This is a genomic window from Actinomadura sp. B10D3, assembly GCF_039871695.1.
GTDB lineage: Bacteria > Actinomycetota > Actinomycetes > Streptosporangiales > Streptosporangiaceae > Spirillospora > Spirillospora madurae.
Genome location: NZ_JBDPLY010000006.1, coordinates 1 through 57671 on the forward strand (window position 1 = coordinate 1; position 57671 = coordinate 57671).

A 57671-nucleotide genomic window follows, 5' to 3' on the forward strand; every position below is an offset into this window, starting at 1 on the left:
GACCTCTCTACCGAGGGCTCCACGCCCATTTCGGGGTGTTCCGATCTGTCCGCGCGCCTGCCTGCCCGTGCCCGTTCATGCCCCAGAAGTCCCTGCTGTCCTAATCGATCTTGCAGAGAAAACCTCACTCATCGGGGTTGAGTTCGGGCGAGTAGGGCGGAAGGAAGAACAGCTCCAGGCGTTCGATGCGGTTCACGAACCGGCGGGTTATCTTGGAGGTGTGGATGCGGCCGCCGTCCACGATCAGGAATACCTTGCCGTCGGTATCGTCCAGCAGCCGGCGGCAGAAGGTGATGAACTCCTCGGACTTCAGGCCCTCGTCGTGAACCATGAACCGCAGTTTCCCCTTCGGCGACACCGCGGAAATCATCATTACCGACATACGCGCGCCGGTCATTTCCACGACCGGGGTCTGGCCGACCGGCGCCCACGTGGTGCCGGAGTGGAAGTCGGTCCGGATGGCCGCCTCATCTGCAAAGAAGATCTCCGCGCCCTCCTCGGCGGCTCGTCGGCGGATCTCCGGATAGGTCTCGGCCTTCCACTTCTCGACCTTCTCTGGATTCTGCTGGTAAGCGCGGTACAGCGGCTTCTGCGGCGACATCCCCAGCCTCCGCAGCGCCCTGCCCACCGTAGCGACCGACACCCGGATCTTGAACCGCTGGAAGATCAGTTCTCCAACCATCGCGCGGGTCCACAACGCGAATCCGAAGCTCAACTGCCGGGGATCCGCTCCCACCAACAACGCATACAGCTCCCGCAGTTGCGCCTCATTCAGCTTGCCGTCCGAGCCGCGCGTCTTCTTCGTCCGCAACGACTCCGGGCCGATCAGCCGGTAGTTCTTCCACCACGTCAACAACGTCGACCGATCAACCTCAACCGCGGCCGCGACCTTGTTTACCGGGAAGCCCCTGCTCAAGCATCCGCACCCCGGCCAGCCGCTCCTCATAGGTCGACCTACGCCCCTTCTTAGCCACAAGACAATCATCCCACTCAAACGATCACAAAGTGGGGAAACCGCAGATCCCCTTGGATCTTGCTGTCGGCGGTAGAAGGCCTCTTCGTACTCATCTGGGGATAGCCCGTCCAGGCCCTGCTGGATCCGGCGCGGGTTGTACCAGCCGTCGATGTAACGGAAGATCGCCGCTTCGGCCTCGGCGCGGGTGGCGAACGTGGTGCCGGGCCAGTAGATGAGCTCGGTCTTGAGGGTGGACCACAGGTTTTCGGCCAGGGCGTTGTCGAAGCTGTCCCCGACGCTGCCGGTGGAGGGCGCGATGCCGGCGTCGGTAAGCCGCTGGGTGAACCGGATCGCGGTGTACTGCTTAGGTACTCCAGCGCCCTGCGCAACACCTTCAACCGCATGCTCGGCTGCCTGTTCCACTGCCTCCAGACCGGCCAGCACTACGACGAGACGGCAGCCTTTGGCGCCCGCCTCGCAGCGCTCGACACAGCCGCCGCTTGACACCTACGAAGATCGGATGTCTGTGGATCGCCCGGGAAGGGGTGTACCTTCCCGGATCGCATGAGGTTCTCAAGCAGGCCGGCGTTGCAGCGTCGGCCGGGAAGGCACATCCCAGATGCTCACCGTAGTCCCCGATCCGTCCGAAGGTGATCGGTCCGGTCAGGCTCCCGTGTCGCCGTCGTGGGAGGTGACCGCGTACAGGAGTCCCGTTGGGCGCATGACGCTAGCGGGCCCTCTCCAAGGTGCAGGGGAGGACCCGCTGGTCGGTTAACGATTGGTCATCCACCAGATGATCAGCGCAATGAGGCTGGAGCCCGCCGCCGCGGCGGCCCCGCGGACGGCCGCGATCAGCGCGATGCGGGGCAGGCGATGTAGGAACCGGCGATCGAACACAGACCATCTCCTTGCGGCACGGCCCCGGGTTCGGCTTACTGGGGCGGTGCCGCCATTGACCCAGTCCGGACGGTTTTCCGGTTCCCGGCCGCCTACCGCGGACGGGTCCGGCAGGCTGGTGGCGTGGGCGGATACCGCAACGGCATAGGTTTTCCGAATGGTTCCGATCCGGCCGCAACCGGTGACGGAGGCGCCAACGTGAGCGAGTCGGAGGATGCAACCGCCGCGTATGCGGCGGCGCTACGGGCACTGCACGAGGCAGCAGGCTCACCCACCGGGCAAACGATCCAGCGGCAGGCGAAAGCGCAGCGACCGCCGCTGACGGTGTCGACCTCCTCGTGGGGCGAATGGCGCAACGGTGTGCGCGTCCCCTCCAAGAAGCCCGTCGCCGACTTCCTGATCGCCTACCTGCGAAACCGCGCCAAGGAGAAGACGCCGAACTATGCAGCGCCACCCGGTAAGTGGTGGGAGCAGACCCGGCTCCGAGCGCTGGCGCAGCGTCGCACGGGCAAGGGCAAGGGCGGTCGTCCGGCCCGCACGCATCCCCCCTTGGAGCCAGTCAACAATGATCAGGGACGGCCGATCGACCAATGGGATCCGGTCAAGCTGGGGCAGCCGGTCGCTGAGCTGGACCCGGTCCGGGCCTTGGAGGTCCATCCGGCCATCGAGCCCCGCAGTGGACACGGCCGCAGCGACAATGCGCTTCCGCTGTACGTCAAGCGGGATCACGATGATCTGCTGCGCAACGAGGTCGACCAGGCTTCGGCTGGCAGCCGCCTGGTGGTGCTGGTGGCGGACTCCTCCACCGGCAAGACCCGCGCTTTGTGGGAGGCCGTCCAGCAGTTGCCCGAAGGATGGTTTGTGTGGCGGCCCGCCGATCGAGCCGCACTCCTGCGCGGCCTCGCCAGCTACCCCGATCTAGGGCGGACAGTGCTGTGGCTGAATGAGACCCAACGCTACCTGTACACCCCGGATGTCCCCACCCATGGCGAGGAGGTGGCGGCCGCCCTGACCGACGTGCTCAACCGCCCCGACCGCGGGCCCGTCCTCATCCTGGGCACCCTGTGGCGCGACACCCACGCCCTGCTCGCCGCACCATCCGCCGATAGCACCCTCGAAGGCGATCTGCATCAGCACGCCCGCGCCCTGCTGCGCACAGCCACAATCCTGTCCGTCGCGGAAACCTTTGACCAGGCGGCGTTGGACGACCTTCGCCGCCTAGCCGAAGACGATCCACGCCTAGCCGAGGCTCTCGCCCACGGTGGGAACCGCATCACCCAATACCTGGCCGGCGCCCGTGAACTGCTCCACCGCTACATTCACGCTCCGGCCGAGGCTCGTGCCCTGCTCGACGCCGCTGCCGACGCCCGCCGTCTGGGTATCGGCGAAGCCCTGCCCGAGGCTTTCCTGCGTGCAGCAGCGGCCGCCTACCTCGACCCCGACGACTGGCAGACCCAGACCGACACCTGGCGCGCCACCTGGTTCACCCGCGCCACCAACTACACCAGCTGGCCGTGCCGGGGCGTCCCAGGTCCTCTGACGCCCATAGTGCCTCTGCCCGGACAAGCCGCGCCCATCCCGACTGAGGCTGTCTACCGGATGGCCGACTATCTTCACCAACACACCGCCGCCATCCGCCGCTATCAGTCACCACCGGCTGGCTTTTGGGACGCTGCGGCTGACCACCTGCACAGGTCACCCGAGCTCGCCGCACTTGCCGAGTCCGCCAGGGTGCGGCGTCGGCTCCGCCACGCCGACCGGCTTTTCCGTGCCGCCGCCATCGACACCCGCCCCTTGGAGCTCCTCGGCCGGATGCGGGAAGCCGAAGACTGGATCGGTACCGAATTGATGTACTGTGCTGCGGTTGGCGATACCAATGCCCTGCGTGAAATCGCCTTGAGTCGGCAAAGGGCTGGTGACCTAGAGGGGGCCGAGCGGCTGTACAGCGCCGCCGCCCAAGCCGACATCTTGATGCCGTCCAGACTCGGTCAGTTGCCAGAGATCGCTGGCGAACGGCAGAGGGCCGAGCACCTGTTCAGCGGCGCCAGAGACGTGCATGCCGCCCTCTTCAAGCTGGCTCAGATGCGGGAGTGGGCCGGGGACCCGGAGGGCGCCGAGCGGCTGTGGCGCGGCGCTGCCGACGCTGGAGACGCTTTCGGCCACTTCATGCTCGCCAAGATGCGAGAGAGGGCCGGAGACCTAGCGGAGGCCGAGCAGCTGTACCGTGCTGCCGCCGACGCCACGGACGCCGACGAGGCTTGGTCCGCCCTGTTCGATCTCGCCCAGTTGCGAGAGAGGGCGGGAGACCTAGCGGAGGCCGAGCAGCTATACTGTGCCGCCGCCGATGCTGGAGACCTCCGCGCCCCAAGTGGGCTTTCGCAGATGTGGGAGCGGACTGGCGACCGGGAGCGAGCCGAATCCATCGCTCAAGAAGCCGCCAAAGCCGGAAATCCGTATGCCCTGTTCGATCTCGCCCAGCTACGACAGCGGGCTGGCGATCTGAAGGGGGTTGAGCAACTTTTCCGTGCCGCCGCCAAGGCTGGCTACGTTCGCGCTTTGAGCGAACTCGCGGTGATGCACGAGGCGGCTGGTGACCAGGTAAGTGCAGAGCGCCTCGCCCAACAAGCAGTTGATGCTGGGAACGCCTATGCCCTGTACCATCTAAGCCTCCAATGGGACGAGGCGCGTAGAGACAGATTTCAGCGTTTCGGTCTGACGGCCGACGGCAGCCTCGCAGAACCGTGGTGGTGAACAGAGCCCGCCACGTCGCGGTCGGCTCCGCGCCGTGCCTGTGCGACCCTGGTGGTTATTCCGTTGGGGCAAGCCGCGAGGCGTAGTTCGAGGCGGGCGAGGTGGGTGGTTCGGGTGCGGTCGAGTGCGTTGCCGTCCCACCAGGCGCGGAGCTGTAGCGGGTTGAGCGCGATGGCGCTGAAGACGTGTTCCAGGTGGGTCTTGGCCAGGGCGCGGTGCATGCCGGTGGCGGCGGCCTGTCGGATGGTCCCCTGAGCAATAGTCAATACCTGTGGATCATGAATTCATGCTGCGTCGGCTTGGGGTTGGTCGTCGTCGGGTCGTTCGACGAGTTTGCCGCCGGTGAAGGTCGCGCCGGCGCGGACGAGTGCGACCAGGTGGGGTGCGTTGACTGCGCGCCATCGGGTCTGGGCGGACTCGATGAGCTTGAAGGCCATGGCCAGGCCCGCGGCGCGTGAGCCGGGTCCCTTGGTGACCTTGGTGCGGTGCCGGACGGTGGCGAAGGTCGATTCGATCGGGTTGGTGGTGCGCAGGTGGATCCAATGCTCGGCCGGGAAGTCGTAGAAGGCCAGCAATTCGTCGATGTCGTCAGTGACCTTGGCGGCGGCCTTGCCGAACTTGGCGCCGTAGGCGGTCTCGAACGCTCGCACCGCGGCCAGGGCGTGCTCCTTGTCCTCGGCGTTCCAGATCTCAGCCAGTGCCTTCTTGGCTCCCGGATGCGCCGACTTGGGCAGCGCCCCCAGCACGTTCGCGATCTTGTGAAACCAGCATCTCTGCTGTTTGGCCTGCGGGAACACCTCGCGGAGCGCGCCCCAGAACCCCAGCGCACCGTCACCGACCGCCAGAACGGGGGCGCGCATGCCGCGGCGGGCGCAGTCGCGCAGCAGATCGGCCCATGACTCGGTCGATTCCCGGTACCCGTCGGTGAGCGCGACCAGCTCCTTGCGGCCGTCGGCGCGGACCCCGATCATGACCAGCAGGCAGAGCTTGTGCTCTTCGAGGCGGATGTTGACGTGGATCCCGTCGGCCCACAGGTAGACGTAGTCGACCTCGGACAGATCGCGAGCGGCGAAGGTGCGCTGCTCGGCCTTCCACTGCTCGGTCAGGCGGGTGATGACCGGGGCCGAAGGCCGGCGGTCGAGCCGAGGAACTGACCGAGAGCGGACACGAAGTCCCCGCTTGACAGGCCGTGCAGGTACAGCAGCGGCAGCACCTCGGTCACCTTCGGGGTCTTGCGGCACCACGGCGGAAGAATCGCCGAGGAGAACCGCTTGCGCTCCCCGGTGACCGTGTACCGCTCGGATACTCGGTTTCGTTGTCTGAGCTGGGATTTTGCTGTGGGGCTGCGGCAGTCACTGCGACGATCTCGAGGTGTTGTTGTCTCTGCTGTACCGGTTGGTCCGGAGCCTGCTCGGCTTGTTGGTGATGCTGGTCCGGTCTGATCTGTCCAAGGACGTCGAGTTGCTGGTGCTGCGTCACGAGAACCAGGTGTTGCGCCGTCAGACCGCAGGTCGTCCGCGCTGGGATCATGGCGACCGGCTCTGGTTTGCGGCGTTGTCCCAGCTGGTGCCGCGCCGGCGGTGGGCCGAACTCTTTCCGGTTGTTCCGGCGACACTCCTGCGCTGGCACCGTGACCTCGTCGCCCGTAAGTGGACCTTCACCGACCGGTGCCGTCCAGGTCGCCCCCGCACAGGTGCGTCGATCAGAACGCTGATCTTGCGGATGGCGCGGGAGAACCCGGCGTGGGGGCATCGGCGGATCCAAGGCGAGTTGGCCCGTCTCGGCTACACGATTGCGGCTTCCACGGTGTGGGAGATCCTTCATGCGGCCGGCATCGATCCGGCACCGCGCCGGGCGGGGCCGACCTGGCGGCAGTTCCTGACCGCTCAAGCACACGCGATCATCGCCTGCGACTTCCTGGTGGTGGAGACGGTCCTGCTCAAGCGGCTCTATGTGCTGGTGTTCATCGAGCACGGCACCCGCAGAGTGCATCTGGCCGGGGTGACCGCGTGCCCGACGGGGGCGTGGGCGGTGCAGCAGGCCCGCAATCTGGCCATGGAGTTGGAGGATCGTATCGGCGCGCTGCGGTTTTTGATCCACGACCGCGATCCGGTCTTCACCACCGCGTTCGATGAAGTGTTCAAGGCTGAAGGGCTCCAGGTCGTCAGGACCTTGTCGCGGACGCCGCGGATGAATGCCATCTGTGAGCGCGTGATCGGCACCCTGCGCCGTGAATTGCTGGACCGGGTGTTGATCCTGGGGGAGCGGCACCTGGCCCTGGTGCTCGGCGAGTACCTGGACCACTACAACGGCCACCGGCCACACCAAGCCCGCCGGCAACGACCTCCAGATGCCGAATCCCAGCCCATCAGGAACCCGGCCGAACTCAACGACCTGCGATCCATCCGGCGAAGACCCGTCGTCACGGGTGTGATCAACGAATACCACCACGCCGCGTAACCCCAGCTCAAGCCGCGTAACTCAATAATCGAGCGGGACACCCTGGTCGAGGCCATCCACCTTGGCCGCGACGCCGCCGGCGTGGAGTACGAACCCGACTTCGTCCACCTCACCCTGGGCAACCTGCTGCACGCCCACAACCAGGGAGCCACCGGCACGCCCCAGGTCGCCCGCGGCGACGCCCGCAACATCGCCACCATCTACCGCAACCTCCACGGCAAGGCCGCGCTGGTACTCACCTCACCGCCCTACGGCTCCTACACCCACGGCCACATCCGCTCCGGACGCGACAACGGCGGCGGGAAGATCGACAAACGCCACCACCGCTACTCCACCGACCGCAGCAACCTCGCCCACCAGCCCATCTCCGGCCTGCTGGAGGGCTTCGGACAGATCCTGGCCGGCACCGCAACCCTGCTCCGCCCCGGCGGAGTCATCGCCGTCACCATCCGCCCGATCCGTCTCAAAGGCGAACTCCTCGACCTGCCCGGACAGGTCATCGACACCGCCCACCGCAGCGGCCTGGCCCTGACCGCCCGGCACGCCGCCCTTCTTGCCGGGTTCCGCGACGGTGGCCTGATCAACCGGGCCTCCTTCTTCCAGATGCTCGAAACCCGCCGCGCCCGCGACCGCGGCATCCCCGCTTGTGCCACCGCCCACGAAGACCTGCTGCTTTTCAAGCGCGTACACGACCTGCCGGAGGCGAGCCGATGACCAGGAACCGACTCAGGAACCCGACTGGTCACAGCCGGGTTCTGGAGATGCTGGCCATCCTCCAGCTCAGCTTGTGCGGTCGCTGCGGACGGGCCTGCTACGCCACCCGCCGGACGGCCCGGCACGCCGCCCGCATTGCCGCACCTGGCGCCGGGTTGCGCGCCTACCGGTGCGGCGACAGCTGGCACCTGACCAGCCCGCCGCGGCACCCGCAGCGCATCACCCCGCCCGTCACCCCCGTCCAGGATCTTCGGGTTGGCGGGGCGGGGCTTGACCGGCGGGGTGAAGGCGAGCGTGCATACCGGTGCTCCGGCCCGGACCAATCCGCTCGCCCGCAACCTGCAGCGCACACGTCCGGACGCCGGAGCGGACCCGATCCGCTGGCAGACGCCCACAACGCCCAACAGTCCTGTTCCCGCACGGCGTGCGGGGGTGGGCGATGAGGCCGGGGCTGACGCCGGCGGAGATCCGCACGCTGCCCGCCGTGGTCGATCTGGTCACCGCGGGGCGGGCGCTGGGAGTGGGGCGCACCAAAAGCTACGAGTTGGCGCGTGCCGGGCGGTTCCCCTGCCCGGTGCTGCGGGTCGGCCGCAGCTACCTGGTCCCCACCACCGGACTGCTCGCCCTGCTCGGCCTCAACGACTCGACCGGGCAGCCCACACCAGAAAGCGAGTGAACAAAGGATGCCTGCCGGAACCACCTACAAGGTGTGTGGCTGCCGCGCCCCGGATGGACGGGGACTGCTCAGCAAATGCCCCAGGCTGCGCCGCAAGGGCGGCTCATGGAGCCCCACCCACGGCGCGTGGTACTACCAGTTCGAACTGCCGCCCAACCCCGACGGCACCCGCCGCACCCCGATCCGCCGCGGCGGGTTCACCAGCCAGGACGCCGCCGAAACCCAGATCACCCGACTGCACGAACTGCTGGCCATCAGCGGGGACCATGAGGACCACAGCCGGATCGCCGACCTCATCGTCACCACCCTGAAGAAGGACAAGCGCCTTCCGGTACCCGAGGAGGTGCGCCGCAAGATCCGCACCGGGCAGGACCTGGACACCGCCCTCACCACCGGGCAATGGCTGCAGACCTGGCTGGCCGGACGTAAAGGACTACGGCACGGCACCATCCGTAGCTACCGCACCCACATCACCGTCCACCTGGAACCGGTGATAGGCCACATCCGCCTGGACCGCCTCCGCGTCGCCGACGTGCAGGCGGTGTTCGACACCATCGACGAACGCAACGAGACGATCACCCGCGCCCGCGAAGCCGCCGACCCCGGCCTGCGGGCACAGGTGAAGGGCTGCCGGGTGGTCGGTCCGGCGACCATGCACCGGATCCGCGCCACCTTGCGCGCCGCCCTCAACCAGGCGATCCGGGAGCGACGCATCGACCTCAACGTCGCCTCGTTGATCGAACTGCCCTCGGGACGGCGCCCCAAGGCGCTGGTCTGGACACCCGAACGTGTCCGCGAATGGCGCCAGGCACGCGAGATGTTCATCGAGGCCAAGGCCCGCCCCCTCAGTGGGGCAGGTGGGACGGCGCGCAGCGGGCGGGTGAAGCCGATGGACGCCTACGTCAGCACACCGCGCCCTTCCCCGGTCATGGTGTGGACACCCGAGCAGACCGGGATCTTCCTCAACCGCGCCGCCCGGCACCGGCTGTACGCGCTGTATCACCTGATCGCCTTCCGCGGACTGCGGCGCGGCGAAGCGTGCGGGCTGCGGTGGGCCGACGTCGACCTAGACGAAGGCACCATCCGGGTACGGTGGCAGATCACCCAGATCGGCGGCCACACCGAACAAGGCCGCCCCAAATCCGAAGCAGGCGAACGCCAGGTCACCCTCGACCAGCACACCATCAAACAACTGGCCGCCCACCGCGCCCGCCACAACCAGGAACACCTGGCCGCTGGCGACACCTGGAACGACACCGGATTCGTCTTCACCCGGGAGCATGGGGAGCCGCTCGCGCCCATGGGCGTCTCCGAGCAGTTCCTGCTGCTGGCCATGGAGGCCGGGCTCCCACCCGTTCGGCTGCACGACCTGCGGCACGGCGCCGCCACCATCCTGCTGCGCGCCGGACACGACCTCAAAGTCGTCCAGGAGACGCTGGGGTTGTCGTCGATCAACATCGCCTCCGACACCTACACCAGCGTCCTGCCCGACCTGGCCCGCCAATCCGCCGAAGACGCCGCCGCCGTAATACTCAACGCCCGCACCAGGCCCGACGAAACGGCAGCACCGGGCCGCGTCGTCCGGTTGCCGGAGGCGTCGAGGCTATGACCGGCAGAGACTGACCGTCAGATTCTCTGCACCGGGGTCCGCGTCCGAACCGGAAGTTGGGGTGCGGACCCCCTTCCTGTTTCAAGGCAGGTGAGCATCCGAAAGTCCTGCCGCCCCCGCACGGGCGCCGTTATCGCGGGCCGCACCGGCACGTCGGCCAGGTGCCCGACACCGATGATCGCGCGGGCTGAAGGACGGGTCAGCGATCGGTTCGCGACAGCCGAGCAAACATCGAGCAAACACGAGGACATACCGGGACAGAATTTTGGATCTTGGCAATGGTAAGACTGCAGGTCAGACGGGGGCGCGCCCGGCAGGATTCGAACCCGCGACCGTCGGATTAGAAGTCCGATGCTCTGTCCAGCTGAGCTACGGGCGCTCGGCGCCCGGCGGGACGCCGGGACACAGTGTAAGGGGGCGGGTCGTTCGGCTCCACATCTATAACGGCCTCCGGGGTGGGGCGGGGGTTCTATCTTGGGGTGCTGTGGCGGTGAACTTCGAGGTTCCGCTCTCCGGTGGGGACGTGTCGGAGGGCGTGGTGCGGGTGGGGGAGACGGTGCGCAGGCCGTTGCGTGCGCACAGTCCGGCGGTGCATGGGGTGCTGCGGCATCTGGAGGCGGTGGGGTTCGAAGCGCCGCGGGTGCTGGGGATCGACGAGGTGGGGCGGGAGGTTCTCAGCTGGGTGCCGGGGGACGTGCCGGACCGGCCGCTCAAGGCGCAGTACGTGTCGGAGGACGTGCTTCGGGGGGTTGGGCGGTTGCTCAGGCGCTATCACGAGGCGGTGGCGTCCTATGAGGCGCCGGCCGGGGCACCGTGGGACGGGGAGACGTCCAATCTGGACGGGGAGCCCGAGGTCATCGGGCACTGTGATGTGACGCCCGAGAATGTCGTGTTCAGGGTCGGAGTGCCTTGCGCGTTCATTGATTTCGACTTGGCCCGGCCCACTACGCGGTTGTTCGATGTGGTGACCGCGCTGCGGCATTGGGGGCCGATCGCTGATCCGGCCGATCGGGACGCTGTTCTGTACGGGGCGGATGTGGGGCGTAGGCTGCGGGTCTTCTGTGATGCCTATGGGCTGGATCGGGAGGCGCGGCGGGACGTGCTGCCGGCGGCTCGGGTGAGGTTCGAGCGGTCTTATCGGGTGATGCGTGAGAAGGCTCAGCGTGGGGGCGGTTGGGCGCGTATCTGGCAAGGGGGTGCCGGGCCGCGGATTCGGCGGGCGCAGGATTGGCTGGAGCGGCACTGGGATGAGCTTGATGCGCGTCTCTGGTGAGGGGCTGGTTCTCGGGGTCGTTCTGGACGCGCTTTTCGGGGATCCGAAGCGGTGGCATCCGGTGGCCGGGTTCGGGCGTGTCGCCGCGGTGGGGGAGCGCTGGATCTATGGGGATGCTCGGTGGCGGGGGGTTGTCTACACCGGGATTCTTGTGGGGTCGGCGGGGGTGGTTGGGTTTGCGCTTGAGCGGGTTAGCCGGCGGCCTGTGGCGCATTGTCTTGTCACTGCGGGTGTGACTTGGTCTGTGCTTGGAGGCACGTCTTTGGGGCGTGAGGGGCTTTTCATGGCCCGGGTGCTGGAGCGTGGGGATGTTGAGGCGGCTCGGGGGCGGCTATCTCATTTGTGTGCCCGGGATCCACGGGGGCTGGATGCGGCTGCGTTGAGCAGGGCCGTTGTCGAGTCGGTGGCTGAGAATACGTCGGATGCGTCGATCGCTCCGCTGGTGTGGGGGGCGGTGGCCGGTATTCCGGGGTTGCTCATGTATCGGGCCGTGAACACCTTGGACGCGATGGTCGGGTACCGGAGTCCGAGGTATGAGCGGTTCGGGTGGGCGAGCGCGAGGCTCGATGATGTTGTCAATTGGGTTCCCGCGAGAGTGACCGGGGGATTGGTCGCGCTCCTTTCGGGGCGGGAGGCTTGGCGGGTGCTGGCACGGGACGGGAGCAAGCATCCGAGTCCCAATGCCGGACGGTGCGAAGCCGCGTTCGCTGGGGCGCTCGGGGTGCGGCTGGGCGGCACGAACGCCTATGAAGGACGGGTCGAGCACCGGCCCGAGATGGGGGACGGCAGGGCGCCCGAGGTCGCGGACATCAAGAGGGCCGTCAGGCTCTCGGCGGTCGTGACGTTCGCGGCGGCGGCCATCGTGTGGGCCGTCAGATGAGCGGGCTCCTGGTGGCGGGGACCACGTCGGATGCGGGGAAGAGCGTCGTCACGGCGGGGTTGTGCCGGTGGCTGGCGAGGCAGGGTGTGCGGGTCGCGCCGTTCAAGGCCCAGAACATGTCGCTCAATTCGATGGTGACGGGTGATGGGGCGGAGATCGGGCGGGCGCAGTACATGCAGGCTCAGGCGGCGGGGGTCGAGCCGGCGGCGAGGATGAATCCGGTGCTGCTCAAGCCGGGGAGCGATCGGCGAAGTCAGGTCGTTGTTCTGGGGCGGCCCGTGGCGGAGGTCGACGCGCTTCAGTACGGGCAGCACAAGGAATGGCTCAAGGGCGTTGTTCTGGAAAGCCTCGATGAACTGCGTGCCGAGTACGACGTGGTGGTTTGTGAGGGGGCCGGGAGTCCTGCCGAGATCAATTTGAGGGCCGGCGACATCGTCAACATGGGGCTGGCGCGGGCGGCGGATCTGCCGGTGGTCGTGGTCGGTGACATCGACCGGGGTGGTGTCTTCGCGTCGTTGTTCGGCACGGTCGCGTTGTTGGAGCCGGAAGATCAGGCTCTCGTCGCGGGGTTCGTCATCAACAAGTTCCGGGGTGCTTCAGAACTGCTGGCGCCTGGGCTGGAGCAGCTCAAGATGCTTACGGGGCGGCCCACGCTCGGGGTGCTGCCCTGGAAACTCGGCCTGTATCTCGACTCCGAGGACACTCTGGCGTTGGACGCGCCGCGTTCGGACGCGAGAGCGGCCCATGGGAAGGAAACGCTGCGGGTCGCGGTCGTCAGGTTCCCGCGGATCTCGAATTTCACCGACATGGACGCGCTGGCCTGCGAGCCCGGTGTCGTCGTCCGCTATGCCGCGAGCGCCGGGGATCTGGCCGAGGCCGATCTGGTCGTGCTGCCGGGGACGCGGGCCACGGTCTCCGATCTCGAATGGCTCCGGGAGAGGGGAATGGCCGACGAGATTCGCAAGAGGGCCGATGAGGGGCGCCCCGTGCTCGGCATCTGCGGCGGGTACCAGATGCTCGCCGAGGAGATCCTGGACGACGTCGAGTCGAAAAGGGGCAGGGTCGAAGGGCTCGGTCTTCTGCCCGCGAAGGTCGAGTTCGGAGCCGAAAAGACCCTGGGACGGCCACAAGGCAGCGCCTATGGCGAGGATGTCCACGCCTATGAGATTCATCATGGGCATGTCGAGGCGTATGGCGAGCCCTTCCTCGACGGCTGCCGGAAGGGCGCCGTCTGGGGGACGACGTGGCACGGCGCCATGGAGAACGACGGCTTCCGGCGGGCTTTCCTCGAAGACGTGGCCCAGCATGCGAACCGGGACTTCACCCCGGCCCCGGACGTCTCGTTCCAGGCGCTGAGGGAGGCGACGCTGGAGACGCTGGGCGATCTCGTCGAGCAGCACATGGACACCGATGCCCTGTGGCGGATCATCGAGGGCGGTGCGCCGGCGGGCCTTCCCGTCGTCCCTCCCGGCGGTGCGCCGGAACCGCCCGCCGCGGCGGTAGGGTGATCCACTCGTAGGCACAGGCCGCAACAGGACCAGGAGGAACGTCCCGTGACCGACCCGCGGTCCAGTCTGATCGTCCCGCTGATGAAGGCGCGGGTGCCGGCCGAGGTCCAGCTGGAGTTCCCGCTCCCGGCGGACGAGGACCCGATCCGCGACCCGTTCGCCGCCGAGCTCTACGTCACCTACGCGCTGGAGATCGCCGACGAGGGCGTCCCGTCCGGCTGGCGGTACGAGCACGTCGCCCGGCGGCACTGTGCGGAGCTCGGCGTGGCGCCGGACGAGCTGCGCCGGCACGCCGTGATCAACCTGCGTGACCGGCGGCCCGAGCTGAGCCTCAGCTGGTACCCGGACGTGCGCGCCGTGACGGTGTCGCTGGACGGGGCGGGGCAGCGCGGGAGCCTGGAGTCCGGCCTGCTGCTGGACGAGGGGTTCCTGGAGAAGCTGGCCCAGGACGTGGAGGGCGACCTGGTCGTGGCCGTCCCCGCGCGGGACGTGTTCGTCGCGTCCGGAACCGGCCACCCGGACGGCGTCGACAGGCTCCGCTGGGCCGTCGCCCAGGTCTGGGCGGAGGACCGCGGGGACGACGGCGCCGACCCCGCCTGGGACGTCCCCGCCGGAAGCCTCCTCACGCACGACCTGCTGGTGCGCCGCGCCGGCACCTGGGACGTCCTCCCGGCATGAGCGCCGCTACGACAGGCGCCTGAACTCGGGCCACAGCTCCGTCCACGGTGCGCGCTGCCCGCGGCACACCCACACCGGTTTGCCCTGCTCCTGGTTGTCGAGGCCGACGCCGTTGTCGATGCGGGCGACCGGGCGGACGTCCGTCCAGTACCGGCGCAGCCCGGCCCCCTCCGCGACGTCTTCCGGCCCCACCACGATCGTGGGGCCGCGCCCGTCCGGCGGGCGCCCGAAGTACCAGTAGCCGTTGTGGCCGCTGTAGGCGCGCGGAAGCCCCAGGGCGGGTCCGTACCTGTCGAGCGCGCCGGCCTCGCCGTACTTGCTGACGACGATCGTCGCCGCGGCCCGCTCGCCGGGCGGCAGGGCGTCGCGGACGGCCGCGACCTGCGCCGCGAACCGGGGCCAGCCGACGGTCTCCGCCGAGTCGGCGTTGATGACGGGCTGCGGCGTGTCGGCCAGCCGGCTCAGCGGGTACACGGGCAGCGTGAGCAGGACGGTCATGACGGCGGTGATCACGTACGCCGGAGCGGACGCCGCCCAGCCCCAGCCCCGCGGTGCGCCGTGCCGCTCGACCTCCACGGCGCCCGCCGCCCAGAGCGCCGCCCACAGCCCGCTCAGGTAGTACGGCTTCCCGGCGGTGACGAGGAAGACGACGTTCAGCAGCACGTACGCGTGCCCGAGGAACGGTACGTGCGCAGGTCGTCGGACCGGTACGTCCGCCACAGCCCGTAGATCCACAGCCAGGACGGCACCACGCCGGTCAGCAGCAGCTGGAACGGGAGGAATCCGGGCCGCCCGCCGAAGTCGCCCTTGCCGGCGATCGCGTCGGCCATGTCGATTTGCGGCCAGCCGTGCCGTGCCTGCCAGACCAGCCCGGGCGTGACCGCGACGACCGCCACGAGCGCCCCGGCCCAGAGCAGCGGGCGGCGCGGGAAGTCGCGCGGTCCCGACAGCAGCAGCCCCGCGACCAGCGCGACCAGCAGGAAGGCCGCCAGGTACTTCACGTTCAGCGCCAGGGCCGACGCGATCCCCACGGAGAGCAGCAGCCGCTGATCACGGGTCCGGACCCACCGGACCACCAGCCAGACGATCACGGTCGACAGCAGCAGGTCGAGCGTGGCGGTGACGAAGATGTGGCCGACCGCCACGGCGAACGGGCAGACCGTGAAGGACGCGGCCGTCAGTAGCTGCGCCCGCCGTCCGCCGCCCATCTCCCGGGCGGTCAGCGCGGCGACCGGCACGCCGCAGGCGGCGAGCAGGGCGGACGGGACGCGCAGCGCGACCAGCGAGTCGCCGAAGACCGCGGTGATCCCCCGGACGAGAACCGGCAGCAGCGGCGGCTGGTCCGGGTATCCCCAGGCCAGATGCCGTCCGGCGACCCGGAAGTACAGCTCGTCGCGGTGGTAGCCGTACCGGGCGCTGACGGCCAGCAGCACCGCGCCGAGCGCCCCGGCCGTCAGCAGCACCGGTTTCCAGGCGACCGCCGGAACGGCAGGGGCCGTGGTGACATCGAGGGGACCGGACGCCGCTGAGGCGGGGGCGGACATGGTCCCGAACCTATGCGGGCACTGTGGCCTGCGTCACGAGCCGAGCCCGTCCGACCCAGGACACAGCGGGGGCCCGCGAAAAATCGATGGGACGATCCGGAGGGCCTGCGTAGTGTGCGGGCCATGGTGTCGACGCATCAGGTGCTCGCCTTTTCCGCGATGGCCCTCGCCATCATCGTGATCCCCGGCCCCACGGTGTTCTTCGTGGTCGGACGCGCCCTGGCCCATGGCCGGCGGACGGCGCTGACCAGCGTCGCCGGCAACGAGATCGGCGCGCTGCTGCTGTCGGCGACCGTCGCGCTCGGCGTGGGGTCGATCGTGGAGCGGTCCGTGGTCGTGTTCACGACGATCAAGCTGGTGGGCGCCGCCTATCTGCTGTACCTCGGCGTACAGGCGGTCCGGCACCGGCACTCCCTGCAGGCGGAGCTCGGCGCGACCGGCGCCGAGGCCGGGAACCGGGCCCGCGACCTCTGGCAGGGGTTCGTGGTGGGCGCCACCAACCCGAAGACGACGGTGTTCTTCGTGGCCGTGCTGCCGCAGTTCGTCGTCCGCGAGCACGGATACGTCCCGCTGCAGATGCTGGTCTTCGGGCTGATCTTCAGTTTCATCGCGCTGCTGTGCGACAGCGTGTGGGGGCTCGCCGCCGGGACGGCCCGCGCGTGGTTCGCCCGATCGCCGCGCCGTCTCTCGGCGATCGGCGGCACCGGGGGCCTGATGATGATCGGCCTCGGGCTCACCGTCGCCGCGACCGGCCGCAAGGACTGACGGCTCAGAGCGAGCAGAGCGAGAAGTCGTCGAAGACCGCTTCCGGCCAGCCGGTCGCCCCATCGGGGCGGACGACGAGCAGACCGCTCGGCCCCGGTGCGCCGTCCGAGGGCGGGGTGGCGGCGGACGAGGCGACCGGCTTGCCGTTCACCCACATCGCGAGGTCGATGTTGCCGCCCTCGCCCTTGACGCACGCGGCCTGGAGGCGGTTGTCGCCGTCGCGCAGCCCGGGGACCGTGCCCGTCGTCACGGTCGTCGCCCGGCCGGACGACAGGCGGGCGATGCGCGCACGCCCGTCCCGGCCGAGGAGGAACGCGTAGCCGGTATCGCCGTGGCAGTACACCCCCGCCTCGCCGGCGGTGTCCTTCGGCGAGACCTTGACCTCGATGAGCTGCGAGTCGGGGACCTTCTCCACCGGCGCGCCGGCGGTCGTGCGCGTCGTCGTGGGGAGGACGCGGAGCTCGTACTTCTTGTCGACGTAGGACGCGTCCCCGGCGGGCGTGGCGGCCGTCCTCCAGCCGGAGCCCTCGTCGCTGAAGTCGTCGTCGAAGATCTCGTCCTCGACGTCCGGCGGCCCGTCGCCGAGGTCGGCCGCCGCCGTGGTGCCGGAGTCCCGCGGGGTGCGGTCGCCGTCCGGCAGGTTGAGGATTCCGATCACGGTGGAGACGGCGACGACCGCGCCGACCGCGACGATCATCAGGCCGTGGTTCCGGTGCGGTGAGGGCCCCTTCGCCCAGGCCGCCGCACCGGCCGCCGCGCCGGTTGCGGCCCGCATGCCGACCGGGCGCGTCGGCTCGTCCACCGGAGGCCCCGGCGGGTCCACGGCACGCGTGGGCGGCACGGTGTCGACGCTCGTCGCAGGCGCAGGCGCAGGCGCAGGCGCAGGCGCAGGAGCGGGCTCCTCGTGCGCCGGTGCGGGCTCCGCCCGCAACTCCGCGGTCGGCTCCGATGCGGGCAGCGCGACCGCGGGCGGCGTCGCGGGCGGCTCGTCCTCGCCGGTCAGCGCCTGGATCAGCTGCTTCACCGCCGGACGTTCCGCGGGGTCCTTCGCGAGCGAGCGGGCCACCAGGTCGTGGACGGCCGGGTCGAGGCCGTCCAGGTCGGGGGTGCCGGTCGTCACCCGGTTGATCGTCTCCGGGAGCGAGCCGCCGCCGAACGGGACGCGCCCCGTGCCCGCGAAGGCGACGACGCAGCCCCAGGAGAACACGTCCGCCGCCGGGGTGATCTCCTCGCCGCGCATCAGCTCCGGTGCGATGTAGGCGGGGGTGCCGACGAACTGGCCGGTCCTGGTCGGCCCGTCCGAGGCGTCCAGCGCGCGGGCGATGCCGAAGTCGATCACGCGCGGGCCGGTGGGGGAGAGCAGCACGTTGGACGGCTTGAGATCGCGGTGCACGATCCCGGCACCGTGGATCGCGCTCAGCGCGGTGGCGATGTTGACCGCGAACGACTCCAGGTCGCCGCCGCGCAGCGGACCCTCCCGCTTGACGGCCTCCTCCACGGACGGGCCGTTGACGTACTCGGTGACCACGTACAGCGGGTCGCCGTCCAGCCGGGCGTCCAGCACGGCGGCGGTGCAGAACCGCCTCACCTGCCGCGCGGCCGTCACCTCGCGGCGGAACCGCTCGTGGAACGCCTCGTCGTCGGCCAGCTCCGGGTTGATGACCTTGACCGCGACCTGCCGGCCGCCGTCGTCGTCCTCGCCGAGGTAGACGGTGCCCATGCCGCCGCGGCCGAGGCGGGCGACGAGGCGGTACGGCCCGAGCCGGCGCGGGTCACGGTCACGAAGCGGCGCCTGCATGGCTCGACTCCCGGGGGCGAGGACTCTTTTGTGGTTCAGTCTGACGTACGGTCAATGTCTTTGACGCCGGACCACGGTGGATCAGTTCGCAGCACTATGGGAGGAATTGTGGACGTGACGGCGGACGTGCTCGGTCCCGGGTACGAGGCGGTCGAGCTGCCGATGGGCCGGGACGCCGAAGGCGAGGTCGTGGCGACGCTGGTGCGGCGGCGCGGCACTGACCCGTCCCGCCGGGCCGTGCTGTACGTGCACGGGTTCGTCGACTACTTCTTCCAGAAGCACCTGGCCGATTTCTACCTCGATCTCGGCTTCGACTTCTACGCGCTCGACCTGCGCAAGTACGGGCGCTCCCTGCGTCCCCACCAGACCCCGAACTACGTGGAGAGCCTGTCGGACTACTTCCCGGAGATCGACGAGGCGGTGCGGATCATCCGGGACGTGGACGGGCACGACACGCTCCTGCTGAACGGCCACTCCACCGGCGGCCTGATCGCGGCGCTGTGGACCGACCGGGTGAAGGGCCAGGGCCTCGTGGACGGCCTGTTCCTCAACAGCCCGTTCGTGGACCTCGCCGAGCCGCTGGTCCTGCGCAAGATCGGGGCCGGCCTCGCGCGTGCGCTGCGCCCCCGCTTCCCGAAGGCCACGCTGCCCGCGGGCGTGTCCGACCGGTATCCGCGCAGCCTCCACCGCGACCACGAGGGCGAGTGGGAGTTCGACCTCGCGTGGAAGCCGCTGCTCGGGTTCCCGGTGCGGGCGGGGTGGCTCGCCGCCGTCCGGCGCGGCCAGCTCCGGCTCCGGCGCGGCCTGGACGTCGACGTGCCGGTGCTGGTCATGGCGTCGGCGCGCAGCATCCGCCCGACCCGCAAGGTGCTGGACGTGACGGGCGCCGACGCCGTTCTGGACGTCGAGCACATGGCCCGCTGGGCGCCGCGGATCGGGCGGCATGTGACGTTCGTCCGGATCGACGGCGGCCTGCACGATCTCGTGCTGTCCGCCGAACCGGCCCGCACGCAGGTCTTCGCGGAGCTGACCCGCTGGGCGAAGGCCTACCTGCCCGCCCGCTGACCCGCGCCCGCCCGGCGGGTCACTGGATCTTCGACATGTCGAAGTCGTCGAAGCTCACGGTGATCTGCTGGGCGGCGTTGCCGCCGCGCTCGCCCGTCAAAGCGACCTTGCCGTTGGGCAGCGGCTGGTCGGTGTCGGACTCGTCGATGACCTTGTCGCCGTTCACCCAGAGCCGCAGGTGCACCTTCGGGCCGTCCTTCTCCTGGCCTTCGCAGGCGACCTGGAGCTTGTTCGGGCCGTTCGCCTCGTATCCCGGCACCGAGTCGGGGCTCGCGAGCTCCTTCGTGCCGAGGTCGCCGTTGACCTTGCGGAGCACCGCGCCCTTGCCGTCGTTGCGCACAAGGAACACGTACTTCTTCTTGCCGTCCTCGTTCATGCGGCATTCCACGCCGAACCGGCCGTCGGCGGGACCCTCGGCCGTCGCCGTGACGGTCACCAGCATCGGGTCGGGGAAGTCCTCCACCTTGTCCTTGGGCACGGTGCGGCTGATCGAGCCGCTCGTGTTGGAGGTCTTCAGCCGGTACTTGCCGTTCACGTACTTGTAGTCGTCGAAGACGCCGTCGCCCCAGCCGGAGTTGGAGTCGGAGAAGTCGTCGGCGAACGCGGTGGCCAGCTTGTCGTCGGGCGGGCCGTCCGAGCGCAGCACCGTGAATCCCACGACGGCGAGCACGGCCAGCACCGCGGCGGCCGCCCCGGCGATGATCAGCGGCTTCCGAAGCCTGGCACCCCCCTGCCCGGGGCGCGCGTCCTCGCGGGTCGCGTCCGCGCCGAGCTGGGCCGTCGGCTGCTGGAAGGACGCCTGCGCGGTGGGCGCCTGCCCACCCGTTCCCTGCCCACCCGTTCCCTGCCCGCCGGTTCCCTGCCCGCCGATCCCCTGCACGGTGGGACCGGCCGCCGGGCCGTGCCAGCTCGCCTGGACGGTCTCGGCGAGCGTCGCCGGGTCGGTCTTCTCGCTGCCGACGAGCCGCCCGAGCAGGTCCTGGACGGACGGACGGTTGCGCGGGTCCTTGTCGAGCGCGGCGGCGACGACGTCCCGCAGGCCGGGGTCGAGGCCGTCCAGCTTCGGCTCGTCGTGCGCGACGCGGTAGAAGATCTCCGGGACGGTGTTGCCCGCGAAGGGCGCGCTGCCCGTCCCGGCGTAGGCGACGACGCAGCCCCAGGAGAACACGTCGGACGCGGGCGTCACCTGCTCGCCGCGCAGCAGCTCGGGCGGCAGGTAGTTCGGCGTCCCGACGAACTGGCCGGTGCGGGTGGGGCCGTCGGCGGCGTCGAGGGCGCGGGCGATGCCGAAATCGATGACGCGCGGGCCGGTCGAGGACAGCAGGACGTTGGCGGGCTTGAGGTCGCGGTGCACGATCCCGGCGCCGTGGATGGCGGCGAGCGCGGTGGCGACGCCGACGGCGAGGCCCTCCAGGTCGGAGCCGGGGAGCGGGCCGCGTTCGGCGACGGCGCTCTCCAGGCTCGGTCCCTCGATGTACTCGGTGACGACGTACAGCGGGTCGCGGTCGAGCTCGGCGTCCATCACGGGCGCCGTGCAGAACCGGCGCACCTGCCGCGCGGCGGTCACCTCCCGGCGGAACCGGTCGCGGAAGGAGCCCTCCCCGGCCAGCTCCCGGTTGATCACCTTCACCGCGACGCGGCGTCCGGACGGATCCTCGCCGAGGTAGACCGTCCCCATGCCGCCCCGGCCGAGCCGGCCGACCAGCCGGTACGGGCCGAGCTCCTCGGGGTCCTCGGGGCGCAGGGCCTCGCCGTTCTCTCCTGCGTGCGTGGTCATCGTGATCCTGACGGAAAAATCGGGAGTCTTTGCGGTAGCACCCTAGCGGCGCCACCGTCTTTCCGACGCGCGAAGGTGTCAGCGCGTTCGGCGCGCGCGCGGAAGAGTCCGGAACGGCGGCATTCTCTCGCCGGTGAGCCCGAACGCGTACGCGACGACCCGGCCCGACCACCGCTGGCATCCGACGACCAGAGCGTACAGCGCCCGCGGGTACCGGCCGGTGAACGGGATCACCAGCCAGCTGACCATCATGACGAGCACCAGCGCGGTGTACATGAGCAGCATGACGACCAGGTGCGGGATCACGAGAAGGCCCTTGAGCAGCATGAACCAGCGTCTCGGGCCGCGCCAGGCGTCCGGGAACGGCAGGTCGACCATGACGGTCGGCTCGTCCGCGGCCGGCTCCACGGTGGCGCCGGCCTGCCGCGCGGGCTCGGGTTCCCGCACGTCGGCGGGACGGGACCGCTCGCCCGGCGCGGGCTCGGCGGCGGGCGGCGGGCCCGGCTCCGCACCCCGCCCCGGCGCCTGCTCCGGGCCCTGCCCCTGACCCGGCTCCGGAACCGGCGCCTGGGCCGGCCCGAACCCGTGCCACGTCGCGGATATCGACTCCACGGCCTGTTCGAGGTCGGCCCTGTCCTGGCCGACGAGCCGGGTGAGGAGCTGCCGGGCGGTCGGACGGCTCCGCGGATCCTTGCCGAGCGCGGCGGCGACGAGGTCGCGCAGCCGCGGGTCGAGGCCGGTGAGGTCGGGGTCGTCGTGCTCGATGCGGCGGAACGTCTCCGCGACCGTGGTGGCGTGGAACGGAGGGCGGCCGGTCCCGGCGTAGGCGACGACGCAGCCCCACGAGAACACGTCCGACGCCTGCTCGACCGGCTCGCCCCGTAGCACCTCGGGCGCGATGTAGGCGGGCGTCCCGACGAACTGGCCGGTGCGGGTCGGTCCGTTCGGGGCGTCGAGGGCGCGGGCGATGCCGAAGTCGATGACGCGCGGGCCGGTCGAGGACAGCAGGACGTTGGCGGGCTTGAGGTCGCGGTGCACGATCCCGGCGCCGTGGATGGCGGCGAGCGCGGTGGCGACGCCGACGGCGAGGCCCTCCAGGTCGGAGCCCGGCAGCGGCCCCTTGTCGCGGACGGCCTTCTCCAGGTTCGGTCCGTCGATGTACTCGGTGACGATGTACGGCGGGTCCTGGTCGAGCTCGGCGTCGATCACGGGCGCGGTGCAGAACCGGTGGACGCGCCGTGCGGCGGTCACCTCCCGGCGGAACCGGGCGAGGAACGCGGGCTCCCCGGCCAGCTCCCGGTTGACGACCTTCACCGCGACGCGCCGCCCGTCCGGCTCGGCGCCGAGGTAGACGGTGCCCATCCCGCCGCGGCCCAGCCGGCCGAGCAGGCGGTAGGGCCCGAGGACACGGGGCTCGTCGTGCTCCAGGGGGCCGGCGGCGGTCGTCGTCATGGGGGGTGGCGCTCCTCGGAAAGATCGTCTCTCCGGGTCCACCCTAAGGGAGCCGGCGGGCTCCGGAGGGCCGCTAGGGGATCAACAGGAGCTTCCCGGTGGTCCGCCGCGCCTGCAGATCCTCGTGCGCCGCACGGGCGTCGGCGAGGTCGTAGCGGTGCCCGACATGGACCTTCACCTCGCCCGAGGCCACCCAGCCGTAGACGTCGGCGGCGCGCTGCAGCAGCTCGTCCCGCTCCTCGACGAAGTGGCGGAGGGTCGGCCGCGTCAGGTACACCGAACCGGCGCGGTTGAGGCGCTGCGGGTCGAACGGCGGGACGGCCCCGCCGGCCGCCCCGTACAGGGCCAGGGTGCCGCGCCGCCGCAGGCTCGCGAGGCTCCCGTCGAACGTGGGCGCGCCCACGCCGTCGTACACGGCGGCGACGCCCGCGCCGCCGGTCAGCTCCCGGACCCGGTCGGCGAAACCGTCGTAGCCCATGGTGACGTCCGCGCCGGCGTCCCTGGCGAGCTTCTCCTTCTCCGGGGTGGACGCCGTCGCGAGGACCCGGGCGCCGAGCACCTTGGCCGTCTGGGTGAGCAGCAGGCCCATCCCGCCTGCCGCCGCGTGCACCAGGACGGTGTCGCCCTCCTTGATCGGATACGTGGACCGGGTGAGGTAGTGCGCCGTCATGCCCTGCAGCAGCGTCGCGGCGGCGTCCTCCAGCCCGACCCCGTCCGGGACCGGGACGGCCGTCGCCGCCGGTACGACGGCCTGCTCCGCGTAGGAGCCCTGCGCGTCCGACCAGGCCACGCGGTCTCCCACGGAGAACTCGCTCACGCCGTCGCCGACCGCCGCGACCGTCCCCGCCGCCTCGAGGCCCGGCGTGTACGGGAGTTCCTGCTCGTAGGCGCCCGTGCGGTAGTACACGTCGATGAAGTTGACCCCGGCCGCCGCCACGTCGACCAGCACCTCGCCCGGACCCGGCTCCGGGGCGGGACGGTCGGCGGGCTCCAGCACCTCGGGGCCGCCGGTGCGGGTGATGACGATCGCGCGCATGGGATGCTCCTGACCGGTCGGCTGTGGCGGACGATCCGGAGAACCCGGGGCGCTCGGCGGCTATTCCTGCCGCGGAGCGGTCACACCCAGTCGCGCATCGTCTGCGCGGCGAGCGTCACCGCCTGCTCGACCCGGGCCGCGACCGTCCCGGCGTCCCAGATCTCCCGGCGGGCGCACTCCTCGAACGCGACCTTGACGGTCGCGAGGTAGAACGCGACGAGGATCCGCGGCCGCGGGTCGTTCTCCAGGTCGACGCCCTCCCGCCGCGCGATCTCGACCGCGAGGGCCTCGGTGGACTCCGAGTACCGCGCCATCTGCGCCGCCATCAGCGACGGCGTCGCCTCGATCACCTGCCGGACGCGGCGCCACCGGGCGCCGTCGGCCGGGTCGCCCTCGGCGATCGTGTGCAGGACCACGCGCAGCGACTCGAACAGTGCGGTGAACGGCCGTTCCTCGGGGGGACGGGCGGCGAGCGCCTCGCTCATGACCCGGTCGTGCTCGGAGAGGAAGCTCGTGACGACGTCCTCCTTGGTGCCGAAATAGCGGAAGAACGTCCGCTGCGACACCTCGACCGCCGCCACGATCTCGTCGATCGTCGTGGCCTCGTACCCCTTGGCGAGGAACAGGTCCAGGGCCGCGTCGATGAGCGCGAGCCGGGTCCGCTGCTTCTTGCGCTCGCGGAGACCGGCCAGCGCGCGGCCCTGCTCGGGGGCGGGGTGGCGGGTGTGGCCTGACGGGTCGCCGGCGGGGACGGCGCTCATCGGCTCGCTCCTTCTGTCAACGTGACGCGGGCTGTGCGCGTCTCACAGAGGCTTCTATCACGGACGGAGCCTCCGCACGGACGGCGGGTTCCAGCGAACGGAACGATTGGCGCACGATGGCGCGGCACGTCGCGCCGCTCCCCGCGGACCATCCCCGCGAGAACGCGGAACAGCCCTCCCACTCTCCGGATTCTCGCCGCGCAGCGGCGGTTTTCGGGCCATGCTGGAGCACGGTCACCAACCGTCGCCGGATGATCGCCCATGGTCATCGGGGCGGTACGGACCTGCTGAGGCGGCTGATGTGTCTGTAGTCGGTGGGCGCGACATCGCCGAGGTGCGCCGGCGCCACCTCGCGGCGCTCGCGCACGAGCTGGAGGTCCGCGGCCTCGCCTGGAGGTTCGCCGGGCCGGACGGGTCGCTGCTGGCGGTGCTCGGCCCGCGGACGCGGCGCCGGCTCATGGTCGTCGCCACCCCGTCCGGCGACACGTGGCTCTACCTGTGGCCCGGCGGCGGCATGGCCGACGTCGCCGAGTCGGCCGGGGCCGCTGAGCGCATTCGCGCGCTTCTCGGCTGACCCCGCCTTGCTCCCCGGGCGGGGGCTTCCCTAGACTCGGGTGCGAACGTTTGTTCGAACGTCCGCATGTCCTTCCCCCGTGCGGTGAGCGCGAGGGGGAGGCAGATGACACGCGTGTTCGGCGATCCGGTGGACGTCTGGGTGAGCGATGGGCGTCCGGTCCGGTTCGTCTGGCGTGGCCGGCTCTACACCGTCCGGCGGGTGCTGGAGCACTGGGTCACGACCCGCGACTGGTGGCGGGAGCAGCGCCCCGACGGCGAGGCCACCGGCGAGCGGGAGTTCTGGCGGGTCGAGGCGACCCCGGACAGGGAGATCGGCGTCTACGAACTGCGTTACGACGTGGCGGCCGACAGCTGGCTGCTCTCCCGGGTATGGGACTGACGTGCATATTCATGTCGCATCGTCCTATTCGCTCCGGTTTGGGGTCGCACCGCCCGCGGCGCTGGCCGAGCGCGCGGCGAGCCTCGGCATGGAGACCCTGGCGCTGACCGACCGCGACGGGCTGTACGGCGCCGTCCGGCATGTCCGGGCCTGCGCCGACGCCGGCATCGGAGCCGTCGTCGGCGCCGACCTCAGGGTCGCCTCGACCGGAGAGGAGCGCATCGTCGTGCTCGCCGAGGGCCGCGCCGGCTGGCGGTCGCTGTGCCGGCTGGCGACGGCGGCGCACGCCGCGGGAGAGCGCGGGAACCCGCTGGTGACGCGGGCGATGGTCGGCGCCCACGCCGAAGGGCTCGTCGTGCTCCTCGGCCCGATGTCGGACGTGGGACGCGCCGTCACCGGGCGGCGTCCCGACGTCGCGGCGGCGCGGCTGGCCGCCTGGCGGGCCACCGCGGAGACCGCGGTCGAGATCGTGGACCACCGCGGCCGGGGCGACGGCCCGCGCGCCGCCCGGATGCTGGCGCTCGCCCGCGAGGCCGGGGTGCCCGCCGTGCTGGGCAACGCCGTCCGGTACCTGGATCCTGCCGATCACCCGGTCGCGCAGGTGCTGGACGTGACGCGCCGGCTCGTCCCGCTGGACCGGCGGCACCTGGACGACCGGACCGGCCAGGCCTACCTGAAGCCGATCCCCGAGATGCGCCGGGTCGCGGAGCTGAGCTGCGGCCCGCGGGAGGCCGAGGCGCTGCTCGCGGAGACCCGGCGGCTCTCGGAGCGCTGCGTCCTGGACCCGGGCCGCGACCTCGGCATGGACGAGGTCCACCTGCCGGCCGTCGGCGGCGACCCCTACGCCCGCCTCGTCGCCCGGTGCGGCGAGGGGATGGCGAGGCGCGGGCTCGTCGGGACCCGCGGGGCCGCGGACCGGCTCGACGCCGAGCTCGGCGTGATCGCCCGCAAGGGCCTGGCGCCGTACTTCCTCACGGTCGCTGACGCCGCCGCGCTGATCAGGTCGCGCGGCATCCGCTGCGCCATCCGCGGCTCGGGCGCGGGCAGCCTGGTCACGTACCTGCTGGGCATCGGCGACCTCGACCCGCTGCGGCACGACCTGGTCATGGAGCGGTTCCTCGCCGACAGCCGCGAGGGCCTGCCCGACATCGACCTGGACGTGGAGTCGGCGCGGCGGCTGGAGGCCTACGAGGCCCTCTTCGACCGGTTCGGGGCCGACGCCACGGCGTGCGTGTCGATGATGGAGACCTACCGGGCGCGCAGCGCGCTGCGCGACGTCGGCAACGCCGTCGGCCTTCCGCCGCACGAGATCGACGCGATCGCCAAGGCGTTCCCGCAGATCAGGGCCAGCCAGATCCGCGCCGCGCTGGACGATCTGCCCGAGCTGCGGCAGAGCAACCTCGCGGCGGGACGCCTGGAGGTGCTGTTCCGGATCGCCGAGCGCCTGGACGGCCTGCCCCGCCACATCGCCATGCACCCGTGCGGCGTGCTGCTGTCGAACGCGAGCCTGCGGGACCGCACGCCCATCGAGCAGGCGGCGGTGGGCTTCCCGATGAGCCAGTTCGACAAGGACGACGTCGAGGCGATGGGCCTGCTCAAGCTCGACGTGATCGGCGTCCGGATGCAGTCGGCGATGGCGCACGCGGTGGCGGAGGTCGCCCGGCTGACCGGGGAGGAGATCGCGCTGGAGGACGTCCCGCGCGACGATCCCGCGACGTACGCGCTGGTCCGCACGTCCCGGACGCTCGGCTGCTTCCAGATCGAGTCGCCCGGCCAGCGGGAGCTGATCGGCCGGCTCCAGCCGCGCGACCTGGACGACCTGGTCATCGACATCTCGCTGTTCCGCCCGGGCCCGGTCAACTCCGACATGGTGTCGCCGTTCCTGGAGGCCCGCGCCGGCGCCCGGGAGCCGGAGTACCCGCATCCCGACCTCGAACCGGTCCTGCGGGAGAGCCTCGGCGTGGTGGTCTTCCACGAGCAGGTGCTGCGGATCTTCGACGTGATGACCGGATGCGGGCTCTCCCAGGCGGAGGCCGCGCGGCGGAGCCTGAACCACGAGCGCGGGCAGGCCGTCGTCGGCGCCTGGTTCCGGCGGGCGGCGCTGGCCCGCGGTTACGACGAGCCGACCGTCGACCGCGTCTGGCGGACGCTGACCGCGTTCGGCGCGTTCGGTTTCTGCAAGGCGCACGCCGCGTCGTTCGCGCTGCCCACCTACCAGTCGGCCTGGCTGAAGCGTCACCACACGGCCGCCTTCTACGCCGGCGTCCTGACCCACGACCCCGGCATGTACCCCAAGCGGGTCATCCTGGACGACGCCCGGCACTTCGGCGTGCCGATCCTGCCGCTGGACGTCAACCGGTCGGCGGCGGACTGGCACGCCGAGCCCGTCTCCGAGGACGGCCCGGCCGGGATCCGGGTCGCGTTGAGCGAGGTCAGGGGCATCTCCGCCGCCGAGGTCGGTGCGATCGTCGGCGCCCGGCCCTACGCGTCGCTGACCGATTTCTGGCGCCGCGCCCGGGTGTCCCGCCCGACCGCCGAGCGGCTCGTGCTGGCCGGGGCGTTCGACGCCGTCCACGACGGCGTCCCGCGCCGCGACCTGCTCTGCCGGGTCGGCGCCCTGGACCGCGCCACCGCGCGGCCCGGCCGCGTCCCGGAGGGCCAGCTCCCGCTCGGCGACGGGACCCCGCCCGGCCTCGTGGAGGAGATCCCGGCGGGCGGGCTGCCGCCGATGACGCCCGCCGAGGTCGTCGAGGCGGAGCTGGACATCCTGGGCATGGACGTCAGCCGGCACATCATGAGCTTCTACGGCGGCCTGCTCGCCGGGCTCGGCGCCGTCCGCGCCGCGGACCTGCCGGGACGCCCTGACGGGAGCGAGGTCCTGGTCGCCGGCGTCAAGGTCGCCACGCAGACCCCGGCGGTCAGGTCGGGCCAGCGCGTCATCTTCGCCACGCTGGACGACGCGACCGGCCCGGTCGACCTCACGTTCTTCGAGTCGGTGCAGGACCGGTGCGCCGCCACCGTCTTCGGCTCCTGGCTCCTGGTCGCCCGCGGCCGCCTCCGCCGCGCCGGCGCCCGCGCCTTCTCGATCACCGCGAACGCCTGCTGGGACCTGAACACGCTGTACGAGGAATGGCGCCGCGGCGGCCCGGACGCCGTCCGCGCGGCCATGGCGCGCCCGGCCGTCCCCGGCCGCCCGGTGGGCCGCCGCATCGTCCAGCCGACCGGCTTCGCGATGTCCCCGTACTCCGACATCGGCCACGCGGGCCCGGCGATCAAACGCCCGCCCAAGGCCGCCCTCTGGCACACCAGCCAAGGCAGCTCCGGCCCCCCGCCCCCTTAGAACCTCGGCCGGGCGCATGCCCGTCGTGCCAGGGTTCCAGGGGGGCGCTACCCCTGGGCTAATCCCGCAGTACCTGAATTCGGGTGATCTGGAAGACGGTGGCCATGCAGAGGGCGGCGGCGAGGGCCTGGAAGGCGGCCGCGGCGACGCCGACGTGGACGTCGAAGCGGGCCTCGGCGAGGGTGTCGACGCTGCCGTGCGTGAAGGCGTGGCCGAGGACGAGGCCGAGGATCGCGCAGGCCCACCAACCGGCGACGACGAGGCCGGCGGCCTGGCGTTCGGCTGTCCGATAGCGGCCGCTGTTCACCCAGACCTCGTACACCAGGCGGGGCGGGAGCCACAGGTTGACGACCGGGAGGAACCAGCCGATGAGCACCCAGGCGCGATGGTGCCGGTGGGGGCCGGGGGACTGCCGGTACGCGCGCCACAGCCAGGTGAGGTACAGCAGGCCGGTGACCGCGGCCATGATCGTGCCGATCGTGAACACGTCGGCGTAGGGGGCGAGGGCCTTGCCCGTGGCGGCCGCGTCATAGCTGTCGTGCGTCGCCCCGCGCAGCGGTTCCGCCATCCTGAGCAGGCTGATCCCCGAGCCGAGGGCCACGAAGGCGTTGAAGCCGAGCAGCATGAACACGGCCACGCCGACGGCGCGGAAGTCGCGGCGCCGCGCCCACGCGCCGCAGGCCGGGCAGCGGTCGACCTCGGTGGGGATGATGTCGCCGCACAGCGCACACGGCATGATCCACCTCCCTGGTCTTTGCGGTCGCCTGTTCCGGATACTACGTACGTTTGACTGACGCGGCCCAACGAGGGTTCGGTGTCTCACCGAATCGTCACACGTGGAACACGAACCGTGTCGCCGCGTAGGCGGTGACGGCGGTGACGGCGGCCCACGCGGCGAGGCGGGCGGGGCCGCCGGTGGACAGCAGCCGCTCGGGACGGAACCCCGTCACGGCCAGCAGCGCCCACCATTCGGCGGTCAGCGCGATCGTGGCGTGCAGCGCCCCGAAGCCGATCAGCGAGAAGAGCAGGACGACGCCCGCCGGGGTCGCGGTGTGCGCGAACACGGCGGGGGCGCGGGCAGGCCCGCGCAGTCCGTTGCGCAGGCCGGCGAGGACGACGCCCCAGCCGACGGCGCACAGCGCCCAGATGACCAGGACGGTCACGGGCAGGCCGTTCAGCGACTCCGGTGCCAGTGCCGTCCCTCCCCGTCTCCCCGTCTCGCCGTGTCCCGTGCCGTGCCCGTGCCCGTCTCAGGCCATGAGGCCCGATTCCCAGGCCCAGGCCGCCGTCTCCACCCGGTTCCGGGTGTTCAGCTTGCGGGAGAGGCTCCCGAGGTGCGTCTTGACCGTGGAGAGCGACACGAACAGCTCCGCGGCGATCTCCTCGTTCGTCCGGCCGCGCGCGACGAGCTTCACCACGTCCAGCTCCCGGCCGGTGAGCGGCTCGCTGGGCCGCACGGGCACCGGGCGGGGCCGGGCCAGCCGCTCCAGGAGCCGGACGGTGATGGACGGCGACACCAGCGATCCGCCGTTCGCCGCCGCGCGGACGGCCTCCACCAGCAGTGCGGGGCCGCTGTCCTTGAGCAGGAACCCGACCGCGCCGCCGCGCAGCGCCCCGTACACGTACTCGTCCATGTCGAAGGTGGTGACGATCACGATGCGGGGCGGGTCGGCGACGCCGGGGCCGGCGAGGACGCGGGTCGCCTCCAGGCCGTCCATCCGCGGCATCCGGATGTCGAACAGGCACACGTCGGGGTGCAGCCGGTGGGCCAGCGCGACGGCCTGGGCGCCGTCGGCGGCCTCCCCGACCACCTGCATGTCGGGCTGCGAGTCGACGATCATCCGGAACCCCGTCCGGACCATCTCCTGGTCGTCGGCGATCAGTACGCGGATGGCCACCCGCCGATTCTGTCAGCAATCGGGATCAGCCGTCCTCCGCGGGCAGCAGCGCGACGACCTCCCAGCCGCCCTCCGGGTGCGGGCCCGCGTGCAGCCGGCCGCCGAGGGCGCCGATCCGCTCGGCGAGGCCGGTGAGCCCGAACCCGCCGGACGGCAGCCGCCGCCCGCGCCCCCGCCCGTCGTTGCGCACGGCGACCTGGATCTCGCGCCCGACGCGCGCCACCGAGACCCGCACGCTCGCGGCGTCGGCGGCGTGCTTGCGGATGTTGGTGAGCGCCTCCTGGACGACGCGGTGCGCCGACGCCGCGACCTCGGGCGGCAGGGTGCCGAGCCCAGGGGCGAGCGTGAGCGCGGCGGGCGGGTGGGTGAACCCCTCGACGAGGTCCTTCAGCTGCGCGAGGTCGCCGAGGGGACGGGTGGCGGAGCCGCCGTCCGGGAGGGCGTCCCCGTCCGGGGCGTTGACGTTCTGGGCGTCGCGCAGCAGGCCCACCATGCGGCGCATCGAGGTGAGCGCCTCGGTGCCGGCCTTTTCGATCCCGCCGAGCATCTGGTCGAGCTGCTCCTGGGTCGGCCCCGCCCCGGATCCGGCCGCGAACCGCGCCGCCTGCGCCTGGACGACGATGCCCGTCACGTGGTGGGCGACGAAGTCGTGCAGGTCGCGGGCCAGTTCCAGCCGCTCGTCCCGCCGCGCCGCCGCCAGCGACCGGGCGCGCCGGGCGTCCAGCGCCCGCAGGTAGAGGCCGATGCCGAGCGCGATCGCCACCGCGATGCCGAGCGGCGCGGTGATCAGCGCCGCCGCGACCACCGACCAGCGCACCGGCACCGCGAGGATGGCCGCGCCGAGCAGCACCGCGATCGGGATCAGGTGCTGGCGGCGGGCCCGCCACACCGTCCGCGTCATGACGATCAGCAGGGCGCCGATCTCCGCGATCACGCTCGGGGCGCCCTCCTCGGGGTAGTCCGTCAGGCCGAGGAACAGGGTGCTGAGCACCGACAGCGCGCTGGCGGCGACCGCCCATGGCAGCAGGAGCCGCCGTCCCGTCACCGCGGTGACGTTGGCGACCGCCGCGATGACCACCATCCACAGCATGGGAGGGTCCCCGATGGCGGCGTACGCGCAGGCCAGGAGGAACAGGCTCACGAACGCGGTGTAGGCGACGCGCACCATGCAGCCGCCCACCGAGTGGATGCGGTCGAGCTTGCTCGCGACGTCGCTCACGCTGCCGCAGCGTAGGGCCTGGTGACCGCCCGTGGATATCGACCATTCGGCCGACCCCGCACGCGAGCCCGTGTTCGGCGCGCCGGGGTGATCCGAAGCCGAGGCGGCGTCCTCGGAGCGGGCGCGCTGAACCGCCCGTTGTCGCTCTCCGTGACGACCGGCCTCGCTCCGCATCCCGGCGGATCGAATAGAGGTTCGAGAATGTCAGAGGTGCTGCGTAGCGTTGACCTTGTGATTTGGGAGACACCTGGGAACAGGTGTCGAACCGAGTGGCTTGTAACGACGTACCTAGGGGTATGTGACAACCGGTGGCATCCGCACAGGCGCGGCCCGCCAGGTTCGGAAGGGGTGTTGGCATGAAGGCGACCGGCACGTTCCATCTCTCCCGCCCGCAGCTGGACGGGCCCGCCGAGCGGACCGTCGTGGAGCCGTGGCTCACCCAGCTCTCCCACGCGACGCTGAACGCCTACGCCGAGACCACGGGCCCGCTGGCCGAGGTCGAGGCCCTTCCCGTGCGGCCGGTTCCGGCCGTCCGGTCCCTGCCCGCACGCCGGGTCGCCGCCGCGGCCTGACGCACTCGTCGAGAAGGGGATCGAGGCACCGGCCTCGGTCCCCTTTCTCATGTCCAGTATGTCTCACATATTGATACCTAGTTCTCGTATCGTGAGAAGTGGTCGTACGGTGGAGGCACCCCGACACGGAGAGGTGAGCCCGATGACCGCGAAGGCGACCTACACCCACGGCCACCACGAGAGCGTGCTGAGCGCCCACCAGTGGCGCACGGTCGAGAACTCCGCCGCCTACCTGATCGAGCACCTGCGTCCGGGCCTGTCCGTGCTGGACGTCGGGTGCGGCCCCGGAACGATCACCGCGGGCCTGGCGGAACGCGTCGCGCCCGGCCGGGTCGTGGCGGCCGACTCCGCCGAGGCCGTCCTGGACGAGGCCCGCAGGAACACCGCCGCACTGGGCAACGTCGAGTTCGCGGTCGCCGACGTCCACGCCTTGGAGTACGCGGACGACACGTTCGACGTCGTCCATGCTCACCAGGTCCTGCAGCACGTCGCCGATCCGGTTCGGGCCCTGCGGGAGATGCGCCGCGTCACCAGGCCCGGCGGCATCGTCGCCGCGCGCGAGGCCGACTTCGGCACGATGATCTGGTACCCGGACCCGCCCGGCATGGACGCCTGGCTGCCGGTCTACTACAGGGTCGCGCGCGGCAACGGCGGGGAGCCCGACGCCGGGCGCCGCCTGGTCTCCTGGGCCCGCGCCGCCGGCTTCACCGACGTCACCGCCTCCGCCTCGGCCTGGTGCTACGCGACGCCGGAGGAGCGCGAGTGGTGGAGCGAGTCCTGGGGCGGGCGCCTGATCCGCTCGTCCGTCGCCGACCTGGCCGTGGCCGGGGGACATGCCACCCGGGAGGAGCTCCAGCGCATCTACGAGGGATGGAAGGCGTGGGCGTCGGCCGAGGACGGCTGGTACTCCGTCACCCACGGCGAAGTGATCTGCGGCGTCTGAGTCGCGCCGTCACGCCTTCGTGCGGCGCGTGCGGTAGGCGACGACGCCCGACAGGGCCGCCCCGGCCGCGAAGAGCGCCACGACGGGCAGCGACCTCACCACGTCCTGGAAAGGCGCCACGCTGCCCGCCGGGTCATCGGTCGCGTAGACGACCTCGATCGTGCGTCCGCGCTTCACGGTCCTCGGCCAGCCGCGGCGGTGCTCCTCCGCCCTGACCACGCGGCCCTGGCGCGTGGTGAACTCGACCGTGACGTGCCCGGACGAGCGCGTGCCGCCGACGTCCAGGACCCGTGCCCTCGCCTTCGCCTTGCCCACCTGGCCCGCCCAGGCGGCCACCGCGCCGCCGCCCCAGGTGACGGCGAGCAGCCCCAGGAAGCAGGCGAGGACGAGGCCCGCGAGGTGGACGGGGCGCCGCACGGTGGCCGACATGTCCCCATGATCACAGATTCAGGGGGTCAGAAGGGGTCCGTCAGGTCGCCGAGCTTGTCGGTCAGCTGGAGGTTGTGGGAGTAGTCGACCGGGACCGAGATGACGGAGACCGTGTCGTCGGCCAGGGCCTTGCGGAGGGTGGGGAGCAGCTCGGCGGCCGACTCGATGCGGTAGCCGCGGGCGCCGAAGCTCTCCGCGTACCGGACGAAGTCGGGGTTGCCGAACCGGATGTTCGAGCTGTGCCCGAGGTCGAGGTCCATCTTCCACTCGATCAGGCCGTAGGCGGAGTCGTCCCAGATGAGCACGGTGATCGGGATGTTCTCGCGGACGGCCGTCTCCAGCTCCTGGGAGTTCATCAGGAACGCGCCGTCGCCCGTCGCGGCGAGGACCCGCCGGTCGGGATGGGCGAGCTTGGCGGCGATCGCCCCGGGGACGGAGAAGCCCATCGAGGACAGGCCGTTGGAGACCAGCAGCGTGTTCGGCTCGTAGGTCGGGTAGAGGCGGGCCATCCACATCTTCACCGCGCCGGTGTCGGCGAGGACGATGTCGCCGCGGCCCATGGCGGCGCGCACGTCGGCGACGACGCGGCGCGGGGAGAGCGGGTGCCCGTCCTCGGTGGCGCCCTCGGCGAGCTCCTCGCGGAGCATCTCGCGGATCCTCCGGGTCCCTTCGGCGTCGAAGCGGCGGTGGACGGAGTCGGCGAGCGCGCGGAGCGTGCTGGAGATGTCGCCCTGGACGCCGACCTCGACCGGGTAGTGGTCGTCGACCTCGGCGGGCGACGGATGGATGTGGATGATCTTCTTGTCCGCGGCCGGGTTGATCTTGACCGGGTCGAACTCCTGGAGCTCGTACCCGACGGTGATGAGGACGTCGGCCTCGTCGAACCCGAAGTTCACGTAGTCGTGGCGCATGAAGCCGACGGCTCCGAGGGCGTTGCGGTGGTCGTCGGGGAAGACGCCCTTGCCGTTGAACGTGGTCGCGACCGGCAGGCCGAGGCGCTCGGAGAAGTACACGAGGGCGTCGCTCGCGCCGGCGCGGGTGGCGCCGTGCCCGGCGAGGACGATCGGCCGCCGCGCCAGCGCGATCACGTCGGCGGCGCGGGCGAGCTGGGACGGCGACGGCTCCTGCGCGCGGACGACGTTCAGCGGCAGCGGCGCCAGGTCGGCGGAGACCTTCGCGGCCTCCACGTCCTCGGGGATCGCCAGGTAGACGGCGCCCGGACGCTCGGTCTGCGCGGTCTTGAAGGCCTTGCGGACCATCTCCGGCAGCGCCTCGGCGGTGGGCGCCAGCTCCGCCCACTTGGTGATCGGGCGGAACAGCGACACCAGATCGATGATCTGGTGCGACTCCTTGTAGATGCGGTCGAGGCCGACCTGCGCGGAGATCGCGACGACCGGCGTGCTGTTGGTGGTGGCGTCGGCGACCCCGAGCTGCAGGTTGATCGCGCCGGGGCCGAGCGTCGCGGAGGCCACGCCCGCCCGGCCGGTCAGCCGGCCGTAGATCTCGGCCATGAACGCCGCGCCCTGCTCGTGCCGGACGAGGATGTACCGGATCGACGAGTCGTTCAGCGCGTTGACGAAGTGGATGTTCTCCTCGCCCGGGATGCCGAAGACGTATTCGACGCCCTCCGCCTCAAGGGTCCTGACGAGCAGCCGGGCGGCCTCCTGCGTGGACATCGTGTGTCCCATCTCCAGTCCGTGGTCTCCAGGGGTGCGTCGAGTGCAGCGCCCCGGTACCTACCTCCATTCCGCGGACCGATGTGTCGTTGCTCTCTCGCGCGCTCTCACGCGTCGGCCATCTCCTTGATCGCGCGGAGCGTGGGCTCGTCCCGCACCCCGGCGATCAGCAGGGTCGTGACCGGGCTGTCGCGCCACAGCGGGAGCCGCTCCTTGATCCGCCCGAGCGGGCCGAGGAGGGAGATGGCATCGGCCAGCTCGTCCGGGACGGCCTTGACCGCCTCGTCGCGGCGGCCGTCCAGGAACAGCTCCTGGACGCGTTCGGCCTGCTCCGCGTAGCCGAGCCGGCCGATCAGGTCGAGGTGGAAGTTGCGGTCGCGGGCGCCCATGCCGCCGATGTAGAAGGCGAGCGGGATCTTGGCGAACTCCAGCGCGGACGCGAGGTCGTCGGTGACGATCGTGGTGACGGTCGCGGCGATCTCGAAGCCGTCCGGGCGGTTCGCCAGGGACGCGCCGAAGACGGCGTCGATCTGCTGCGGGTCGACGAACAGCGGCAGCCAGCCCTGCGCGACCTCGGTGGACAGCGCGACGTTCTTCGGCCCCTCCGCGCCCAGGTAGACGGGGATCTCCGGGCGGACGGGGTGCGCGATCGACTTCAGCGGCTTGCCGAGGCCCGTCCCGCCCGGGTAGGGGAGCGGGTAGTGCGGGCCCTCGCTGGTCACCGGGGCCTCGCGCCGCCACACCTGGCGGACGATGTCGAGGTACTCGCGGGTGCGGGCGAGCGGCTTCGGGAACGGCTGCCCGTACCAGCCCTCCACGACCTGCGGGCCGGACGCGCCGACGCCGAGGATCACCCGCCCGCCCGACAGCGCGTCGAGGGTGAGCGCGTGCATGGCGGTCGCCGCCGGGGTCCGCGCCGACAGCTGGACGACGGCGGTGCCGAGCTTGATCCGGGACGTGCGGGCGCCGTACCAGGCGAGCGTGGTGAACGCGTCGGAGCCGTACGCCTCGGCGGTGAAGACCGAGTCGTAGCCGCAGCGCTCGGCGGCCAGGACCGTCTCGGTCTGGTCGTCGGGGTCGCGCTGCCAGTAGCCGACGTTGATGCCGAGCTTGAGTTCCGCGGTCACGTTCACCCTCCGGTTGTCGACGCACCGCCGATACTAGAACTCGTTCTAGTTTGCTGGGAAGGGGCCCCGCCCGTGGCAGGGGCCGCGGCGTGGCCCGCCGCGGCCCCCGCCGTGTGCTCGCTAACTCTTCTTGATCGCGTCCAGGAGGCCTCGCCAGGGGGCCGGCTCCAGCACCAGGGCCGGGCCGGCGGGGTCCTTGGAGTCGCGTAGCGCGCGAAGTCCGCTGGCCAGTCGCGCCACCTCGACGCACTGGTCGCCGCTCCCGCTGTGGGACGACTTGCGCCAGGTGGCACCGGTGAGTTCGCGCTGCAGGTTGGTCACGGGCTGCTCCTTGCTGCCTCGGCGATGAGGTGCGCGGAATCCTCGGGGGACAAAGCGGCCGCCTCGATCCGTTCGAAGCGATACCTATGTTTTGCTATTGCCTCGGCGCTCTCAAGGTAAACGTCGCCCATGGTGCCCTCTACGTAGGCGATATCTGGGTCTGCGGGGTCTGGATACGACAATATGGTGAAACGTCCGTCTAGGCCCGCATGCTCCTTCGCCGTGTACGGAAGTACTTGGATGGTCACGGATGGGTGGGTTTTCGGGGCGGTGGCGAGGGCGTCCAGCTGGCCCCGCATGACCTCCTCGCCGCCGATCGGGCGGTGCAGCACCGCCTCGTCGAAGATCACGTGCAGCCGGGGCGCGTCGGTGCGGTCCAGCAGCGCCTGGCGGATCTTGCGGGCGGCGATGCGGCGCTCGATGTCCTCCGGGCCCGGCAGCAGCCGGCCCGCCGTGATCACGGCGCGGGAGTACGGCTCGGTCTGCAGCAGCCCGTGCACGAGCTGCGGGTCCCACGTGCGGATGTGGGACGCCTCGTCCTCCAGCGCGACGTAGCTGCCCGCGAAGACGTCCTGGTAGGCCGTCCACCAGCCGCGCTGGCCGGCCTGCCGGGCGAGGGTGATGAGCGCGTCGCGGTCCGGGCTCGGGACGCCGTAGAGGTCGAGGATGTCGGCGATGTCGCCGGGTTTCGGGCGCGTCTGGCTCGTTTCGAGGCGGGAGACGGTGGCGCGCGACCAGTCGAGCCGGTCCGCCACCTCCTGCAGGGTCAGGCCCTGCTCCTCGCGCAGCTTGCGGAGTTCCCGGGCGAGACGGCGGCCGCGGACGGTGGGGCGGTAGGTCATGGAAGTGGAGTCTTACCATTTCGCGGGCTCGCCACAACGCGATTGACGAACCCGGCAGGAAGGTCAGAAGAATTCGGCGAAGGGTGTTGCGTGCGTGAGAATCTCACGACACGCTTGTTTGCGTGACCGCCCGGGAACTCATGGTGACCGTCCGGGACGCTGACTCGGGCACGGAGCACGCAGACCGCGGGAGGAACCCGTGAACACCACACCAACCGACCTGACCACCGCCACCGCGACCGCGACCGACGCGACGAAGGGCGGCGACCAGGCCTCGGGCGTCGGCATGCCCGGGTGGGTGTGGGCCCTCCCGGGCGGCCCGGGATGCGCGCGCCACGCGCGCCGCGTCCTCGGCGACGCGCTCGCCTCGCTGGGCGTCCCGTGCGAGGTGATCGCCGACGCCCAGCTCATGGTGAGCGAGCTCGCCACGAACGCGCACCAGCACGCCGGCGAGCACGGCCCGCACGAGCTGTGGCTCTACATGGGCGACGGGACGGCGGGCGAGGTGCGGTGCGCCGTCTTCGACGGGTTCGCCGACGTCGGCCTGCCCGTGTACTCCTGGACGTCCGGCGACTGCGGGCGCGGGCTCAGCATCGTCCAGGAGCTGTCCGGCGGATGCTGGGGCCTGCGGCGCACGCTGTCGCGGCTCGGGCCGTCCGTCCGCGGGAAGGCCGTCTGGTTCGCCCTCCCCGGAACCGCCGGACTCGGCCGCCGCTAGCCCGCCGCGTGCTCCTGGCCGGGCTTCTCCGGGTCGCTCCTTTCCCGGGCGGGCTTCTCCAGGGCGGGGGCGATGTCGCTCACCAGGGCGAGCAGTGACCGGGTGAGGAGCGTGTGCACCTGATCGCGGTCGAGGGTCTTCTCCTGGAGCCACTGGCGCGTCGCCGCGTCCGCCAGCCCGGAGTAGACGCGCAGGACGGCCCGCAGCGTCTCGGTCGGCTCCGGCACCCCCAGGACGGCCAGCATGTGCTCGACCGTCTCGTCCCGGAACCGGTTCACGATCTTCAACAGCTCCGGGTCCTGCCCGAACCCCTCGGCGTCCAGGGCGGCGAACCAGGTCGTCGCGTTCCGCTCGGCCGCGTCGAGGAACAGGTTCACGCACAGCTCGACCGCCTCGGGGAGCGTCAGCCTCTCGTCCGCGGGCGGAGCCTGCATCGCCGCCGCGGCCGTCAACCCCTGGACGACTTTGAGGAACAGCTCCCGCTTCGTCCCGAAGTAGTAGTGGATCAGGCCGCGCTGCACGCCGGTCTCCCGCGCGATGGCGGCCGTGGACACCTCGGCGTAGGGCAGTTCGGTGAACATCCTCCGTGCCACGCCCAGGATCTGGGCTCGCCGTTCGTCCGGGGACAGACGCTGGTAACTCACCGCGACAGCCTATTCTGTGCGGGCGGCCGGTGCTGTGCGAGCAGGGCTTGCGGGTGACGTGAGGGGAGCGCGCGTGGACGCTTTCAGAGGGGACGTGCGCCTGGAGGGTGAACGCCTCGTCCTGCGCCCGTTCGGCCTGGACGACGCGCCCGCGCTGATCGACGTGATCCGTTCCGGAGAGGACTTCCTGCCGCCCAACTTCCCGGACGCCCTGGAGGCCGAGCCCCTCGCCTGGTTCCTGCGGGAGGGCGTCCACAAGGTCCAGCGGTTCGGCCTGGGAATCCATCTGGCGGTGACGGATCGCGATAGGGGCGTCCTGCGAGGCACCATCGGGCTGTTCAGGGTGAACTGGTCGCATCTGACGTCCGAGGTCGGCTACGGGATGCGGCCGAGCGCGCGCGGGCGCGGCTACGCGACCGAGGCCCTCTCCCTGGTCTCCGACTGGGCGTTGCGCCACTGCGGGCTCTTCCGCGTCGAGCTGCGCGCCATGGTCACGAACCACGCCTCGATCCGCGTCGCCCAGAAGGCCGGCTACCGGCGCGAGGGCATCGCGCGCGGCGCGGAACGCGACACGGACGGCGTCAGCCGGGACATGGTCGTCTTCAGCCGCATCGCGACCGATCCGTCTCCGGACGGCGCGCCGCAGCGGCCCCCGGACGATGCCTCGGAGAAGCTCGTCGTCGCCGACGACGTGGAGGGAAGGCCCCGGTGACCGCTGTGGAGAAGACGCTCGTGATGTACGGCGAAGGGGTGCGCGAGGCCGCCCGCCGGATGCTGCCGAAGCTGCCGGACGAACGTTTCGTCCCGATCGAGGGGGAACGCCTGCGCGAGGTGGTCAAGGAGGGGATCGTCCAGATCATCATGGTCGCCCGTATGGAGGAGCAGGCCGCTTTCCTGGGCGGCGCGTCCGGTCTTCTGGAATCGATCACGCTGGACATGGACTGCGGGACGGCGATGGCGGGAAAGGTGGCCGAGGCCCCGGCGGTCCGGGACGTCTACGACCTGTGGGAGCACGCCGGCAAGCTCGGCCCGTGCGGGCGGGAGCTGTGCCGCAGGACCGCCGGTGAGCTGGAGCGCCGCGCCGCCGACATGGCGGGCGCGCCGGACGTCCAGGTCGCCGCCCAGGTGGTCCTGCTGGACGCCAAGGGGGAGAGCATGGTCGGCATGTACGGGCGAATGGCTCGGTAGCGATGCTGACGGTCGTCGGCCGTGACGGGTCTCCGCTGTGCGAAGCGGCCAGGCTGGCCTTGGAGAGCGCTTCGCTGGTGGTGGGTGAGCCTCGCCTGCTGAAGGACCTGCCGCTGGCGGCGGGCGCGCGGAAGGTCACTACCGAGGACGTCGTCGGCGCCTTGCGGGGCGTCGACGTCGCCGAACAGGACGTCGTCCTCGTCGTGGACGGCGACCCCGGCTACTTCGGGATCGTCCGGGAACTGCTCGACCAGGGCCACGCGCCCGAGACCTTCCCTGCGACGCCGCTGGTCGCGAGGGCCTTCGCCCAGGCGGGCCTGCCCTGGGAGGACGCGTTGGTCGTCTCCGCCAAGGACGGTCATCTCAGGCGGGCCGTCAACGCGTGCCGCGCCCATCCGAAGGTCGCGGTCCTGACCGAGCCGGGTGCGGGCCCGGCCGAGCTTGCGCGCGCTCTGTTCCCGGTCACTCCGCGGTCGTTCGTGGTCTGCGAGGACTTGGGCGGGCCGGGGGAGAGGGTGGTCTACGTCCGTCCGGCCGAGGCGACCACCCGTCCCTGGAACGACCCCCAGGTCGTGCTCGTCCTGGACAACCGCCACGCGCTCGGCCGATCGGGCTGGCTTTCGGGAGCGGCGCCCATGGCGGGGCCCATGGCGGCGGGGTGGGCGCTGCCCGCGGAGGCCTTCGGCGAGGGACCGGGCCCGCCTCCGGAAGTCCGCGCCTTCGTCCTGGCCAAGCTGGGCCCCCGCATCGGCGACATGGTGTGGGACGTCGAGTCCGGCGACGGCTCGGTGGGCATCGAGTGCGCGCGCTTCGGCGCGGCCGTCGTCGCCGTCGACCGCGACTACGCGGCGTGCGAGCGGGTGCGGGAGAACGTCCGCCTGCACGGCGTCAAGGTCGCGATGGCCTCCGGCGACATCCGGTTCACCGCCGGCCACCTTCCCCAGCCCGACGCGGTGTTCGTCGGCCCCGGCTTCCCCGGACGGAGCGGACAGGAGGCCCTCCGCGCCTGCACGGCCCTCGGACCCTCCCGGGTCGTCGCCGTGACCGCGGCGGACGATGCCCAGGCCATACTGGACATACTGGACGAGCAGGGCTTCACCGGCGACGCCGTCCGGCTCCAGGGCGTCCCGCCGACCCCGCGGGACGAGCCGGGAGAGCCCGTGACCGTCGTCTGGGGCGAGCGCGGCGCCCCGGCCCCCGCCTGGCGGCCGTCACGGAAGAACCGCCCGATCGAGACCATCCCCGCCCCACCGGAGTAGCCGAGGAGCGCCGTTGACCGTCCGTCAGCCCCACCCGATCGAGGTGCGCTCGTATGAGATCCTGCGGTCCCGCGTCGACCTCTCCCCGATGCCGCCGCTGTGGCGGGCCGTGGCCGAGCGGGTGATCCACGCCACCGCCGACCTGGAGTACGCGGTGGACCTGGTGACCCTGGAGGAGTTCCTCGTCCAGGGCTGGGCCGCGCTGCGCGACGGGACGCCGATCGTCACCGACGAGGGGATGGTCGCCGCCGGAATCAGCGCCCGCGAGACGGTCTGCCACGCCGCCGACCCCGCCGCCGCGCGGATGGCCCGCGCCGCCGGCATCACCCGGTCGGCCGCGGCCGTCCGGCTCTCCTACTCCGAGGTCGGGCCCGGCGCGGTCTGGGCGGTCGGCTCCGCGCCCGAGGCGCTCTCGGAGATCGTCGCCCGCCGGGTGAGCCCGGCCCTGGTCATCGGCGTGCCGGTCGGCTTCGTCGGCGCCCGCGAGGCCAAGGAGGCGCTGCGCGCCAGCGGGCTCCCGCAGCTCAGCAACGTCTCGGAGAAGGGCGGGTCCGTCGTCGCGGCGGCCGCCGTCAACGCGCTCCTGTACTACGAGGCGGACCGCCCGTGACCGGCGACGTGGATCTCCGCCACCACGGGGACGCGGAGGTCGGCGGCGGGCTCGCGGACTTCGCCGTGAACGTCCGGACGGGCACGCCCCCGGAGTGGCTGGCCGCGCGGATCCGGGCGTCGATCGGCGACCTCGCCGCCTACCCCGACCCGCGTCCGGCCCGCCGGGCGGTCGCGCGGCGGCACGGCAGGTCGGCCGAGGAGGTGCTCCTCACCGCTGGTGCCGCGGAGGCGTTCGTCCTGCTCGCGCGGGTGCTGGCGCCGCGGCGGGCGGTCGTGGTGCACCCGCAGTTCACCGAGCCCGAGGCCGCGCTGCGGGCCGCCGGGCACGAGGTGGAGCGGGTGATCCTCGGCAAGGACTTCACCCTCGACCCGGCGCCTCCTTCTGGGGGGACGACCCCCCAGACCCCCCGGCAAGAACTCTTGGTCCCGGAAGACGCCGACCTCGTCATCATCGGTAACCCGACCAATCCGACCTCCGTGCTGCACCCGGCGGACGCCGTCAGCGCACTCGCCAGGCCCGGACGGACCGTCGTGGTGGACGAGGCCTTCATGGACTGCGTCCCGGGCGAGCCGGAGAGCCTCGCCACGTGCCTGCCCCCGGGCATCGTGGTCATCCGGTCCCTGACCAAGACATGGGGCCTCGCCGGGCTGCGCGCAGGCTACGTCCTGGCCGATCCCTACCTGATCGGACGGCTCGCCGAGGCGCAACCGCTCTGGGCCGTGTCCACACCGGCGCTCGTCGCCATCGAGGCGTGCTCCACACCGGAGGCCGTCGCGGAGGCCGAGACGTGGGCCGTCCAACTCGGCGTCGAACGCGACCGGCTCGCCGCGGAGTTGTCGGCAAGGGGCCTGTACGTCGTCCCGGAGGCCCGTGCGTCGTTCCTCTGCCTGCGCGTGCCGGACGCGCTCGGTATCAGGGCCTTGCTGCGGCAACGCGGCTACGCCGTCCGGCGCGGGGACACGTTCCCCGGCCTCGGCCCGGACTGGCTGCGCATCGCCGTGCGCGACCGTCCGTCCAACGACCGGCTGCTGGAGGTGCTCGGTGAGCTGGGCATCTGACTCTGAAGGGACGCCATGAGCCTCATCGAGGAGACGATCGCCTCCATCGCGCCGCCGAACGAGGCGGCCATGCGGGACGCCCGCGACCACCAGGCCCGGCTCACCAAGCCGCCCGGGTCGCTCGGCGTCCTGGAAGAGGTGTCGGTCAGGCTGGCCGGGCTGGCCGGGCAGTGCCCGCCGCCGCTGCCCGAGCCCGCCGCGGTCGCCGTGTTCGCCGCCGACCACGGCGTGCACGCCCAGGGCGTCACACCGTGGCCGCAGGAGGTCACGGCGCAGATGGTCGCCAACTTCCTGGCCGGCGGCGCCGTCGTCAACGCGTTCGCCGCCCAGGTCGGCGCCGGCGTCACGGTGGTCGACGTCGGGGTGGCCGCCGAGATGGACGACGCCCCCGGCCTGCTCGCGCGCAAGATCGCGCACGGCACCGCCGACATGACGCTCGGGCCCGCGATGACCGCCGCCGAGGCCCGGCGGGCCGTGGAGACGGGCATCGAGGTGGCGCGCGACCTCGTCGCGGACGGGGCGCGCTGCCTGGTCGCCGGCGACATGGGCATCGCGAACACGACCGCGTCCGCCGCGCTGATCGCCGCCTTCACCGGGCTGCCGCCCGAGCGGGTCACGGGCCGGGGGACCGGCATCGACGACGCCACCCACGCGCACAAGGTCGAGGTGGTCCGGACGGCCCTCGACCGGCACGGCCTCCTCGGCGGGGACGGCCTGCTCGGCGAGCCGGGCGCCGATCCCTTGCACGTCCTCGCGGCGGTGGGCGGGCTGGAGCACGCCGCGATCGCCGGGTTCGTCCTCGGCGCGGCGGCGCTGCGCGTCCCCGTCATCCTGGACGGGGTGATCTCCGGGGCCGCCGCCATGGCCGCCGCCGCGCTGTGCCGCGACGCCCTCGGCGCATGCGTCGCGGGGCACCGCTCCGCCGAGCCCGGCCACGCCGCGGCGGTCGGCGCGCTCGGCCTGCGGCCGCTGGTCGACCTGGAGCTCCGGCTGGGCGAGGGGACCGGCGCGCTGCTGGCGTTGCCGCTGGTCCAGGGGGCCGTGCGGGTCCTGCACGAGGTCGCCACCTTCGACTCCGCCGGGGTGAGCGAGAAGGACGCCTGAGCGCCGTCACGGCGTGATCACGGAATGAGTCACGCTCGGCTATCGACTGGGCGGAGCCCCTCTCCATGGACTCCCCAACCCGAGTACCTTTGTTCCACAAAGACACCTGTCCGCCACCCGCGTCCGAGAGATCCGCCACGTGCCCCCGTACCTGCTAGGCCTGCGACTCGGCGGGCGACGCGTCCTCGTCGTCGGCGGGGGCCGGGTCGCCCAGCGCCGCGTGCCCGCCCTGCTGGACGCCGGCGCCGACGTCGTGCTGGTCTCGCCGGAGGTCACCGCCACCCTGGAGGGCCTCGCCGACCGCGGGCGCATCACCTGGCACCGGCGGCCCTACCGGCGCGGCGACTGCCGGGGCGCCTGGCTGGTGCAGGCCGTCACCGACGACGCCAAGGTCAACGGGGACGTGGTGGCCGAGGCCGACGGGGCGCGGATCTGGTCCGTCCGGGCCGACGACGCCGAGTCGTCCCCGGCCTGGACGCCCGCCAGCGGGCACGCGGGCGACGCGACCGTCGGGGTCCTGCTCGGCGGCGACCCCCGGCGCGCCGCCGGGATCCGGGACGCCGTGGTGACCGGCCTCCGCGACGGGGCGCTGGAATCCCGGCACTCCCGGCGCAAGCCCGCCGGCGTCGCGCTCGTCGGCGGCGGTCCCGGCGACCCGGGGCTGATCACGGTGCGCGGGCGGCAGCTGCTCGCGATGGCCGACGTGGTCGTCACCGACCGGCTCGCCCCCGGCGGGCTGCTGGACGAGCTCGCCGCCGACGTCGAGGTGATCGACGCCGCCAAGATCCCCTACGGCCGCACGGTCACCCAGGACCGCATCAACGAGTACCTGGTGGAGAACGCCCGGCAGGGCCGCTTCGTGGTCCGGCTCAAGGGCGGCGACCCGTTCGTGTTCGGGCGGGGCGGCGAGGAGGCCCTGCACTGCGCCCGCCACGGCGTGCCCGTGACGGTCGTCCCCGGCATCACCAGCGCGGTCGCCGTGCCGGCCGCCGCCGGCATCCCGGTCACCCACCGGGGGGTCGCGCAGGAGTTCCACGTCGTCTCCGCGCACGTCCCGCCGGGACACCCCGACTCGACCGTCGACTGGGAGGCGCTGGGCCGCGCGGAGGGCACGATCGTGCTGCTCATGGCGGTGGAGCGGATGGGGCAGATCGCATCGGCCCTCATGCGCTATGGTCGGTCGTCCGGCACGCCGGTCGCCGTGGTACAGGACGGTACCCTTCCCGGCCAGCGGACGCTGACGGCGACGCTCGGCACGGTGGCCGCCGAGATGGCCGCCGGTGATGTCCGGCCCCCGGCGATCGTGGTCGTGGGCGACGTGGTGAACGTGGCACGAGAGATCGACGTGATTCGAGCGGACATGGGACGGGATCCGTGACACCCCCGGCAGAGCAGAGCACGGTCCACGACGAGGAGGCCGGCGCCGGCCGGGGACGCGGGGTCGAGGAGCCCGCCCCCGGCGGGACCGCGGCGTCCGGAGACGGCACCGACGCGTCCGAGCAGGGCACCCCCGACCCGGGAGGCGGGAAGACGGCGAGGAGAGAGCGAAGGTCCAGGAAGGGCACGGCCGGGAAAGGTGCTGTGCCCCCGGAGGCCGTGCCCGAGGAAGCGGTATCTCCAGAAGCGGTGTCTCCGGAGGACGGCGCGTCCGAGCCCGCGGAGAAGGACGTCGAGCCCGCCGCGCCCAGGCGCGGCCGGCGGCGCGCGCCGAGAGCCGGCGACACGGTCCGGCAGGGCGAGCTGACCCGGGCCCTGGCCGTGCTGCGCGATCAGCTCGGCGCGTTCGAGTTCCTGCTGGACGCCCCCGGCGTCGAGGAGGCCCGCGAGGCCCGCGACGAGCTGCGCGCACAGCTCGACGACTACGTCCTGCCCCGCATCCAGGCCGCCGGCGCCCCCATGCTGGTGGTGCTCGGCGGGTCCACGGGCGCGGGCAAGTCGACCCTGGTCAACACGCTCGTCGGCGCCCGCGTGAGCGCCACCGGCGTGCTGCGCCCCACCACCAGCAGCCCGATCCTCGTCTGCCACCCCGACCACGTGCAGTGGTTCATGGAGGGACCGATGCTGCCGGGGATGGGACGGATCCGGGGCCCCGCACCCGACGCCATCGCGGGTGACCAATTGGTCATCATCGCCAGCGACGTGCTGCCGCCCGGCCTCGCGCTGCTCGACAGCCCCGACTTCGACTCCGTCTTCGAGGACCACTACGAGTTCGCGACCAAGCTGATGGCCGCGGCCGACCTGTGGCTGTGCGTCACCACCGCCGCCCGCTACGCCGACGCGCAGGTCTGGCAGATGCTCCAGCGCGCCAAGGAGAACGGCGCGACGATCGGCGTCGTCCTCTCCCGCGTCCCGCAGGGCGCCGGCGCCGGCGGCGGCGAGATCGTCGAGCACTTCGCCGAGATGCTCGACCGGCACGAGGTCGGCGACGCGCGCCGCTTCACCGTCCCGGAGACGCGGATCGAGGACAGCCGCCTCCCCGAGGAGGCCGTCGAGGACATCCGCGCCTGGCTGACCGGCGTCGCCGAGGACGCCGAGGACCGCGAGATCGTCATCAGCGACACCCTCGCCGCCGTCCTGGACAGCTTCCGCACCCGCGTTCCCGAGGTCGCCCGGCAGGTCGAGGCCCAGGTCGAGCAGCGCACCGAGCTGGCCCGGGAGGTCGAGGCCGGATACGGCACCGCGCTCGCCGAGCTCGACGAGGCCACCCGCAACGGCTCGCTGCTGCGCGGCGAGGTGCTGGCCCGCTGGCAGGAGTTCGCCGGCACCGGCGACCTGCTGAAATCCCTGCACGTGCAGCGGTCCCGGCGCGGCCGCGCCGCGAGCCGGCGCCGCCGCAGCAGCCCCACCCGGGTGCGCGCGCTCAAGGCGGCGCTGCGCAGCGGGCTCGAATCGCTCATCATGGCGTCCGCCGAGCACGGCGCCGAGGAGGTGCTCGCCCGCTGGCGCGCCCACCCGGCCGGCGAGCAGATCCTCGCCGGGGTGGACGCCGACCTCGGGCACGTCTCCCCCGAACTGTCGCGGCGCGTCACCCGCGCCGTGAGCTCCTGGCAGGACCACGTCCAGGAGCTGATCCGCACCGAGGGCGTCACCAAGCGCTCGGTCGCCAAGCTGGTGTCGTTCGACACCGAGGCGGTCTCGCTCGTCCTGATGATCGGCCTGCTCGGCTACGGGACGTCCGACGTGGCCGTGGAGGGCGGCAACAGCGCCGTCCCGCAGCGGCTGCTGAAGGCCCTGTTCGGCGCCGAGTCCCTGCGCGGCATGGGCGCCAAGGCCCGCGCCGACCTGCGCAGCCGCATCGGGATGCTGTTCGACGAGGAGGCCATCCGCTTCGGGCAGGTGCTCGACTCCGCCGGCATCCCCGACGAGACCGTCCCCGTCCAGCTGTACCAGGCCACCTACAACCTTGAGGTTGCCCGATGACCACCTCGGCAATCCCCGCGAACTCGCCGGCGGGTACCGGCGGGTATCCGACCCTCGGCCCGTCCGGGCCCGGCGCCCCCGCCGACCCGGCCGGCCCGCCGGGGCTCGTCGAGCGGCTCGACGGCCTCGACCGGCTCGTCCGGGCGGGTCTCGGACGGCTCGACCAGCCCGTCCTCGACGACGCCGACGCGCTGCTGGAGCGGGCCGGGCAGCGGCTGCGGCTCTCCGGCGAGCACACCGTCGTCACCCTCGCGGGCGGCACCGGAAGCGGCAAGTCCTCCCTGTTCAACGCCATCTGCGGGCTGGAGCTCTCACCGACCGGGATGCGCCGCCCGATGACGTCGAAGGCCCACGCGTGCGTCTGGGGCCTCGACGGCGCCGGCCCGCTGCTCGACTGGCTCGACGTCGACAAGCGGCACCGGTACGCCCGCGCCAGCGCCCTCGACCTGGAGCGCGCCGACGCCGGCCTGCAGGGCCTCGTCCTCATCGACCTGCCCGACCACGACTCCATCCAGGCGATGCACCGCGCCGAGGTCGACCGGTTCGTCACGATCGCCGACCTGCTCGTCTGGGTGGTCGACCCGCAGAAGTACGCGGACGCGGCGCTGCACCGCAACTACATCGTGCCGTTCGCCCGGCACACCGGCGTGACGCTGATCGTCCTCAACCAGGTCGACCGGCTCGCCCCGCACGAGATCGACGACTGCGTCGCCGACCTGCGCCGCCTCCTGGAGGCCGAGGGCCTCGCCGACCCGCGGATCGTGACCACCGCCGCGGTCGCCGAGGACGGCGTGCACGGCTTCCGGGACGTCCTCGTCGACACCGTCGCCGCCCGCCGCGCCCGCACCGAGCGGCTGTCGGCCGACGTCGACCGCGTCGCCGAGCGCTTCACCGGCTACCGGCTCGACGCCGAGCCGCCGACCACGGTCGACGACGGCCGCCGGGCCGAGCTGATCCAGGCCCTCACCGACGCGGCCGGCGCGCCCGCCGTCGCCGAGGCCATGGAGAGCGCCTACGAGCTGCGCGCGTCCGACTTCATCGGCTGGCCCGTCACCGCGATCATCACCCGGCTGCGGTCGGACCCGCTGCGCCGGATGCGGCTCACCGAGCTGCGCGAGGAGCTGCGCAACGCCTTCACCGGCCCGATCGGCGCCCAGCAGGGGGACGTGGACAACGCGCTCCAGAACGTCACCGAGGGCGTGGCCGCCGAGCTCCCGCCGCACTGGGGGCGCTCGGTCCGCACGGCCGCCCGCTCCCACTCCACCGAGATCCCGGAGGCGCTCGGCGAGTCGCTGAAGGAGGCCCTGCCCACGTTCAACGTGGTGCCGCGCTGGTGGTGGCTGGTCAAGACCTGGCAGTACTTCCTGGTCCTGGTCGCCGCCCTCAGCGTCGTGTGGATCGGCTTCCTCGTCGCGTACGGGCTGCTCGGCGCGGGCGGCGAGGACCCCGACGGCCTCGTCGGGCAGGCGGGCCTGATCCCGTACGTGCTGATCCTGGTCCTGTGCACGCTCGGGATGGGGTGGCTCACCGCGTCCGCCTGCCGCAACATGGTCGCGCTGTCGTCCGCCAAGCACGGCGAGAAGATGGAGCACCACATGCGCCAGGGCATCGAGCGCGTCGCGCACGAGAAGGTGATCGAGCCCATCGAGGACGAGCTGGAGATCTACGCCCGGTTCCGCAAGGACGTGGACGTCGCCCTCGGCTGAGTCGGGTTATCCACAGGTTCGCGTTCTTCGCCGCCGCCCCGCCCGTCCGCGCCACCGTTGTCCCGTACGCGAGACAACGGAGGACGCGATGAACGAGGCGCACGTCACCATCACCGGCTGGGTCGCGGCGGAGCCCCGCTACGCCGTGACGGCCAACGGGCATGCCTTCCTGTCGTTGAGGGTCGGGTGCACGCCCCGGCGCTTCGACCGGCAGACCGGTCAGTGGCAGGACGACGAGGCGCTGTACGTGACCGTCAACTGCTGGCGGCACCTCGCCGACAACGTCAACGCGTCCGAGCTGAAGCGCGGCACGCCCGTGCTGGTCAGCGGACGCCTGCGGATCCGCCAGTACGAGCGGGACGACCAGTGGCGCTTCTCCGCCGAGGTCGAGGCCATGACGCTCGGCCCCGACCTGAGCCGGGGCACGGTCGACTTCCGCCCGGCCCAGCGCAGCGGCTCCCTCACCGACGAGGACCGGCAACTCGCCCGGGAGGCGGCCGACCAGTGGGCGCTGGGCGGCCCCGCCGAGGACGAGGAGGCCGAGCCCAAGGCGGCCTGACCCGCAGGGGAGCGCGGCCGGCGGGCGGTTCACCGTCGGTCTGCGCCCCCCGTACCACCGGGGGTTCTTGCGGCCTGGTCAGATCCAGGAAACGCCGCGCATGGTGGTATCCCCCTCAGGATGTGCCGGGCGGCCGGGCGGCCGCCGGCATGTGCGTTCCCGAACCTACCTGTTTCACGCCCCTTCCGCACACGTTGCAACTATCGTGTTACACAACGTGATGCGCGTAAGGGGGAAGGATGACGGCAGTGCAGTCGTCCGCCGAGGACCGTGGTGGGGAGCTGGCCCGCAGGCCCAGACGGCGGGCGCGACCGGGGCGCCGGGCCGTGCTCGTGGTCTACGTGCCGGTGGTCGTCGCCGTCCATCTGGGGCTCACCGTCGCGGGGCTGCTCGAGACCCCGTACCGGGGCGACGACGCGGCGACGTTCGCCGCCCTGCTGGCGTGCGGGGCGGTGTGCATCGAGGCGACACGCCGTCTCGGGATGCCCGCCGGCGTCGCCCGCGACCTGCTGTCCGCCTGGTGGCTGCCGGTCGCCCTGCTGCTGCCCCCGGTCTACGCGCTGCTGATCCCCGTTCCGCTCCAGGCGCTGCTGCAGTTCCGCGTGCGCCGAACGCTGATCTACCGGCGCGCCCTCGTCGCCGCCGCGCTCGGCATCGCCGGGGCGTGCGCGTCCATGGTGTTCCACCTGATGGAGCCCGAGCCGCTGGAGGGCGTGCCGCACTGGGTCGTCGAGGCCTGCCCGGGCATCCCGGCCGCCGTCGGCTGCGCGGCCCTGTTCACGGTGGTCAACGCCGCGATCGTCGCCGTCGCCGCCCACGCCGCGAACCCCGAGGGCCGCTGGCGCGACGTCCTGTGGACCCGCGAGAGCCTCCTGCTGGACGTGGTGGAGCTCTGCGTGGGCATCCTCGTGGCCATCACCAGCGCGCTCTCGCTGGGCCTGCTCTTCCTGGCCCTGCCCCCGGTGATGCTGCTCCAGCGCAGCCTGATGCACCAGCAGCTCCAGGCCGCCGCGCGCACCGACGCCAAGACGGGCCTGCTGAACGCCGCCGCCTGGCAGCGCGAGGCCGACACCGAGCTCTCGCGGGCCCAGCGCACCCACGACGCCGTGGCCCTCCTGCTGATCGACATCGACCACTTCAAGCGCGTCAACGACACCCACGGCCACCTGATCGGCGACCAGGTCCTCGTGGGCGTGGCCAGCACCCTCTGCCACCAGCTGCGCGACTACGACGTGGTGGGCCGGTTCGGCGGCGAGGAGTTCGTCGTCCTCCTCCCGGGCGCCGACACCGTGGAGGCCTGCCGCGTGGCCGAACGCCTCCGCGGCCGCGTCCGCCGCCTGGCCGTCCCCGCGGAGGAGGGCACGGTCACGGTCACGGTCTCCGTGGGCGTCTCCCTCTTCCGCACCCACGGCCAGGACCTCCTGGAACTCCTGGCAGCAGCCGACCTGGCCCTCTACCGAGCCAAGTCCTCCGGCCGAGACAGGGTCTGCCTCCCCGCAGTAGACACAGACCCCCAAGCCACAGAAACCTAACCACGTCGACACACGCCGCTGGCCAGACCGCGATCCACCACCTCGCTACAGCTCCCGCCGGTATTGCCGTAGTGCTGCCCGTTCGCCCGTGGGATCGCGCGCCTGAGCGGAGAACATGGTGCCGCGCCGTGAGATGGCCACCCGTAGACGAAGGACACACGACGGCGGAGGCGACTTTGGTGATCGCGTCCGAAGGCAGGTTCGAGCTTGCGAGAACCTGATCGCGCAGCGAGCCGCAAGGCGAGTCGGAGCGATGCCGGCGATCGCACGCAGTGCCCGACGATGGAGGGCCGCCAGGCCCGAAGGAGGAGGGAACTGCAATGAACACAGCAGGGCCGCCAGGCCCAAAGGAGGGGGGAAGTGCAATAAACACCCCCTAGTCTTGGGGGATGGCCGAGTACATCTACACGATGCAGCGTGTGCGCAAGGCACATGGCGACAAGGTCGTCCTGGACGACGTCACCCTGCATTTCCTTCCGGGCGCGAAGATCGGCGTCCTGGGGCCGAACGGCACCGGTAAGTCGACGCTGCTGCGCATGATGGCCGGTCTGGAGCAGCCTTCCAACGGCGACGCGCGTCTGATGCCGGGGTACACGGTCGGCATGTTGCAGCAGGAGCCGCCGCTGAACGAGGAGAAGACCGTCCTCGGGAACGTGGAGGAGGGTGTCGCCGAGACCAAGGCGACGCTCGAACGGTTCAACGAGATCACCGAGAAGCTGGCGACGGACTACTCCGACGAGCTGATGGAGGAGATGGGCAAGCTCCAGACGGAGCTCGACCACCGCAACGCGTGGGATCTGGACAGCCAGCTGGAGCAGGCGATGGACGCGCTGCGCTGCCCGCCGGGGGACGCCGACGTGAAGACGCTCTCGGGTGGTGAGCGCCGGCGGGTCGCGCTGTGCAAGCTGCTGCTGGAGGCGCCCGACCTGCTGCTGCTGGACGAGCCGACCAACCACCTGGACGCCGAGAGCGTGCAGTGGCTGGAGCAGTTCCTCGCCAAGTACGAGGGCACCGTCCTCGCCGTCACCCACGACCGGTACTTCCTCGACAACGTGGCGACCTGGATCCTGGAGCTGGACCGGGGCCGCTGCTACCCGTACGAGGGCAACTACTCCGTCTACCTGGAGAAGAAGGCGGAGCGGCTCAAGGTCGAGGGCAACAAGGACGCCAAGCGCAAGAAGCGGCTCCAGGACGAGCTGGAGTGGGTCCGGTCGAATCCGAAGGCGCGGCAGACGAAGAGCAAGGCGCGTCTGGAGCGGTACGAGGAGATGGCCGCCGAGGCCGCGAAGTACCGCAAGCTGGACTTCGAGGAGATCCAGATCCCGCCGGGTCCGCGGCTGGGCAACACGGTGATCGTCGCGAACAAGCTGACGAAGGGCTTCGGCGACCGGGTCCTGATGGACGACCTGTCGTTCAACCTGCCGCCGAACGGCATCGTCGGCGTCATCGGTCCGAACGGCGTCGGCAAGACCACGCTCTTCCGCATGATCGTCGGGGAGGAGCAGCCGGACGCCGGCGAGCTGCGGGTCGGGGAGACCGTGAAGGTCTCCTACGTCGACCAGAGCCGGGGCGGAATCGACCCGAAGAAGACGGTGTGGGAGGTCGTCTCGGACGGCCTGGACCACATCAACGTCGGGCAGGTCGAGATGCCGTCCCGCGCGTACGTTGCGGCGTTCGGGTTCAAGGGGCCCGACCAGCAGAAGCCGTCGGGCGTGCTGTCCGGTGGTGAGCGCAACCGCCTCAACCTGGCGCTGACGCTGAAGCTGGGCGGGAACGTCCTGCTGCTGGACGAGCCGACCAACGACCTGGACACCGAGACCCTGTCCAGCCTGGAGAACGCCCTCCTGGAGTTCCCCGGCTGCGCCGTGATCACCTCGCACGACCGGTGGTTCCTGGACCGCATCGCCACGCACATCCTCGCGTGGGAAGAGGGCTCGAACTGGTTCTGGTTCGAGGGCAACTTCGCCGACTACGAGAAGAACAAGATCGAGCGGCTGGGCGCCGACGCCGCCCGCCCGCACCGGGTGACGCACCGCAAGCTCACCCGCTGATCCGCGTTCCGGCCGGCCGCGCGCGGCCGGCCGGGCATGCGGTGATACACGTTCGGCATCGCTCGATGCGTTCTTCGTGTTGGACAGGTATCGTTCGCGTCTCCTATCGTCCGAGGCAGGCACCCCTGCCCAGACGGAGGAGGACGGGACATTGGCGCAGCTCACCGGCGAGATGGTGATCGGCTTCGAGCGCGTCGCCGGGACGGGGCGGGCGATCACCGCCGTCGATCCCCGCACGGGCGAACGCCTCGATCCCGCCTACGGCTACGGCGGGGACGCGGAGGTGGACCGCGCGTGCGCGCTGGCGGCGGAGGCCTTCGACGCCTACCGGGCCACGAGCGCCGAGGAACGCGCCGCGTTCCTGGACGCGATCGCCGCGAAGCTCGACGACCTGGCGGGCACGCTCGTCCCGCGGGCCATGTCCGAGACCGGGCTGCCCGAGGCGAGGCTGACCGGCGAGGTCGCCCGGACCACCGGGCAGCTGCGCCTGTTCGCGTCCGACCTGCGGGCCGCCGAGCCGCTGACCGGCGTCGATCCGGGGGGCGAGGCCGGGCCCGAGATCCGGCAGGGGCGGGTTCCGCTCGGCCCGGTCGTGGTGTTCGGGGCCAGCAACTTCCCGTTCGCGTTCTCCGTGGCCGGCGGCGACACGGCGTCGGCGCTCGCGGCGGGATGCCCGGTGATCGCGAAGGCGCATGACGCCCATCCCGGGACGTGCGAGCTCGTCGGGCGGGCCGTGTCGGACGCCGTCCGCGAGGCCGGGCTGCCCGAGGGCGTGTTCTCGATGCTGTACGGGGACGGCCCGACGCTGGGCATCGCGCTCGTCACCGACCCGCGCGTCCAGGCGGTCGGCTTCACCGGGTCGCGGACGGCGGGGCTGGCGATCGCGAAGGCGGCGGCGGGCCGCCCGCGGCCGATCCCGGTCTACGCGGAGATGAGCAGCGTCAACCCCGTCTTCCTGCTGCCGGACGCCCTCGCGGAGAACGCCGGGGACCTGGCCGAGCAGTACGCCGGCTCCGTGACGCTCGGCGCCGGGCAGTTCTGCACCAACCCGGGGCTCGTGTTCGCGGTGAAGGGCGCCGACCTCGACACGTTCCTGGACGCGGCGGCGAAGGCGATCGAGGCCGACCCCGGGGCGCCGATGCTCACGCCGGGCATCGCCCGCGCCTACGCCGAGGGCGTCGGGCGGCTCGAAGACCATCCGCACGTGGAGGTCCTCGCACGAGGACGGGAACCGGACGCGGCGGCGGGGTGCCGCGCGGCTCTCGCGGCGGTCGACGCCGAGCACTTCGGCCCCGATCTCGAAGCGGAGATCTTCGGTGCGTGCTCCCTGGTCGTCCGGTGCGACGACCTCGACCAGGTGATCGCCCTGGCCCGCGGGCTGGAGGGGCAGCTGACCGCGACGATCCACGGTTCGGGCGAGGCCGCCGCGCGGCTGCTGCCCGTCGCGGAGCGGCTGGCCGGGCGGATCCTGTGGGGCGGGTGGCCGACGGGGGTGCGGGTCGGGCACGCGATGGTCCACGGCGGCCCGTTCCCGGCGACGTCCGACGCGCGGACGACGTCCGTGGGGAGCCTCGCCATCGAGCGCTTCCAGCGTCCGGTCGCCTACCAGGGCGTGCCGCGATGAGCACGCCGGTCGTCACCGAGATGCGGGTCGTGTCCGTCGCCGGGCGCGACAGCATGCTCCTCAACCTGGGCGGCGCGCACGGCCCGTTCTTCACCCGGAACCTGGTGCTGCTCACCGACTCGTCCGGGAACACCGGCGCCGGGGAGGTGCCGGGCGGCGAGGGCATCCGGCGGGCGCTGGAGGACGCCCGGGAGCTGGTCGTCGGCAGGCCCATCGGCCGGTCGGACGAGATCCTCAACGCCTTCCGCGCGACGTTCGGGCACCTGGACGCGGGCGGGCGCGGCGCGCTGACGCACGACACCCGGATCGCGGTCCACGCGCTGACCGCGATCGAGTCGGCGCTGCTGGACCTGATGGGACGGTTCCTGGACGTGCCGGTGGCGGCGCTGCTCGGCGACGGCGTCCAGCGCAGGACGGTCCCGATCCTCGGCTACCTGTTCTACATCGGTGACCGGAACAAGACCGACCTCCCGTACGAGGCGCCGCCGGAGGGCGCGGACGGCTGGCTGCGGCTGCGGCGCGAGGAGGCCCTCACTCCCGAGGCGATCGTCCGGCTGGCGGAGGCCGCCCAGGAGCGGTACGGGTTCGCCGACTTCAAGCTCAAGGGCGGCGTCCTGCGCGGGGACGAGGAGGCCGAGGCGGTGCGGGCGCTCGCCGAGCGGTTCCCCGAGGCCCGCATCAACCTGGACCCGAACGGCGCCTGGTCGCTGGAGGAGGCGATCCGGATCGGCACCGGGCTCCGGGACGTCCTCGCCTACGCCGAGGACCCGTGCGGCGCCGAGCCGGACTTCTCGGGGCGGGAGACGATGGCGGAGTTCCGCCGCGCCACCGGCCTGCGCACCGCCACCAACATGATCGCGATCGACTGGCGGCAGCTCGGCCACGCGATCCGGCTGGACTCGGTGGACATCCCGCTCGCCGACCCGCACTTCTGGACGCTGCGCGGCTCGGTCCGGGTGGCGCAGCTGTGCGAGGCGTGGGGCCTGACCTGGGGTTCGCACTCCAACAACCACTTCGACGTGTCGCTGGCGATGTTCACCCACGTCGCGGCGGCCGCGCCAGGGGAGATCACCGCGATCGACACGCACTGGATCTGGCAGGACGGGCAGCGGCTGACCAGGGAGCCGTTCCCGATCGTGGACGGTGCGATCGGCCTCCCCGGCCGGCCCGGTCTCGGCATCGACATCGACGAGGAGCGGATCGAGGAGGCGCACCGCCTGTATCTCCGGTACGGACTGGGCGACAGGGACGACGAGGCCGCGATGGAGTATCTGGTCCCGGGCTGGACGTTCGACCCGAAGCGCCCCTGCCTCGTCAGGGGCTGAACCCGCTGCGGGTAGCATCAGGCGACCCCGGTTCCCCCGTATCCCCAGGCGAGGACATGCAGCAGATGCCCGAGGCCGAGTACCGGCACGTCTACGAGTTCAAGATCCGGTTCGGCGACATCGACTCCCAGGGCCACGTGAACAACGTGAAGTTCCTCGGCTACCTGGAGGACGCGCGGCTGGAGATGTTCCACGGTGACCCGGTGCGGAAGGGGGAGAAGCCCGTCCGCGGGATGGTGATCTCCCGGCACGAGATCGACTACCGGATGCCGCTGCTGCCGACCGTGTACCCGATCCGGGTGGAGACGTGGGTGACCGAGGCCCGCGCGGCGTCGTTCAAGCTGGCCTACGAGGTGCGGGACGACGAGCACGTGTACGCCGAGGCGACCTCGACGCTCGTCGCGTTCGACGTCGAAGCGAACCGGCTGCGACGGTTCACCCCGGAGGAGCGGGAGTTCATCGGGCGCTACGTGGTGCCCGGCGCATGACGGCCCTCGCCGGCCCGCCTCCTGCCCTGGACGGACGCCGGTCCGGGGTGCGGCTGCGGGTGGCCCAGGTGGCGGACGCGGAGGCCCTGGCGGCGTTGTACGGGGCGAACCGGGAGTACCTGCGTCCCTGGGAGCCGGAACGGGACGACGCGTACTACACGGTGGAGGGCCAGCGCGACAACCTGCACGATCTGGTCGAGGCGTACGCGGCGGGGGAGATGTGGCCGGCCGTCATCCTCGTCGGGGACGAGGTCGCCGGGCGGATCACGCTCAACAACGTCCTGCGCGGACCGCTCCAGAGCTGCTTCGTCGGCTACTGGGTGGCGCGGGCGCACGCCGGGCGGGGTGTCGCCACCGAGGCGCTCGGCCAGGCGCTGGACGTGGCCTTCGGCGCGCTGCGCCTGCACCGTGTGGAGGCGTTCACGAGAGTCGACAACCACGCGTCCCAGCGCGTTCTGGAA

At 71.8% G+C, this 57671-nt stretch carries 52 protein-coding genes, 1 tRNA gene and 2 pseudogenes (1 of these 55 running past the window's edge); 33 read left to right on the forward strand and 22 right to left on the reverse strand.

Annotated features, from left to right (window positions below):
• Positions 1-124 precede the first annotated feature (124 nt).
• The 3 genes and pseudogenes from ABGB11_RS12265 to ABGB11_RS12275 all read right to left on the reverse strand — a co-directional run bounded on the left by ABGB11_RS12265 (position 125) and on the right by ABGB11_RS12275 (position 1852).
• Positions 125-985, reverse strand: coding sequence for an IS630 family transposase (locus ABGB11_RS12265; protein ID WP_347632428.1), 861 nt, complete (start codon positions 983-985; stop codon positions 125-127).
• Between the two features lie 81 nt (positions 986-1066).
• A pseudogene (locus tag ABGB11_RS12270) lies at positions 1067-1318 on the reverse strand (IS3 family transposase); the annotation flags it as partial.
• 408 nt (positions 1319-1726) lie between these two features.
• Entirely contained in the window at positions 1727-1852 is a 126-nt protein-coding gene (locus tag ABGB11_RS12275; RefSeq protein ID WP_347631981.1) for a hypothetical protein, read from the reverse strand.
• A gap of 198 nt (positions 1853-2050) precedes the next feature.
• On the opposite strand from ABGB11_RS12275, the gene ABGB11_RS12280 reads away from it, so the two are divergent.
• A complete protein-coding gene (locus ABGB11_RS12280) occupies positions 2051-4603 on the forward strand; it encodes a hypothetical protein (protein WP_347631983.1) in 2553 nt (850 codons plus the stop codon).
• A 284-nt stretch (positions 4604-4887) separates the two neighbouring features.
• Here the strand turns inward: ABGB11_RS12280 and ABGB11_RS12285 are convergent.
• A pseudogene (locus tag ABGB11_RS12285) lies at positions 4888-5888 on the reverse strand (IS256 family transposase); the annotation flags it as partial.
• Positions 5889-5974: 86 nt separating this feature from the next.
• Between ABGB11_RS12285 and ABGB11_RS12290 the strand changes: the two are divergent.
• The 4 genes from ABGB11_RS12290 to ABGB11_RS12305 all read left to right on the forward strand — a co-directional run bounded on the left by ABGB11_RS12290 (position 5975) and on the right by ABGB11_RS12305 (position 10062).
• The gene (locus ABGB11_RS12290; RefSeq protein ID WP_347631985.1) at positions 5975-7063 is read left to right on the forward strand and encodes an integrase core domain-containing protein; all 1089 of its coding nucleotides are present in this window, start codon (positions 5975-5977) and stop codon (positions 7061-7063) included.
• Between the two features lie 81 nt (positions 7064-7144).
• Positions 7145-7777, forward strand: a complete 633-nt coding sequence (locus ABGB11_RS12295) for a hypothetical protein (RefSeq protein ID WP_347631987.1) — start codon at positions 7145-7147, stop codon at positions 7775-7777.
• Positions 7778-8216: 439 nt separating this feature from the next.
• Positions 8217-8453: a DNA-binding protein gene (locus tag ABGB11_RS12300; protein ID WP_347631989.1), complete on the forward strand. Its 237-nt coding sequence runs from the start codon at positions 8217-8219 to the stop codon at positions 8451-8453.
• A gap of 7 nt (positions 8454-8460) precedes the next feature.
• Positions 8461-10062 (forward strand): site-specific integrase, encoded by a 1602-nt coding sequence (locus tag ABGB11_RS12305; RefSeq protein ID WP_347631991.1) that lies wholly within the window; start codon positions 8461-8463, stop codon positions 10060-10062.
• 305 nt (positions 10063-10367) lie between these two features.
• On the opposite strand, the gene ABGB11_RS12310 is transcribed toward ABGB11_RS12305, so the two are convergent.
• Positions 10368-10441 (reverse strand) — tRNA-Arg (locus ABGB11_RS12310).
• A 105-nt stretch (positions 10442-10546) separates the two neighbouring features.
• Here ABGB11_RS12310 and ABGB11_RS12315 point away from each other — a divergent pair.
• Genes ABGB11_RS12315 through ABGB11_RS12330 form a run of 4 tightly spaced genes read left to right on the forward strand, consistent with a single transcriptional unit; the run spans position 10547 to position 14401 of the window.
• On the forward strand, positions 10547-11335 hold the full coding sequence (locus ABGB11_RS12315; protein ID WP_347631993.1) for an aminoglycoside phosphotransferase family protein: 789 nt from the start codon (positions 10547-10549) through the stop codon (positions 11333-11335).
• Positions 11310-12215 carry a cobalamin biosynthesis protein gene (locus ABGB11_RS12320; RefSeq protein ID WP_347631995.1) on the forward strand — a complete coding sequence of 302 codons (906 nt, stop codon included), beginning with the start codon at positions 11310-11312 and terminating at the stop codon, positions 12213-12215. Before ABGB11_RS12315 ends, ABGB11_RS12320 begins: the two co-directional genes overlap by 26 nt.
• Positions 12212-13723, forward strand: a complete 1512-nt coding sequence (locus ABGB11_RS12325; RefSeq protein ID WP_347631997.1) for a cobyric acid synthase — start codon at positions 12212-12214, stop codon at positions 13721-13723. The genes ABGB11_RS12320 and ABGB11_RS12325 overlap by 4 nt, the downstream gene beginning before the upstream one ends.
• Before the next feature lie 45 nt (positions 13724-13768).
• Positions 13769-14401, forward strand: a complete 633-nt coding sequence (locus ABGB11_RS12330) for a DUF1444 family protein (protein WP_347631999.1) — start codon at positions 13769-13771, stop codon at positions 14399-14401.
• A gap of 6 nt (positions 14402-14407) precedes the next feature.
• On the opposite strand, the gene ABGB11_RS12335 is transcribed toward ABGB11_RS12330, so the two are convergent.
• Both ABGB11_RS12335 and ABGB11_RS12340 read right to left on the reverse strand, forming a co-directional pair.
• Positions 14408-15064, reverse strand: coding sequence for a hypothetical protein (locus ABGB11_RS12335; RefSeq protein ID WP_347632001.1), 657 nt, complete (start codon positions 15062-15064; stop codon positions 14408-14410).
• Positions 15055-15945 (reverse strand): glycosyltransferase family 39 protein, encoded by an 891-nt coding sequence (locus tag ABGB11_RS12340; RefSeq protein ID WP_347632003.1) that lies wholly within the window; start codon positions 15943-15945, stop codon positions 15055-15057. The genes ABGB11_RS12335 and ABGB11_RS12340 overlap by 10 nt, the downstream gene beginning before the upstream one ends.
• Before the next feature lie 123 nt (positions 15946-16068).
• Here ABGB11_RS12340 and ABGB11_RS12345 point away from each other — a divergent pair, with 123 nt between their 5' ends.
• Positions 16069-16710, forward strand: a complete 642-nt coding sequence (locus ABGB11_RS12345; protein WP_347632005.1) for a LysE family translocator — start codon at positions 16069-16071, stop codon at positions 16708-16710.
• A gap of 4 nt (positions 16711-16714) precedes the next feature.
• On the opposite strand, the gene ABGB11_RS12350 is transcribed toward ABGB11_RS12345, so the two are convergent.
• A complete protein-coding gene (locus tag ABGB11_RS12350) occupies positions 16715-18508 on the reverse strand; it encodes a serine/threonine-protein kinase (protein WP_347632007.1) in 1794 nt (597 codons plus the stop codon).
• 108 nt (positions 18509-18616) lie between these two features.
• Between ABGB11_RS12350 and ABGB11_RS12355 the strand changes: the two genes are divergently transcribed.
• A complete protein-coding gene (locus ABGB11_RS12355; protein WP_347632009.1) occupies positions 18617-19573 on the forward strand; it encodes an alpha/beta hydrolase in 957 nt (318 codons plus the stop codon).
• Positions 19574-19592: 19 nt separating this feature from the next.
• Here ABGB11_RS12355 and ABGB11_RS12360 read toward each other — a convergent pair whose 3' ends face one another.
• From ABGB11_RS12360 to ABGB11_RS12375, 4 genes are all read right to left on the reverse strand, one after another.
• Entirely contained in the window at positions 19593-21350 is a 1758-nt protein-coding gene (locus ABGB11_RS12360; RefSeq protein WP_347632011.1) for a serine/threonine-protein kinase, read from the reverse strand.
• A gap of 78 nt (positions 21351-21428) precedes the next feature.
• Positions 21429-22802 (reverse strand): DUF4389 domain-containing protein, encoded by a 1374-nt coding sequence (locus tag ABGB11_RS12365; RefSeq protein ID WP_347632013.1) that lies wholly within the window; start codon positions 22800-22802, stop codon positions 21429-21431.
• A 73-nt stretch (positions 22803-22875) separates the two neighbouring features.
• On the reverse strand, positions 22876-23838 hold the full coding sequence (locus ABGB11_RS12370) for a quinone oxidoreductase (protein WP_347632015.1): 963 nt from the start codon (positions 23836-23838) through the stop codon (positions 22876-22878).
• A gap of 80 nt (positions 23839-23918) precedes the next feature.
• Positions 23919-24599, reverse strand: coding sequence for a TetR family transcriptional regulator (locus tag ABGB11_RS12375; RefSeq protein ID WP_347632017.1), 681 nt, complete (start codon positions 24597-24599; stop codon positions 23919-23921).
• 301 nt (positions 24600-24900) lie between these two features.
• Here ABGB11_RS12375 and ABGB11_RS12380 point away from each other — a divergent pair, with 301 nt between their 5' ends.
• The 3 genes from ABGB11_RS12380 to ABGB11_RS12390 all read left to right on the forward strand — a co-directional run bounded on the left by ABGB11_RS12380 (position 24901) and on the right by ABGB11_RS12390 (position 28894).
• Positions 24901-25173, forward strand: a complete 273-nt coding sequence (locus ABGB11_RS12380) for a hypothetical protein (RefSeq protein WP_347632019.1) — start codon at positions 24901-24903, stop codon at positions 25171-25173.
• Positions 25174-25278: 105 nt separating this feature from the next.
• A complete protein-coding gene (locus tag ABGB11_RS12385; protein ID WP_083597953.1) occupies positions 25279-25554 on the forward strand; it encodes a DUF6504 family protein in 276 nt (91 codons plus the stop codon).
• Between the two features lies 1 nt (position 25555).
• Positions 25556-28894 (forward strand): DNA polymerase III subunit alpha, encoded by a 3339-nt coding sequence (locus ABGB11_RS12390; RefSeq protein WP_347632021.1) that lies wholly within the window; start codon positions 25556-25558, stop codon positions 28892-28894.
• 58 nt (positions 28895-28952) lie between these two features.
• Here ABGB11_RS12390 and ABGB11_RS12395 read toward each other — a convergent pair whose 3' ends face one another.
• From ABGB11_RS12395 to ABGB11_RS12410, 4 genes are all read right to left on the reverse strand, one after another.
• Positions 28953-29630 (reverse strand): DUF4328 domain-containing protein, encoded by a 678-nt coding sequence (locus tag ABGB11_RS12395; protein WP_347632023.1) that lies wholly within the window; start codon positions 29628-29630, stop codon positions 28953-28955.
• A gap of 94 nt (positions 29631-29724) precedes the next feature.
• A complete protein-coding gene (locus tag ABGB11_RS12400) occupies positions 29725-30057 on the reverse strand; it encodes a hypothetical protein (RefSeq protein WP_347632025.1) in 333 nt (110 codons plus the stop codon).
• Between the two features lie 87 nt (positions 30058-30144).
• A complete protein-coding gene (locus ABGB11_RS12405) occupies positions 30145-30792 on the reverse strand; it encodes a response regulator transcription factor (protein WP_347632026.1) in 648 nt (215 codons plus the stop codon).
• Between the two features lie 25 nt (positions 30793-30817).
• Entirely contained in the window at positions 30818-32011 is a 1194-nt protein-coding gene (locus ABGB11_RS12410; protein ID WP_347632027.1) for a histidine kinase, read from the reverse strand.
• 356 nt (positions 32012-32367) lie between these two features.
• Here ABGB11_RS12410 and ABGB11_RS12415 point away from each other — a divergent pair, with 356 nt between their 5' ends.
• Together ABGB11_RS12415 and ABGB11_RS12420 are read left to right on the forward strand one after the other, a co-directional pair.
• Complete coding sequence (locus ABGB11_RS12415; protein WP_347632028.1) at positions 32368-32583, forward strand: hypothetical protein; 216 nt, start codon at positions 32368-32370, stop codon at positions 32581-32583.
• A gap of 142 nt (positions 32584-32725) precedes the next feature.
• Positions 32726-33526: a methyltransferase domain-containing protein gene (locus tag ABGB11_RS12420; RefSeq protein WP_347632030.1), complete on the forward strand. Its 801-nt coding sequence runs from the start codon at positions 32726-32728 to the stop codon at positions 33524-33526.
• Positions 33527-33535: 9 nt separating this feature from the next.
• Here the strand turns inward: ABGB11_RS12420 and ABGB11_RS12425 are convergent, their stop codons facing one another.
• From ABGB11_RS12425 to ABGB11_RS12445, 5 genes are all read right to left on the reverse strand, one after another.
• Positions 33536-33955 (reverse strand): DUF3592 domain-containing protein, encoded by a 420-nt coding sequence (locus tag ABGB11_RS12425; RefSeq protein ID WP_347632032.1) that lies wholly within the window; start codon positions 33953-33955, stop codon positions 33536-33538.
• Positions 33956-33981: 26 nt separating this feature from the next.
• Positions 33982-35631, reverse strand: coding sequence for an acetolactate synthase large subunit (locus ABGB11_RS12430; RefSeq protein WP_347632034.1), 1650 nt, complete (start codon positions 35629-35631; stop codon positions 33982-33984).
• 107 nt (positions 35632-35738) lie between these two features.
• On the reverse strand, positions 35739-36758 hold the full coding sequence (locus ABGB11_RS12435) for an LLM class F420-dependent oxidoreductase (protein WP_347632036.1): 1020 nt from the start codon (positions 36756-36758) through the stop codon (positions 35739-35741).
• A gap of 120 nt (positions 36759-36878) precedes the next feature.
• On the reverse strand, positions 36879-37079 hold the full coding sequence (locus ABGB11_RS12440; protein WP_347632038.1) for a DUF397 domain-containing protein: 201 nt from the start codon (positions 37077-37079) through the stop codon (positions 36879-36881).
• Positions 37076-37921: a helix-turn-helix transcriptional regulator gene (locus ABGB11_RS12445; RefSeq protein ID WP_347632040.1), complete on the reverse strand. Its 846-nt coding sequence runs from the start codon at positions 37919-37921 to the stop codon at positions 37076-37078. Before ABGB11_RS12445 ends, ABGB11_RS12440 begins: the two co-directional genes overlap by 4 nt.
• 199 nt (positions 37922-38120) lie before the next feature.
• Between ABGB11_RS12445 and ABGB11_RS12450 the strand changes: the two genes are divergently transcribed.
• Positions 38121-38639: an ATP-binding protein gene (locus tag ABGB11_RS12450; RefSeq protein ID WP_347632042.1), complete on the forward strand. Its 519-nt coding sequence runs from the start codon at positions 38121-38123 to the stop codon at positions 38637-38639.
• Here the strand turns inward: ABGB11_RS12450 and ABGB11_RS12455 are convergent.
• A complete protein-coding gene (locus ABGB11_RS12455) occupies positions 38636-39283 on the reverse strand; it encodes a helix-turn-helix domain-containing protein (protein ID WP_347632044.1) in 648 nt (215 codons plus the stop codon). The genes ABGB11_RS12450 and ABGB11_RS12455 overlap by 4 nt on opposite strands.
• Positions 39284-39356: 73 nt before the next feature.
• On the opposite strand from ABGB11_RS12455, the gene ABGB11_RS12460 reads away from it, so the two are divergent.
• From ABGB11_RS12460 to ABGB11_RS12535, 16 genes are all read left to right on the forward strand, one after another.
• The gene (locus ABGB11_RS12460) at positions 39357-39995 is read left to right on the forward strand and encodes a GNAT family N-acetyltransferase (RefSeq protein WP_347632046.1); all 639 of its coding nucleotides are present in this window, start codon (positions 39357-39359) and stop codon (positions 39993-39995) included.
• On the forward strand, positions 39992-40471 hold the full coding sequence (locus ABGB11_RS12465) for a hypothetical protein (protein ID WP_347632048.1): 480 nt from the start codon (positions 39992-39994) through the stop codon (positions 40469-40471). Before ABGB11_RS12460 ends, ABGB11_RS12465 begins: the two co-directional genes overlap by 4 nt.
• Before the next feature lie 2 nt (positions 40472-40473).
• Entirely contained in the window at positions 40474-41730 is a 1257-nt protein-coding gene (locus ABGB11_RS12470) for an SAM-dependent methyltransferase (protein ID WP_347632050.1), read from the forward strand.
• 13 nt (positions 41731-41743) lie between these two features.
• The gene (locus ABGB11_RS12475; RefSeq protein WP_347632052.1) at positions 41744-42340 is read left to right on the forward strand and encodes a precorrin-8X methylmutase; all 597 of its coding nucleotides are present in this window, start codon (positions 41744-41746) and stop codon (positions 42338-42340) included.
• Positions 42337-43401, forward strand: a complete 1065-nt coding sequence (cobC, locus tag ABGB11_RS12480) for an Rv2231c family pyridoxal phosphate-dependent protein CobC (protein WP_347632054.1) — start codon at positions 42337-42339, stop codon at positions 43399-43401. The genes ABGB11_RS12475 and cobC overlap by 4 nt, the downstream gene beginning before the upstream one ends.
• Positions 43402-43416: 15 nt before the next feature.
• On the forward strand, positions 43417-44505 hold the full coding sequence (gene cobT, locus ABGB11_RS12485; RefSeq protein WP_347632056.1) for a nicotinate-nucleotide--dimethylbenzimidazole phosphoribosyltransferase: 1089 nt from the start codon (positions 43417-43419) through the stop codon (positions 44503-44505).
• Positions 44506-44644: 139 nt separating this feature from the next.
• On the forward strand, positions 44645-45883 hold the full coding sequence (gene cobA / locus ABGB11_RS12490; protein WP_347632058.1) for a uroporphyrinogen-III C-methyltransferase: 1239 nt from the start codon (positions 44645-44647) through the stop codon (positions 45881-45883).
• Positions 45880-47925 (forward strand): AAA family ATPase, encoded by a 2046-nt coding sequence (locus ABGB11_RS12495; RefSeq protein ID WP_347632060.1) that lies wholly within the window; start codon positions 45880-45882, stop codon positions 47923-47925. Before cobA ends, ABGB11_RS12495 begins: the two co-directional genes overlap by 4 nt.
• Positions 47922-49631 carry an ABC transporter gene (locus ABGB11_RS12500; RefSeq protein WP_347632062.1) on the forward strand — a complete coding sequence of 570 codons (1710 nt, stop codon included), beginning with the start codon at positions 47922-47924 and terminating at the stop codon, positions 49629-49631. Before ABGB11_RS12495 ends, ABGB11_RS12500 begins: the two co-directional genes overlap by 4 nt.
• A gap of 88 nt (positions 49632-49719) precedes the next feature.
• Positions 49720-50190, forward strand: coding sequence for a single-stranded DNA-binding protein (locus tag ABGB11_RS12505; protein ID WP_347632063.1), 471 nt, complete (start codon positions 49720-49722; stop codon positions 50188-50190).
• Between the two features lie 239 nt (positions 50191-50429).
• A complete protein-coding gene (locus ABGB11_RS12510; protein WP_347632065.1) occupies positions 50430-51722 on the forward strand; it encodes a GGDEF domain-containing protein in 1293 nt (430 codons plus the stop codon).
• A 389-nt stretch (positions 51723-52111) separates the two neighbouring features.
• On the forward strand, positions 52112-53773 hold the full coding sequence (ettA, locus tag ABGB11_RS12515; protein ID WP_347632067.1) for an energy-dependent translational throttle protein EttA: 1662 nt from the start codon (positions 52112-52114) through the stop codon (positions 53771-53773).
• Positions 53774-53924: 151 nt separating this feature from the next.
• Positions 53925-55397, forward strand: a complete 1473-nt coding sequence (locus tag ABGB11_RS12520) for an aldehyde dehydrogenase (NADP(+)) (RefSeq protein ID WP_347632069.1) — start codon at positions 53925-53927, stop codon at positions 55395-55397.
• Positions 55394-56722 (forward strand): enolase C-terminal domain-like protein, encoded by a 1329-nt coding sequence (locus ABGB11_RS12525; RefSeq protein WP_347632071.1) that lies wholly within the window; start codon positions 55394-55396, stop codon positions 56720-56722. Before ABGB11_RS12520 ends, ABGB11_RS12525 begins: the two co-directional genes overlap by 4 nt.
• A gap of 56 nt (positions 56723-56778) precedes the next feature.
• Complete coding sequence (locus tag ABGB11_RS12530) at positions 56779-57210, forward strand: thioesterase family protein (protein WP_347632073.1); 432 nt, start codon at positions 56779-56781, stop codon at positions 57208-57210.
• Positions 57207-57671, forward strand: partial view of a GNAT family protein gene (locus tag ABGB11_RS12535; protein WP_347632075.1) — the 5' portion only. The gene runs 129 nt beyond the window's last position; 465 of the gene's 594 nt are visible here — the first part of the coding sequence; its start codon is at positions 57207-57209; its stop codon lies off the right edge, out of view. The genes ABGB11_RS12530 and ABGB11_RS12535 overlap by 4 nt, the downstream gene beginning before the upstream one ends.

Coding starts and splice junctions, on each gene's coding strand:
- ABGB11_RS12265 (WP_347632428.1), bottom strand. CDS start 985: ATGATTGTCTTGTGGCTAAGAAGGGGCGTAGGTCGACCTATGAGGAGC.
- ABGB11_RS12300 (WP_347631989.1), top strand. CDS start 8,217: ATGAGGCCGGGGCTGACGCCGGCGGAGATCCGCACGCTGCCCGCCGTG.
- ABGB11_RS12305 (WP_347631991.1), top strand. CDS start 8,461: ATGCCTGCCGGAACCACCTACAAGGTGTGTGGCTGCCGCGCCCCGGAT.
- ABGB11_RS12320 (WP_347631995.1), top strand. CDS start 11,310: ATGAGCTTGATGCGCGTCTCTGGTGAGGGGCTGGTTCTCGGGGTCGTT.
- ABGB11_RS12325 (WP_347631997.1), top strand. CDS start 12,212: ATGAGCGGGCTCCTGGTGGCGGGGACCACGTCGGATGCGGGGAAGAGC.
- ABGB11_RS12340 (WP_347632003.1), bottom strand. CDS start 15,945: ATGTCCGCCCCCGCCTCAGCGGCGTCCGGTCCCCTCGATGTCACCACG.
- ABGB11_RS12345 (WP_347632005.1), top strand. CDS start 16,069: ATGGTGTCGACGCATCAGGTGCTCGCCTTTTCCGCGATGGCCCTCGCC.
- ABGB11_RS12350 (WP_347632007.1), bottom strand. CDS start 18,508: ATGCAGGCGCCGCTTCGTGACCGTGACCCGCGCCGGCTCGGGCCGTAC.
- ABGB11_RS12360 (WP_347632011.1), bottom strand. CDS start 21,350: ATGACCACGCACGCAGGAGAGAACGGCGAGGCCCTGCGCCCCGAGGAC.
- ABGB11_RS12365 (WP_347632013.1), bottom strand. CDS start 22,802: ATGACGACGACCGCCGCCGGCCCCCTGGAGCACGACGAGCCCCGTGTC.
- ABGB11_RS12370 (WP_347632015.1), bottom strand. CDS start 23,838: ATGCGCGCGATCGTCATCACCCGCACCGGCGGCCCCGAGGTGCTGGAG.
- ABGB11_RS12375 (WP_347632017.1), bottom strand. CDS start 24,599: ATGAGCGCCGTCCCCGCCGGCGACCCGTCAGGCCACACCCGCCACCCC.
- ABGB11_RS12385 (WP_083597953.1), top strand. CDS start 25,279: ATGACACGCGTGTTCGGCGATCCGGTGGACGTCTGGGTGAGCGATGGG.
- ABGB11_RS12395 (WP_347632023.1), bottom strand. CDS start 29,630: ATGCCGTGTGCGCTGTGCGGCGACATCATCCCCACCGAGGTCGACCGC.
- ABGB11_RS12415 (WP_347632028.1), top strand. CDS start 32,368: ATGAAGGCGACCGGCACGTTCCATCTCTCCCGCCCGCAGCTGGACGGG.
- ABGB11_RS12420 (WP_347632030.1), top strand. CDS start 32,726: ATGACCGCGAAGGCGACCTACACCCACGGCCACCACGAGAGCGTGCTG.
- ABGB11_RS12425 (WP_347632032.1), bottom strand. CDS start 33,955: ATGTCGGCCACCGTGCGGCGCCCCGTCCACCTCGCGGGCCTCGTCCTC.
- ABGB11_RS12430 (WP_347632034.1), bottom strand. CDS start 35,631: ATGTCCACGCAGGAGGCCGCCCGGCTGCTCGTCAGGACCCTTGAGGCG.
- ABGB11_RS12445 (WP_347632040.1), bottom strand. CDS start 37,921: ATGACCTACCGCCCCACCGTCCGCGGCCGCCGTCTCGCCCGGGAACTC.
- ABGB11_RS12470 (WP_347632050.1), top strand. CDS start 40,474: ATGCTGACGGTCGTCGGCCGTGACGGGTCTCCGCTGTGCGAAGCGGCC.
- cobT (WP_347632056.1), top strand. CDS start 43,417: ATGAGCCTCATCGAGGAGACGATCGCCTCCATCGCGCCGCCGAACGAG.
- ABGB11_RS12500 (WP_347632062.1), top strand. CDS start 47,922: ATGACCACCTCGGCAATCCCCGCGAACTCGCCGGCGGGTACCGGCGGG.
- ABGB11_RS12505 (WP_347632063.1), top strand. CDS start 49,720: ATGAACGAGGCGCACGTCACCATCACCGGCTGGGTCGCGGCGGAGCCC.
- ABGB11_RS12510 (WP_347632065.1), top strand. CDS start 50,430: ATGACGGCAGTGCAGTCGTCCGCCGAGGACCGTGGTGGGGAGCTGGCC.
- ettA (WP_347632067.1), top strand. CDS start 52,112: ATGGCCGAGTACATCTACACGATGCAGCGTGTGCGCAAGGCACATGGC.
- ABGB11_RS12525 (WP_347632071.1), top strand. CDS start 55,394: ATGAGCACGCCGGTCGTCACCGAGATGCGGGTCGTGTCCGTCGCCGGG.
- ABGB11_RS12530 (WP_347632073.1), top strand. CDS start 56,779: ATGCAGCAGATGCCCGAGGCCGAGTACCGGCACGTCTACGAGTTCAAG.